Raw genomic sequence first — 57671 nt, forward strand, 5'->3', positions numbered from 1 at the left:
GCCTGGTCGCTCACCCGTTGGTCTCGATTCAGGCCGCGTGCTGAGCGCATGGCTCCCGCCGCTGTGCGACAGTCCTCAGCCGGTTCGATCTCCTGACAATGTTATGAAGCGAGGCAGGCGAGGAGGGAGGCGCGGCAGCCTTCCTGGTCGTAGGCACGTCCGATCAAGACCACGACATGGTCCGGTTCATCGAGCAACATGACCGGCGCGACCGTGCTGGTGCGCGGCGGAAAAAACTGAAACTCCTGCAGTTCGGGTTCTCCCGCAAACCGAAAAAATCCCTTCGCTCGCTCCATTCCCTCCGGCAACGACTTCGTCCATTCCATGAACTTTTTGCGGTCGAGCGGCTTTGGTAGCCGCACCGTGGTCACCATCGGGTGATGAGGTGCGCGCGCGTCGTGCCTCTCGTCCGCTGTGGGCGGTTTCCCGAACGACACGTTGGTCGGCACTGTGCGTGTCGCCGGCGCGGCGAGCAACGCGGAAATGTCGAGCCGCGCGTGGTTGGTTTCCCAGATTCGTCCATACGGATTGTGATGGGTGATGGTCTCGCGAAATTGCTCCCAATGACCGGGGATGTAGAGATCCCGTTTATTCAGGATCAAGTCATCGGCGTAACGAATCGCGTTACGGGTCACGAGTTCCGCCATGCCGGTATCGGGCAGGGGCACGGGATGCAACATTGCGAAGATCCGTTCAAGCTTCGCGATGCGTGATACGTAGGCATCCGTCACGGCATCGACCACTTCCGCCGGGTCCGCCATGCCGGAGCATTCCAGCACGATCACCGTGGATTGGTAGTCCTGCACGAGCTGGGTGATGCTCCAGGCCAAATCGTCTTTGGTGTCGCAACAGATGCAGCCGCCGGCAAGATTGAGAACTTGCTCCGCGATCGTGCCCGCGCGCGGCCCGTCGATGCTGACTTCGCCCGCCTCGTTCATGAGCACGCCGACCTTATGGCCCTGGCTGTTCCAGAATTCGAGGAGGCGCATGAGCAGCGTCGTCTTGCCGGCGCCGAGCGATCCGCACAGGACGTAAAAGGGAACCGGGAGTGTCTGCGGCTGAGTCATGCGGCTATTGTAACTGTCGGGGCTGAGGGAGGTATAGCGGGCGCTTCAAAATTCCGACGATTCCGACCATCCGGTTAATGGTGGCTGTGCAGAAACTCGGGATGGGAATGCTGGTCGTGGAGTTTCGAGAGGTCGCAGTGGACGGCTTCGGGATGGCAGCATTCGGTTTCGAGCTGGATCGTCAGATGCTTGATGCCGAAGTCGGTTGTGATGCGCTCTCGGATGGTGTGGAGCAATTCGCTGGTGAGGGCTTCATCGTCTCCGTCGACTTGCACATGCGTGGTCATCATGATGAGGCGCGGCTCAACCGCCCAGATGTGCAGGTCATGGACATTCTTCACACCGGGAATGGATTCGATGGTGGCGGCGACCTGCGCGGGGCTGACGCCGGGCGGGGTGGACTCCAGGAGGACCTCAAGTGATTCTTTAAAGAGCGGCCAGGCGCCTCGAACGATCGCCAGCACGACGAAGAGGCTTACCAACGGGTCGAGGACGGACCAGCCGGTCAGCATGATGGCCCCTCCGCTCACCACGACCCCTAATGAGACCCAGGCATCGCTCAGCATGTGCCAGAAGGCGCTGCGGATATTGAGGTCGTCTTTCGCCCCGTGCTGGAGCAGGAGTGCGATCGACAGATTGGCGACAAAGCTGATGAGGGCGATGAGCATGACCCAGCCGCCGGGAATCGGGACAGGAGTCAGGATGCGCTGGGCGCTCATGATCGTGATGCCGACGGCAGTGAGCAGCAGGATAAAGGAGTTGAGGAATGCGGCCACGATGCCGGCCCGGTGATACCCGAAGGTCCGGCTGTCGGTGGCGGGGCGCGCCGTCAGGATGTGCGCGTATAACGCCAGGAACAGGGAGCCCTGATCGACGAGGTTGTGGCCCGCGTCTCCGATCAGACCGATGCTGTTCGTGAGGAAGCCGCCGACAAATTCCGCGACGATGATGACGGCGTTGAGGGCGAGCGCAATCCTCAATCGGGAGCGGAGTTCATGGTAGGTGTGAGGAACCATCGTAGTCAGTGTCTCATGAGAGACCGACGGGGGCAAGACGTTGTCACGGTCCTGTTGCGGGAGCGGGAGGGACGCGTTGCAGTGACGGTTGGATCGTGCTGTCGGACGTGGCGGTCGCGTTTCAGTTCAGACCGTCAGTGCGATGCGGCGAGTGTTTTGAGTTCTTCTCCGCTGATCGTTTCTTTTTCGAGCAGCACCTGTGCCGCCTTCCGCAGGATGGCCTCCTGGGATGTGATGAGATTGCGCGCATGTTCGTACTGTTCATCGATCAACACCCGGACCTCACAATCGATTTCACGGGAGGTTTGTTCGCTATAGTCTCCCGGTGTCTGCGAGGGACCGGTCTGCAGGAAGATGGATTGCCGATCCCGCTCCAGGCTCACCTGGCCGAGTTTCTCGCTCATACCGTAGGCTTTCACCATGCTCTTGGCGATATCGGTGGCCTTTCGTAAATCGTCCTGCGCGCCGGTCGAGACTTCGCCATAGATGACTTCTTCCGCCGCCCGACCACCCAAGAGGATCGCGATTCGGTTCTTGAGTTCCGACACGGTCATGAGGAACCGGTCTTCGGTCGGGAGCTGCATGGTGTATCCGAGCGCGGCAATACCTCGTGGAATGATTGAGATCTTGTGCACCGCATCGCCGCCCGGGATGGACATGGCCACCAACGCATGGCCGACCTCGTGATGGGCGACCCGGGCTCGTTCCATTTTATTGAGGACGCGGTTTTTCTTTTCGAGTCCGCCGATGACGCGCTCCACGGCTTCCTGCAACTCGGACAGACTGACGGTGTCTTTGCCTCTCCGGACTGCGAGCAACGCCGCTTCATTCAGCAGATTAGCCAGATCGGCGCCGACAAAGCCGGGCGTCATGGCGGCGATCGTTTCCAGATCCGCCTGATTGGCAATCGTGATGGTGCGGGCATGGACTTTCAGAATCGCGAGTCGCCCGATCTTATCCGGCCGGTCTACGAGCACTTGCCGATCGAATCGCCCGGCCCGCAGCAGCGCGGGGTCCAGAATTTCTGGGCGGTTGGTGGCGGCCACGAGAATGACCCCGACGCGTGAATCGAAGCCGTCCATTTCGACCAGCAACTGATTCAAGGTCTGTTCCCGTTCTTCATGGGCCATCGGGCCGACTCCGCGAGCCTTGCCTAGCGCGTCGAGCTCGTCGAGGAAAATGATGCAGGGCGCCTTGCCCTTGGCCTGCTCGAAGAGGTCCCGCACGCGGGCCGCGCCGACGCCGACGAACATCTCCACGAATTCCGAGCCGCTGATGGAGAAGAACGGCACGCCTGCTTCTCCTGCCACGGCCTTCGCCAGAAGGGTTTTTCCGGTACCCGGCGGGCCGACCAGCAGGATGCCTTTGGGGATCTTGCCGCCCAGCCGACGAAACTTTTCCGGTGTCTTGAGGAACTCGATGATCTCTTCCAGCTCCTGCTTGGCCTCGTCCACCCCGGCCACGTCGGCAAACGTCACCTTCACTTCCTTCTCCACGTAGATCTTGGCTTTGCTCTGACCGACTGTCATGAAGCCCTGGCTCTGTCCCATGCGGCGCAAGAGGAACCACCAGACGCCGAAGAAGAGGACGATCGGCACGATCCAGGACAACACGTCGCGGAACAACGTGCTCTCGATGACGCCGGTGACCTTCACCTGATGTTCCGCAAGATTCTTGAGCAGGTCCGGGTCTTCGATACGAATCGTGTGGAAGACCTTGTCCTCTTTCAGTTTCCCGTGAATGATCTGCGGAGAGACCGCGACTTCGGTGACCTTGCCCGCCGCCACGGATTCTTTGAACTCGCTGTAAGGTATTTCAGTCGGGTTGAAGAACGAGGGGAGAAACGTCTGAAGCAGGATCAGCACCCAGAGGGCGATGAACATGTACCAGATGGAAAATTGCCGTTGTTTAGGATCCATAAGCAGGACGTATGATTGAGTAGTTGGGAGACCTGGTGATTGAAAGGAGCTTCTGGTCCTTCATCCAATCACCGGGCCACGATATCACCATATCATGTAATAGATCATGCAACGGGTCAATTCTTCCTGGGCCGGAGCCGCTCAGACAGCACCGGGTATTGAGCCGCTCCCATGCCGAAGTTGCCGGTCGCGGTATCTGCCGCGATGACGCGCAGCGTGATGCCGTCGGGCGCGTCTTTGGACATCGGCACGAAGAATGGCGCTTCGAAGCGGCTCTTCTCGCCCGCATAAAACATTTGCAGGCGCTCGACGACGCGGTCGCCGATCAGGAGTTCCGCGTAGATGTGAATCTTTCGTGAATCCCAGTCGCTATGCGGGCGGACCAGCGCTCCCGAGAGCGTGCGCACCGACGCCCGCAGCATGACATCTTCTTTGGCGATGAGGGGCTCACCGGGTTTCGGATGTTCGACCTGCACCAGGTAGCCATAGAGGTGTAGCACGATGCCGTCGCTCGTCAGGTCGTGGCCGGGGATCAGGAGGACCGTCGTGCTCGCGCGCTGCAGGGCTTTGGGATAGGCCAGTGGTCCCTCGGCGGTGATTTCCACGAGCGTCGGGCGCGTGAGTTCGAGCGTGGTGGAGAAGGACGCCGCCGGACGGCCGCTGTAGACCGGTTCGTCCATGAGGTGCGGCGTGCGCATGATCTGAGTCTGGTCGCCCGGTTCTCCCTGTTGCAGGCCGGAGGCCAGGAGTTGCCCGCTCGCCATATCGGTAATCGTGACGCGCGCGCCGCCGACGTCGTGGCCCAGGACCAACGAGCGGTGCGCAACGACTCGCACGAGCACGGTGGTGGGGAGGGGATCGTTGTAGTGGGTTTTGCTTTCGAGCTCGGAGTCGGAGGGGTCAGGCGTGAACGCCGCGCCCGCACTGCTCAGCAGCACGAGAAGGCAGGTGCCGATCAGTCGGATGAAGAAGGGGCGACTCATTTCACTTTGGTGCCGGGCTCCACATCTTCGATGAAGGTGGCGAGTCCGCGCACTTCGCTGTCGCCCGCCGCGAGGACCATGCCCTGAGATTCGATGCCCATCAGTTTGGCCGGTTTCAAATTCGCTACGATGACGATGGTTTTTCCGATCAGTGTTTCCGGCTCGTACTTTTTGCCGATACCGGCGACGATCTGTCGCTGTTCGCTGCCAAGGCTGACCTGGAGCTTGAGCAGCTTTTCGGATTTCGGAACCCGCTCCGCCGACAAGACTTTCGCCGCCTTCAGTTGGATTTTCATGAAGTCGTCGATGCCGATCTGCGCCGGTTGCGCGGCAGCGGGGGCGGCGGTCGCAGGGGCCGGGCTTGGGGCTGCAGCGGGGCTCGGAGTCACAGGGGCTGGCTGCGGAGATGCAGGTGTCTCGCTCACGGGTTTGGCTCCTTGTGGTTTGGATAATTTCGCTTCATGACCAGTAAGAATATTTGTGGCAGCTTCTGCAACCGCGATTCTTGGGAACAATGCATTTCCTTTGCGGATTTTGGTGCCGCCTGGAAGCGAACCCCAAGTGATTTTCTGGCGCAGCAACGGTGAGTTGAAGTCGAGACTAATTCCTAACTGCTCGGCTAGATTTTTAGCTGTGCTAGGCATAACGGGGTAAACGTATAGGCCAAGGATTCGTAGGCATTCAGCGGCTGTATACAAGACGATTTCCAGCTCATCCCGCTTGTCGGGGTCTTTCGCGAGCTTCCACGGCTCGTGCTTATCGATGAAGGTATCGACCTCCGAAACTCGACTTGTGATGTGGAGGAGAAGATTATTGAAGGCAAGGCTCTCATAAGACTCGTCGAGGCAGTCTTCTAATGTGCGGAGCGATTCTTTTACGTGAACGAGCAGCGGATATTTTGCCCTTGCCGCCTCGCTGTCCAGGTAATCCGTCGGCACTGTAGGAATCGAACCTGAACAATTACGCTCGATCATCGTCAAAGTGCGGCTTAGCAAATTACCGATCCCATTGGCTAAATCGCTGTTTACTCGTCTTGCCAATGCTTGTTCCGAGAAATCTCCGTCCTGTCCGAACGGCACTTCGCGCAACAGGAAGTAGCGGAACGCATCCGCGCCGAACTGATCGATCATGGCGTTGGGATCAACAACGTTGCCCCGGCTCTTGGACATCTTCTCGCCATCGACGGTCCACCAGCCGTGCGCAAAAATCGAGTGAGGCAGCGGGCGCTCCAGCGCCATCAACATCGTGGACCAGTAGACCGCGTGGGTGGTGAGGATGTCCTTGCCCACGAGATGGGCATTGGCCGGCCAGAATCGCTCGAGTCCCGATTTGTATTCCAGGGCGGACACGTAATTGACCAGCGCATCGAACCAAACGTAGGTGACGTAGTCTTTGTCGAACGGAAGTTCGATGCCCCAGGAGAGGCGGGATTTCGGACGTGAGATCGAGAGATCGCCCAGCTTTTGAGTCTGCAGAAATCCCAGTACTTCGTTCCGCCGGGAGACGGGGCGAATGAAATCCTCGTGGGTTCGGATGTGGTCGATCAGCCGTTCCTGATACTGCCCCATCTTGAAAAAATAATTGTGCTCACTCAGTCGTTCGATGGAACGTTTACAATCCGGACAGAGGCCATCGGCGACATCCTTTTCCGTCCAGAACCGCTCATCGTACGTGCAATACCATCCCGTGTAGTCTGCCTTGTAAATCAGCTGTTTATCGTACAGCTGTTGAAGGTATCGTTGAACCACGGCTTGATGTTGTTTATCCGTGGTGCGGATGAAGGCGTCATTGGAAATGTTCAACCGTTGCCAGAGGTTTGTGAACTGCGGCGCGAGGCGGTCGCAGTGGGCTTGCGGGTCGATACCGGCTTTGGCCGCGGCCTGCTGGACCTTCTGCCCGTGTTCATCCAGACCGGTCAGGAAAAACACGTCGCGTCCACGTAATCGCCAGTAGCGGGCGAGCACGTCGGCGGCGACGGTCGTATATGCGTGGCCGATGTGAGGGACGTCGTTGACGTAGTAGATCGGCGTCGTGATGTAGAAGGTGTCGCGCTTGTTCATATATTTTCGAACGAAGATAGCAAGATGCCTGCGGTGAAAGCTAGCTTATCGCGGCGTGTCGGCGGTGTCCTGAGGCGTCAGCAGGTGACGGACCCGCAGCAAGATGGTTTCAAGCGCCATCTGCACGTTCAGGTTCCGATGGGCCTGCCGCTCCAGTTTTTCGAGATCGTTGATCAGGTCCAGCAGTTCGTCGATGTCGATGCGTTCGGCCAGCGCCTGCATGCCGGCCTTTTGATCCAGATTGAGCACATGATCGGAGCCGGCGCCGACGGCAACCAGGAGCACATCGCGCAGCCAACGTAGCAGCCAGTCGAAGGCTTCCGGTCCACGCTCTTCTTTCGACAGGGCTTCGGCGGCGGCGAGGACGGTGGCATACGACTGGAGGCCTTTGGATGAAAAAATGGCGGCGAATTCCTTCTGGCTGTTCCGCGCCTGTTCGAGATCGCATTCCAGGGCCCGCCCCAATTGTCCGTCGCTGAGCACCGCCAGGAAGTGCGCGTCGGCGGGAGGCAGTTCGCGCTTCAGAATGACGGCGGCTTCCACCTGGGTTTGCGCGGGTGCCGTCAGGCGCAGGGCCTGGCAGCGGGAGCGGATCGTAGCCGGCAGCGCATAGGGTCGGCTCGACACCAGAATGAACAGGCTGTGGTCGGGCGGCTCTTCCAACGTTTTCAGCAAGGCATTGGCGGCGCCGATCGTCATGCGATCCGCGTCGTCGATCAGGCAGATCTTCCGATCACCGATCAGCGGGCGATAGATCATCTGGTGCTCGATGTCGCGAATGAGCTCGATCTTGATTTGGGGATTCGCGAGTTCTTGATCCGGCTCGATCACCATGAAGTCCGGATGGGTGCGCGCGTCCACCTGGCGGCAGGCCCGGCAGGCGCCGCAGGCATCCGGAGTCGGATCGTCCGGGACGGTTTCGCAGAGGAGCGCTTGCGCCAGGCGGAGGGCGAGGAGGCGTTTGCCGATGCGATCGTCGCCATGGAAGAGGTAGGCATGCGCAAGCCGATTCTGCAGGATTGCAGACCGGAGCAAGGTTTTGGCGCTGTCATGGCCGATGATATCAGCGAATGGCATGGCGAGCCTGTGACTTCTGAGGTGACGGCCGGCTTGCTGCCGGCCTGTTGTGGTCTACGCCCCGGCGGATGTGACCGAGCATCGGCGTGACGACCCGGGCGACTGCGTGGGCCACCGTCTCTTTCGATGCCCTTGCGGACAGGACCTTGATTCGTGTGGGGTGACGTTTGGCCAGATCGAGAAATCCGGTCCGAACGCTCCGGTGAAACCGGAGAGACTCGCGATCCAGCCGGTTCAACTCGGCGGCGGAACGCCGTCGCGCCAGTCCCGTCGAAACGGGGAGGTCGAACACCAGTGTCAGGTCCGGCATGAGCGCATGGGCGGCGAGGCGATTGAGTCGTTCGAGCGTGGCGATGTCTAGTCCTCGCGCATAGCCCTGATAGGCAAGCGTGGAGTCGATGAACCGGTCGCAGAGCACGATGCTGCCACGCGCGAGTGCCGGTTCGATGACCTGAGCGACATGTTGCCGGCGCGCGGCGAGGACCAGAAACGCCTCGGTTTCGGGCGCCACCGGTTCGTCGGCGCGATCCAGGAGCAGCGAACGGATTTTTTCAGCGAGCGGAGTGCCGCCCGGCTCCCGGGTTTCAACCGTGTCGTATCCCTGGTTCCGGAGGTGTTCGCCCAGGAGTTTGGCCTGGGTCGATTTTCCGCACCCCTCCGTTCCCTCGAGGGTAATGAACAGGCCCCGGGGTGGTCGGTTGCGTGGCGTCATCATTCGGGTCTGAAAAACTACGGAGCAAGAGGGCGGGATCCTATTCCAAGTGATTGAAAATAGCAAGAAAAGGCTTGCGACGATTGGTGAAAGACCAGTATCATGCAGCTCTACCAAGGGCCCTTCAGCCACACATGTTGAAAGCTTCACTCAAACGTTATTTTCTCACCGGTTTGCTGATCATGATCCCCTTCTGGGGGACCATCCTGATTTTGAAAACCCTGTTCGTCAGTCTGGACGGCATTCTCGGCGATGCTACGGCTCAGTTGGTGACCCCCGGCTACTATGTGCCGGGCTTGGGGATCGTGGCGCTGATCCTGCTCATTTTTGTCACCGGGCTGTTTGCCGCGAATTTTATTGGCCGTCATGTGGTGCGACAGTGGGAGGGATTGCTCAATCGCGTGCCGGTCGTGCGCGGCATCTATTCCACTATCAAGTCGATGATGGACATTCTGTCGTTTGCGGAGCGGGAGAGTTATCGCCGCGTCGTGCTGATCCAGTTTCCCAAGAACGGCCACTATTGTTTTGCGTTCGTGACCGGGGTGACGAAGGGGGAAATGCAGCAGCTCTCGCCGGATCCGCTGGTGCACGTCTACGTACCGACCTCGCCCAATCCCACGTCCGGATATTTCTTGCTGGTGCCCGAGCGTGAAGTGATCGCCGTGGATATTACGGTGGAAGAGGCCATGAAGCTGATTGTCTCGGGGGGACTCTACACGCCGACTCCTCCATCGGGCGGCACGTCGCAGACCAGCGGGAAGACGTGGGCGCCTATTAAGCAACCAGACGCAGGTGTGCAGGTCGGTTGATCGCGCTTGCACTCGACGGACATCGCGTCGATTTCTTATGGTGACGACTCAATGACTCATTCATCGCAGGACAAGGCCGTGCCATCCTCCATTCCCGGGCTTGGTGTCATCATCATGGCGGCGGGACTCGGCAAGCGCATGAAGTCGGCGCTCGCCAAGGTGCTGCATCCGGTCGCGGGCCGGCCGATGGTGATGTACGTACTCGATATCGCCTGCGGCCTGGCGGAACAGGGTGTGGCGGTGGTGGTCGGCCACCAGGGGACGGAAGTCAGGAAGGTTGTTGAAGCGGTCGGCGGGCAGGTTGCCGTCGCCGAGCAAACCAAGCAATTGGGGACAGGCCACGCGGTGTTGCAGGCGCGTCCGGTGTTCAGCGGTGGCGCCCACCGCAGACCATCGCGCTACTTGATCCTCAATGGCGACACGCCGTTATTGACGGAAGCGACGGTGCGGGAATTGTTGGCGATGCACGATGCGCAGGGTGCTGCGGTGACGCTGTTGACCGCCGTGCTCGACGACGCCTCCGGCTACGGACGGGTCATTCGCCGGCGTCGCGATGAATGGCTGCAAGGCGCGGTGGACAACGCGGTGCAGAGCATTGTGGAAGACAAGGACGCCTCTGAGGCCGAACGGGCCGTGCGCGAGATCAACGTCGGGACGTACGTCGTCGACGGCGAGTTTCTCTTTCCGGCGCTCGACAAACTCGATCCCCGGAATGCGCAAGGCGAGTATTACCTCACCGATATTGTACAGATGGCGGTTCAGCAGGGACGCACGGTGTCGGCTCTGCGTCTCCGTGCGATCGACGAGGGACTCGGGATCAATAGCCGCGTGCAATTGGCGGAGGCTGAGCAGGTGATTCGCCAGCGGATTCGGGAGCGATGGCTGGAAGCCGGTGTCACGATGCGGGATCCTGCCTCGACCTGGATCGATGCTGAGGTGACCATCGGCCGTGACACGGTGTTGTATCCGAACGTGACGCTCGAAGGCCGGACCGTGATCGGCGAATCCGTTGTCGTGCATTCCGGGACCCGGATTACGGATTGCGCCATCGGCAACAGGGTGGAGATTCTGGATCACTGCATTCTGCGTGAGTCGCAGGTGGAGGAGGACTGTCATCTCGGACCGTTTGTGCATCTGCGACCGGGTGTCATCGCGCGACGCAAAGCGAAGGTCGGCAATTTCGTCGAGATGAAAAAGACGGAACTCGGTGAGGGCTCTAAGGCGAACCATTTGAGTTATCTTGGAGACGCCACGATCGGGTCGGGAGTGAATATCGGCGCCGGAACGATCACCTGCAATTACGACGGCTATAAGAAATTTCACACGGTGGTCGGGGACGGTGTGTTCATCGGCAGCGACGTGCAGCTCGTTGCGCCGGTGACGGTCGGGCAAGGTTCCATCATCGCGGCCGGCGCCACCGTGACGCAGGATGTGCCGAAGGATGCATTGGTGATTGCCCGGGTTCCCCAGGTGACCCGCGAGGGTTGGGCGGCCAGGCGGCGCGCGTTACAGAGCGGGCAGGTCCCGCCTCCGGCTCCCTCGGTGAAGCGCGCAATCCCTGTGAAGGCCGCAAAGGCTGTGAAGCGTGCGAAGACTGCAAAGGCAGCAACATCCGCAACGCGTGCCGTGAAGAAGAAGCAACCGGCAGTTCAACGTACAAAACGGAGGTAACGGCGACCTATGTGTGGCATCGTTGGCTACGTGGGAAATCAGGACGCAGTACCAATTTTGTTGAACGGGTTGTCGAAGCTGGAATATCGCGGGTACGACTCGGCCGGCGTGGCGATTCAGCGCGGGGAGAAGATCGAGATTCGCCGCAGCGTCGGCAAGCTGATCAATCTGCAAAAGTCGCTGGAGCAGAAGGCCATCGGCGGGATGTGCGGCATCGGGCACACGCGTTGGGCGACGCACGGCAAGCCCTCCGAGCAGAACGCCCACCCGCACCGCTCCGAGAGTTGTGTCCTGGTGCACAACGGAATCATCGAAAATTACGTCGAGCTGAAGCAGCGCCTGGTCAAGGACGGCTACAAGTTTCAGTCTGAAACCGACACGGAAGTCGTGGCGCACCTGATCGATACACACATGAAGAAAAGTAAGCTGCATCTGGCGGATGCGGTGCGCGCGACGGCGAAAGAGATTCGCGGAAGTTATGCCATCGCGGTGATTTCGGAGCGGGAGCCCGGCATGCTGGTCGCGGCCCGGTCCGGTTGTCCGCTGGTCATCGGTCGCACGGCTGATGCGTCGTTCGTCGGCTCGGACGTGATGGCGATGTTGTCCCATACCAGAGACGTGACGTTTCTCGAAGAAGGCGACGTGGTCGAAGTCACGGCCGGAGCGGTGACGTTTACGGATCTCGACGGCCGGGCCGTCACGCGCAAGAAGACGAAGGTAACCTGGGATGCCTCTGCCGCTGAAAAGAGCGGGTATCCCCACTTCATGCTGAAGGAAATTCACGAACAGCCGCAGACGATTCTGGATACCATCCGGGGCCGCTATTCCTATGAGAGCGGCGAGGCGGATCTTCCGGATATCGGACTGACGCCGAAACAGTTTGCCGAAGTCGGACGCATTTGGATCGTGGCTTGCGGAACCAGTTGGCATGCCGGCCTCGTCGGGAAGTATCTGCTCGAAGAGATGGTTCGCACGCCGGTGCAGGTGGATATCGGGAGCGAGTTCCGGTATCGCGACCCGCTCATTGAAAAGAACGACCTGTTCATCACGATCTCGCAGTCGGGTGAAACCGCCGATACGCTGGCCGCGGCGCGGGAAGCGAAGCAAAAAGGGGCGCGTGTCGTTTCGATCGTCAATGTGGTGGGCAGCACCCTGGCCCGCGAGTCCGACGGGGTGCTCTACACCCATTGCGGTCCTGAAATCGGCGTCGCCTCCACGAAGGCCTTCACCAGCCAGTTGGCGGCGCTCTACATGCTGGCCTTGCATCTGGGCCGGGTGCGGGGTGTCCTGACTGTGGCGGACGGGAAGGCCTGGCTCGATCGCCTGGTCACGTTGCCGGCATTGGTGAAACATGTGCTTGGCCGGGAAGCGGAGATTCTGGCGATCGCGAAACGCTATTACAAGAAATCGGATTTTTTGTATCTGGGGCGCGGGATCAACTATCCGATCGCGCTGGAGGGGGCGCTCAAGCTCAAGGAGATTTCGTATATCCATGCGGAGGGTTATGCCGCGGGAGAGATGAAGCACGGACCGATCGCGCTCATCGACAAGGACATGCCGGTGGTGGTGTTGGCCCCGCGGGACCGGCTCTATGAGAAGACCGTCAGTAACCTCATGGAGGTGAAAGCGCGCCGGGCCCCCGTGATTGCGTTTGTGGCGGAAGGCGAGCGCGAGTTGGGCAAGATCGCCGACGCGGTCTTCACCATTCCCGATGTGCATCCGTTGCTGTCGCCCATTCTCTTTACGATTCCGCTGCAGCTGCTGGCCTATCACATTGCGGTCTTGCGTGGAGAGGACGTGGATCAGCCGCGGAACCTTGCCAAGAGTGTGACGGTGGAATAATCGGATGGTGAACATGGCTTCCCACTGCGTTCTTGGTCGCCCGGCTTCCCGCGGCCTTGTCGGAAGACCATGTTGAACATCCATACAGAAATGAGAGCATGAGATGGAGATTACCAGACAGGAAGTCGAGAAGGTAGCCAAGTTGGCGCGGTTGGCGCTGACCGAGGCTGAGACCACGGCCTTTTCGCAGCAGCTGAATCAGATCGTGGGCTATGTGCAAAAGTTGAAATCGTTTTCCACGGAGGGCGTGGAGCCGACGTCGACCGTGCCGGGGCAGAGTAACGTCTTTCGTCCGGACCAGGTGCAGGCGTCGCTGTCCACCGAGCAAGCGTTGAGCAATGCTCCCGATGCGGAGGCGCAGTGTTTCCGGGTTCCGAAAATCATCCAAGAATCCTAAGCGATCGAAGGAGCATCAATCGACTATGTTTCGACAAATGTTGCGGGCAAAGATACATCGAGCGACGGTGACCGAGGCCTGCCTGGAGTATGAAGGCAGTCTCACGGTGGACGAAGATTTGTTGGACGCGGCGGGCATTCTTCCCTATGAAGCGATCGTCTGTTCCAATCTCAACAACGGCGAACGGTTCATGACCTACGCGATGAAGGGAAAGCGGGGGCGAGGCGAGATCGTGCTGAATGGGCCGACCGCCCGCAAGGCGGCAGTGGGGGATCAGATTATTATTTTCTGCTACGAGTACTATAGCGATGAAGAGATCAAGCGGCATAAGCCGAAGATCATCCAAGTCGATAGTAAGAATCGCATCACTCGTAAGGCAGTGAAACGCTGATGTCGCTCACGTTAATACACAAATTCACACTGTCGGAATTGCAGCGGAAGTTCACAGCCGGGGATGTCACGGCGACGGAGATCGTCCGGGCCTACTTCCTGCGGGTGACGCAGGTCGAGCCGAAGGTGAACGCCTATCTGACGCAGTGCAAGGAAGCGGCCCTTGCGCAGGCGGAACGTCTCGACCAGGCCTTGAAGGGGTGGCGGAAAACCGCGCCGATGATGGCCATGCCCCTGGCGGTGAAGGACAATATCTGCACGGAAGGCGTGCGGACGACCTGTGCCTCCCGGATGCTCGACACCTTCGTGCCGCCCTATGACGCGACCGTGGTCGCCAAGTTGCGGGCGCAACACTATCTCCTGCTCGGCAAGACCAATTTGGATGAATTTGCGATGGGGTCGTCCACCGAGAATTCGGCCTTCGGCGCCAGCCGCAATCCCTGGAATATCCAGACTGTTCCGGGAGGATCAAGTGGCGGATCGGCAGTGGCCGTGGCGGCTGATGAATGTGTGGCGGCACTGGGATCCGACACCGGCGGTTCCATTCGCCAGCCTGCGGCGTTCTGCGGCGTCGTCGGGTTGAAACCGACCTATGGCCGTGTGTCCCGCTATGGATTGGTGGCCTTTGCCTCCTCGCTGGATCAAATCGGTCCGATCACCAAGGATGTGACGGATGCGGCCATCTTATTGGGCGCCATTGCGGGCCACGATCCGCGCGATTCGACGTCCGCGAACGTGCCGGTTCCCGACTATCTCAAGGCGCTCAAACGGAAAGATCTCAAACGGCTGAAGGTGGGTGTGCCCGCCGAGTATTTTGCCGACGGGCTCGATCCGGAAGTGGACCAGGCGGTGCGTACGGCTATCGAAGGCCTGCGGGAACTCGGGGCGGACATCCGCGAGATCAAGTTGCCGACCACCGATGCGGCCGTCGCGACCTACTATGTCATCGCCACCGCCGAGGCCAGCTCAAATCTGGCCCGATACGACGGCGTGAAGTTCGGTTTGCGGGCGGCGGAGAGCAAAGATCTCCTGGACATGTACCTGAAGACCAGAGCGGAAGGATTCGGCCCGGAGGTCAAGCGCCGAATTATGCTGGGGACCTATGTGCTGAGCGCAGGCTACTATGACGCGTACTACGGGAAGGCGCAGGCGGTCAGGACGTTGATCCGGCAGGAATTTGAGGCGGCGTTCCAGACGGTCGATCTGATCGTCACCCCCGTGACTCCGACCACCGCGTTCAAGTTCGGAGAGAAGGCCCAGGATCCGTTGCAGATGTATTTGTCCGACATCTACACGATTTCGGCGAATCTGGCCGGGCTGCCCGCCATTGCGTTGCCTTGTGGATTCAGCAAGGCGGGATTGCCGATCGGCTTTCAGTTGATCGGTCGGCCGTTTGAAGAAGAGACCCTGTTGCGTGGGGCGCATGCCTACGAGCAGGGAACGAACTGGCGGGCAAAACGGCCGGCGATTCGGTAAGCCTGACAAGGAGGCCCTATGATTGTTGATGTCGCCGCGATTCTGGTCGCCATTGCCTTTGCGGTGCTCGTGGGCTACCTCGTCCCGCTCTTGATTCAAATACGCAAGATGGTGGCCGAATCGGAGCAGCTGGTGACGAAGTTGAACGTCGAGTTGCCGACGCTAATTACCGAATTGCGCGCGATGAGTCAGAATCTGAATGATGTGACCGAGCAGGCGCGTGGCGGGGTTGAGCATGCGGCTGTCCTGCTGCATGCCGTAGGGGAGATCGGCGAATCGGTCAATCAGATACATAGTGTGGTGCGGGGCTCCGGCGGTTCGTTGTTGGCCAATGTGGCCAGTGTAGTGGCGGGGTTTCGCGCGGCAAAGCAAGTGGTGACGGAACGTTTCAAAGAGGGAGGGCATCACAATGGCGGATAATCAAGGTCCATCGTCGGCAGCGGTATTGTTGGGCTTCCTGAGCGGAGCGGCGTTGGGTGCGGTAACAGCCATCTTGTTGGCGCCGCGAACCGGACAGGAATCACGCGAGATGCTGCGCGGCTATGCCCGGCGCGCGGAGGACGGGCTGCGGGATTTGGTCGGCGAAGCGGGTGAGCGGTTTGAAGGGGCGGTCGAAGAAGGTCGCGACTTTATTGAATCGAAGAAAACCGTGTTGCGCGATGCGTTCGATGCAGGGCGGGAAGCGATGCGTCGGGAGCGCGAGCATTTCACGAAGGGGGAGCAGAGCTGAGCGTGGCATACGAAGTCGTCATCGGCGTGGAAGTGCATGCGCAGCTGCGCACGCAGTCGAAATTGTTTTGTGCCTGCGGCACGACCTTCGGCCTCACGGCGAATTCGCAGACCTGTCCGGTCTGTTTGGGGTTGCCCGGGACATTGCCGGTCATCAACGAGAAGGCCGTGGAGATGGCGGTGCGCGCCGGATTGGCGATGAACGGCACGATCGGGGTGCAGAATCGCTTCGCGCGCAAAAACTATTTTTACCCGGACCTGCCGAAGGGGTATCAGATTTCGCAATACGAAGCGCCGATTTGTGAACACGGCTGGATTGAAATTGCGGCCGGCGGCAGCCGCAAGCGTGTGCGCATCCGGCGCGCGCATTTGGAAGAAGACGCGGGAAAGAATCTGCACGAGGTCGGCAGCGGGATGAGCCTCGTGGATCTGAATCGCGCCGGAACGCCCCTGTTGGAAATTGTGACCGAACCGGACTTGAGCTCTTCTGAAGAGGTGGTGGCGTACCTCAAGGCGCTGCGCGACCTCTTGATGTATCTGGATGTCTGTGACGGGAACATGGAAGAGGGGAGTTTCCGCTGCGAGCCGAACCTGTCCCTGCGGCCCGTTGGGCAGGCCACGTTAGGGACGAAGGTTGAGTTGAAGAATATCAACTCGTTCAAGTTCGTGAAGGACGCGGTTGATTTCGAAATCAAGCGGCAAACCAAGGTGCTCAACGAGGGCGGGAAGATTTATCAGGAAACCAGGCTCTGGAATCACGAGCGCGGGGAAACCGCTGTGATGCGCAGCAAGGAAGAGGCGCATGACTATCGGTATTTTCCAGACCCTGACTTGGTCCCGATGGAGATTTCGTCCGAATGGATCGAGCAACTGCGCGAGGGACTGCCGGAACTGGCCTCGACCAAGCAACAGCGATTTATCACGGAGTACGGCGTGCCTGAGTATGATGCGGGGATTCTGACTTCCAGCAAAGCGCTGGCGATGTATTTCGACGCCTGCGTGAAACTGTACCCGCAACCCAAAACGGTGAGCAATTGGGTGATGGGCGAATTGCTGCGTGAATTGAACAACTCCGGGATTGAAGCGGCCGCTTCTCCCGTAACGCCTGAACGGTTGGTCGAGTTGTTGACCCTGGTGGATCAAGGGGTGATCAGCCTTAAGGTGGCACGAGAGATTTTTCCTGATGTCTATGCCTCGGGTAAGGCGCCGGCCCGGATCGTCCAGGAAAAGGGACTGACGCAGGTTTCCGATGAAGGGGCCTTGGCGACGATGATTGATGAAGTCTTGAAGAAAAATCCTGCCCAGGTCGGGCAATTTAAGGAAGGCAAGCAGCAGGTGCTGGGGTTCCTCGTCGGACAGGTGATGAAGGCGTCCGGAGGCAAGGCGAATCCCGGGAAAGTGAATGAGCTGCTGAAGAAGGCGTTGGCCTGAGGGGTGAGTGACTGGTGGGCGCCGCGTCACGCGTTTCGACGTGGCCCTCGGTGAAGGAGTCAGAGTGATCAGAGTGGTCAAGATTCAGTCTGGGTATCTGGAGGAGACACGAGCATGAGCGGAATCAGGAACGTGAAGGCACGGCAGATCATCGATTCACGGGGCAATCCCACGGTGGAAGTTGAAGTGCTTCTGGAGAGCGGGGCGCATGGTCGGGCGGCCGTGCCGTCAGGCGCCTCGACCGGTGAAAAGGAAGCCATCGAATTGCGGGATGGCGACAAGAAGCGTTGGATGGGAAAAGGCGTGTCCAAGGCGGTGGCGAATGTGAGCAAGACCATCGCTCCGCGCCTCATGGGGATGGAAGCCTTGGATCAGGCGGCTGTCGATCACGAAATGATCGCGCTGGATGGAACGAAGACCAAAGGCAAACTGGGTGCCAACGCCATCCTTGGCGTGTCTCTGGCGGTGGCCAAGGCCGCGGCCAACGAGACCGGTCAACCGCTCTATCGCTATCTTGGTGGAACGAACGCGCGGGTGTTGCCGGTGCCGCTCATGAACATTATCAACGGCGGCGCTCATGCGGATAACCGGCTCGATCTGCAGGAGTTTATGATCGTGCCGGTGGGTGCGTCCCGCTTCAGTGATGCGTTGCGGATGGCCACGGAAGTGTTTCATACGCTGAAGTCGCTCCTAAAGAAAAAAGGGCTCAATACGGCTGTCGGCGACGAGGGGGGATTCGCGCCTGATTTGCAATCGAACGAAGAGGCCCTCGCGCTGATTATGGAAGCGATTGAAGCAGCCGGGTATCGCCCCGGTCAGGATATCGCGCTGGCCTTAGACTGTGCAGCCAGCGAACTCTATGAAAAGGGACGGTATCGACTGGAGGCGGAAAAGAATCCTGAACGCTCCTCCGAGGAAATGGTGGCCTATTACGGCAAGTTGTTGGATCGTTATCCGATCCTCTCGATTGAAGACGGCTTGAGTGAACTGGATTGGAAGGGGTGGAAGATTCTGACGGAAAAACTCGGCAAGCGGGTGCAACTTGTGGGCGACGACATTTTCGTCACGAACGTCGAGATCTTTGCCAAGGGGATCGCGGAGGGCATCGGTAATTCGATCCTGATCAAGCTCAACCAGATCGGCACGTTGACGGAGACTCTGGATGCCATTGAACTCGCCAAGCGGTCCGGGTATACGGCCATCATCTCCCATCGATCGGGGGAAACGGAAGATACGACGATCGCGGATGTCGCGGTGGCGACGAACAGCGGATTGATCAAGACCGGGTCGTTGTCCAGGACGGATCGAGTCGCAAAATACAATCAACTGCTTCGCATTGAGGATGAATTGGGCGCGGCGGCCGTCTATCGAGGCCGTGCAGCGGTCCCATCGAGGGCCTAACCGTGATGATGATCAAGCCGAACCGGGGTCGCGACTGGTTGGATTGGCAACGGAAGCTCTGTTCCGCCGGCAAGTGGGTGGGGCTCGGAGCGCTGTTCCTCATGATGGGAACCCTGTTGTTCGGCGAGATGGGGATTTCGCGGTACTTGCATTTGCGTGACCATGCGGAGCAGCTTGATCAGGAGCTGGCCGAGCTTCAGCGGTTGAACGGTGAACTGCGCACGGATCTGGATCGTGTGCAATACGATCCGACTCGCATCGAAGAACTGGCTCGGGAGCGGTTAGGGTATGTGCGGAAAGGAGAAACGGTGTATCAATTGGCTCCGATTGGAGAGAAGGAACGGTTTCCCACGGTGAGGACACCATGAAGTTTGGAAGTGTGGCCATCATCGGACGGTCGAATGTCGGGAAATCGACGCTCCTCAATCGTCTGCTGAAAGAAAAAATCGCCATTGTCTCCGACAAGCCGCAGACCACCAGGACGCGGATTCTGGGTGTGGCGCATGTTGAGGGCGCTCAAATTGTGTTTCTCGATACGCCTGGGTTTCACGAACCGCATCACTTGTTGAATCGCCGCATGGTGCGCACGACACTGGACACCTTCGACGATGCCGATGTGCTGTATGTGGTGGTCGAAGCCACCGCTCAGCCAGGCCCTGGCGATCTCGCCGTCATCGAACATGTGAAGCAGGCGGTTGCCAAGCAGGCGCGGCCGGTGGTGCTAGTGATCAATAAAGTCGATCTGGTGAACAAGTCGCGGTTGTTGCCATTGATGGAGCAGTATCTGCGGATTTTCCCCTGGACGGAAATCGTTCCGGTCTCGGCGGAAACCGCGGACAATGTGGATCGCCTGTTGTCGGTGACGGTGTCGCTCCTGGCGGAAGGTGAGGCGACGTTTGGCGACGATGTGGTCACGGATCAATCGATGCGCACCCTCGCGGCGGAACTGATCCGGGAGAAAATTCTGCAGCAGACCTACGAAGAGGTGCCTCACTCGGTGGCGGTCGAGATCGAGGAGTTTATCGAGACCAAGAAATTGACCAAGATCGGCGCCGTGGTGCTGGTCGAGAAAGAGTCGCAGAAAGGCATTCTGATCGGCAAACACGGCGAACGTCTCAAGCTGGTGGGGACGGCGGCCCGGGAAGATATGGAACGCCTGTTCGGGACGAAGGTCTTTTTGAAGGTCTGGGTCAAAGTGCGCGAATCCTGGCGGGAAGACGAACAAACGCTTGCGGAGTTAGGTTATTAACGACCTCACCATCCAACCGCCCGAGCCTGCGCGACTTCCTGATCGGGAGCCGCTCGGGAAAGATGCGTCTCGTGACGCCGGCGGCGGACAGGCTAAGCCCGACGTGCGGCTGGTCTCCATTCAGCGGCTTCTGCGCCGTGGCGCCATCACCAATCTGGCCAAGATGCTGGCGCGCATGCATCCGGCGGATATTGCCAACGTCATCGACCATCTTTCCTCACTGAAAGAAAAACGAGAAATCTTCGAACTGGTGCGCGGAGACGTCAAGCGTGGGCAGGTGCTCAGCGAATTGGACGGCGAGAGCATCACGCTGGTGTTGTCCGATCTGCTGCCTTCCGATGCCGCCTGGTTGTTGAAAGACCTTGGTTCCGACGATATCGCCTACATTTTGAGTGTGATTCCGAACGATCGCGCCAAGGAGATCCTGGCGCTGATGCGGACGGAGGACTCCACTGAAATCGCCGACCTGCTGAAGTATCCCAAAGGCACGGCCGGCGGCATCATGACCACCGAGTTTTTCGCGCTCTTCGAGGATGCCACGGCGCAGGAAGCCATTCGTCGCTTGCAGCAGGCCACCGACGCGGAAATGGTGTTCTACATCTATGTAACGGACAAGGAGGACCGGCTTGTCGGTGTGTTATCGCTCCGCCAATTACTGACCGTCCCACCGGCGACTCCGTTAAAGAACATCATGACCCGGGATCTGATCAGCGTGGCCGTGGACATGGATCAGGAGGAGGTCTCGCGCCAGGTCGCGAGCTACAACCTGCTGGCCATTCCGGTGGTGGAGAAAGACGGCAAATTGGTCGGCATCATCACGGTAGACGACGTCGTCGATGTCATCCGTGAAGAAGCGACCGAAGACATGTTGAAAATGGCCGGCGCCATCGAAGAGGATGCGATGTTCAAGTCCTCCAGCATGGCCGCTGCTCGTGTGCGCCTGCCCTGGCTCTTTACCAATCTCGTCGGGAGCCTTCTGTCCGGCATGCTGTTGTGGATGTTCCGGTATACCATTCAGGAAGTGGTGGCCATCGTCAGTTTTATCCCCGTCATCGCGGCCATGGGGGGCAACGTCGGGTTACAGTCCTCCACGCTGATTATTCGAGGGCTCGCCACCGGCCTGGTGGAACTCACCGACGTGTGGAAGATTTTCTTTCGCGAAGCGAAGATTGCCTTTTTGATGGGCATTGCCTGTAGTCTGATGCTGACGGTGGTGGGCTGGCTGTGGCATCAGGTCTTTTTGGGCATGGTGGTCGGTGTGTCGCTCATTACGGCGTTCCTGGTCTCGACGAGTATGGCGACGGTGATGCCGATCGTCTTGAAGCGGATGGGCGTGGATCCTGCCGTCGCCGCCGGTCCGTTCGTGACGACGGCCAATGACATCACCGGCATTGCTATTTACCTCACGCTGGCGACGATCTTCCTCGAGCAAATTCGATAATGATGCGCGGTGGGTCTCCTCGTTTCCCTGTCATCCTTCACGCTGGGTGGTGAGATGCCGTTGGTGAAGACTGCTGCCATCGTGCTGCACAGCCGAAAGTGGGGTGAGGCCGACCGGATCGTCACGTTCTATACGATGCGTATAGGCAAGTTGCGCGGGGTCGCGCGCGGCGCGCGTCGGTTGAAGAGCCGTCTCGGCGGGATGATCGAGCCCTTTACCCTCTGCCAGCTGGATCTGTTTGAGAAGCCCGGCGATTCACTCTACCGGATTTCACAGGTCGCGCTGGATGAGCCGTTCGCCAAATTTCGAGACGATCTGACCCTCATGACCGCCGCGGGGCGCATGGTCAACCTTGTGAGTGCCGTCATGGCGGAAGGCGATCCGGAGCCGCGGGTATTTGAGATGTTGGAGTCGGGGTTACGCACGTTGTTGGAGAGTCGGGACGCGGCATGGACGACCTTATTGTTCCAGATTCGTCTGTTGGGGATGACGGGGTTCCGGCCGCAAACCGAGCAGTGTGCGACCTGCGGCCAAGTGCATCGAAGTCCGCTCCCGCAATTTTCACCCATGGCCGGGGGGATCGTGTGCGAGCGGTGCGCGAGCCGTCAGCCGTTTCGTTGTACGGCGTTGTCCCGCGGAAGCGTCGCATTTCTCCATCAAGCGTTGCATATGCAGCCGGCGCTCTTGAATCGGTTGCATGCGGCCGGCCAGGTGCGGACTGAAGTCGAGTCGGCCATAGAAAGTTATGTCACGGTGGTGGCGGGGCGACGGCTTCCGCCGGTCGATTTTTTGACCAGTGGAAGCCCTGCGTAAAAAGGCATCCGGTTTGCGTGTTGCAGGTGTTTTCGGATTTCTAGTAAGGGAGTGTTGCCTGTTATGACTGAGACGGTGTTTGAACCGACCGACATGGAATGGGTGGCGAAGGGTGTCTTGAGCATCACGTGGAGTGACGGGCACAAGGCGCTCTATCCTGTCCGTTATCTCCGGCAGCATTGCCCGTGCGCCGCCTGTACGGATGAGTGGACGGGAGAGCTTCGGCTGAAACCGGATGACGTGCCGATGGTGATGATGTTGCAGGATGTGCAGCCGGTGGGACGGTATGCGTTCCAATTTACATGGAGTGACGGGCACGATACGGGGATCTATTCCTATACGTTTCTTCGGCGGATGTGCCAGTGCGATGTGTGCCAGCCGGTGAAACCTGTGGAGCCGCGGTCCAGACGGTTGCTCTGATCGGTCGGACGCAGGTGTATGACGGAACGGGAGGTCTACTCAGATGACACAAGCGCGAATCATTGCTGTGGGATGGTGGTGGCTTGTCGCTATCCTCTCGGCGGGCTGTTCGAGTCTTCCTTCGTTGGATCAGCAAAAACAGCTGGTTCAGCAGGGGGACTATCGAATCCATCAGCTGACCCCGAGAGCTTTCCTTGAAACCTGGGGGGAACCGACCTATACCCATCAGCAGTTCACGCATTTCTTCGGGATGCAGGACGGGCAACTGATTCCTCAGTCGCGCATGGCGCTCGGAGAGTCTCCGCAGGGGTGGGAGACGGGGCTTGCCGCGGGCGATGCGTTATTCCTGGCCTATGCCGATCGTGGCCAGTATCTGGTGTTTCTCGATGAGGCGCTTGTGTACCATGAGGCGATGACGCCCGAGAAGGTTCATGCTGTCGGCAAGACCTGGAAGTACGAATCTCAGTTCAAGACGCGACTCGAATTATCCCCGGCCATGAAGTAAGTGGTGGCGGCTCCTCCTATGATGGCTCCTCCTTCCAATCATCGTCCCCTGAAGATCTGTATGGTGTCCTCCGAGGTCGTACCCTTTGCGAAGACGGGCGGACTCGCCGATGTGGTCGGAGCCCTCGCGACTGAGTTTGCCAGGTTGGGGCACGATGTCTGCGTTCTACTGCCGGCCTATCGACAGGTCGATGCGCTGGGCGATCAGGTGGTCGACTATGCCCGGTTGGCGGTGCCGACCGCGCAGGGGCTGGTAGAGGCGCGTATCCAAGAGCGCACCGGCCCGCATTCGCATGTGACAGGTTCTGGACGCCTGCGAGTGTTGACTGTTCGCCACGATGCGTTCTTTTCCCGCTCAGGTCTCTACCAGGAGGCCGGTCACGACTATCCCGACAATCTCGAGCGGTTCGCATTTTTTTGTCGGGCCGTCATGGAATTGTTGGTGCACTTCGGTGAAAAGGACGGCTGGCAGGTGGATCTGCTGCATGTGCATGATTGGCAAGCCGCCCTGTGTGCAGTCTACTTGCGGACGCTCTATCAAGCGAAGTCCGCCCTCAGCAATATCCGTAGCGTGCTGACCATCCATAATCTGGGATATCAGGGATTATTTCCGGCTGAACATTTTTCCCTCACCGGCCTGCCTGCCCAGCTGTTTACCCCCGCTGCGCTTGAGTTTTACGGGAAACTGAATCTCTTAAAAGGAGGGCTTGTCTTCGCCGATCTGCTCACCACAGTAAGTCCCACGTACAGTGAAGAGATTCAGACGCCAGAATATGGTTGTGGGCTGGAAGGGGTGATCAGCGGGCGGAAGGACGTGCTGCACGGAATCGTGAATGGCATTGATGCTGAGATCTGGAATCCCGCCAAGGATCCCCACCTGCCGACCCAGTATTCTCTGTCCGATATGTCCGGAAAGGCGCGATCCAAGAAAGGGCTTCAGCGTGAACTGAAGCTTCGTACCGACAAGGGGCCGCTTGTCGGGGTGATTGCGAGACTGACCGGTCAGAAGGGTATCGATCTCGTGATCGATATTATTCCGGAACTGATGGAACTCGATGTGCAGGTCGTGATTCTCGGGACCGGAGATGTGAAGTATGAGCAGCTGGTGCGTGAGTTGGCGGAACGGTATCCTGGGCGACTCGCGGTGCGCAACGTCTTTGACGAAGGGCTGGCCCATCGGATTGAAGCCGGCGCGGATATGTTTCTCATGCCGTCCCGTTATGAGCCTTGCGGCCTCAGTCAGTTATACAGCCTTCGCTATGGTACTGTTCCTATCGTGAGGAAGACCGGAGGGTTGGCCGACACTGTGGTCAACTATACACCGAGCGCTTTCAAGGGATCGCGTGTCACCGGTTTCAGCTTTACGGATACCAGCGCGGACTCGCTTTTGACCTGTCTCTTGCTTGCATTGTCGATCTACCGGAAAAAGGCGGATTGGCACCGCATCGTCAGGGCGGGCATGGAGCAAGATTTGTCGTGGGCTCGATCAGCCGAGATCTATCTGCGGTTATTTCAGGAGCTGCTTGAAGGGAAAGCGCCGCAGCGGAAGTAGGGCTCACCTGCGCGAAGCGTAGAGACTACCGGAGAGCGGCCTGGAGTGTGAGGTCGAGGTACGACAGCCGTTCTCGAGCTTGCGAGGTGTAGTAAGAATAGTCGGATTGTGTCTGGTTTTCTAGCACCAGCCTGAACTCATTTCTTGCCAGATCATGTTCTCCGACTGACACGGCCAGATTCCCAGCATGCAGGCTACAGGCAGCGGCCATGGCATGAACGTCCACCGCCAGTCTCGAGGCCGGCTGGGTCACCATGCTCTTCAGCTTGGTCGGGAGGAAGTTTTCGAGTGGTGCGCGGAAAGCCTGGGCCTGACTGACTTCGCGTAATTTGTGTGAATCGAGCAGGGCCGATTGGGTTTGATCCGAGGACAGACAATGTGTGTAGGTGCTCCACACATCCATAAATCGGACATTATCGTATCGAACCGAGGTGGTCGCAGGGTTGGATTGGCAACCAACGACCGACAGGGCAGCAACCAGAATGGCGAGGATGCCGACTCTGATGTCTCGTCTATCGCTCATGTGCCGCCTCCTCCAATTCGTGTCTCTTTGTCGAGACAACCAACGTAGTGAGCAAGTGTCGGGCCACGGTTTGCAATCGTAACAAATTGAAATAATTGACCTTAAATTCGTATTTTGAAGTCGTTCCTGTCTCAATAATATGTCACTGTGTTGAATAGAACACGGAAGATGAGAGCCGGATAGGGATCTTGAATGGCTAAACGGTGGTCGCATCGTGCCTTCCCTGGCGGTCGACCTAGCCGTCGAGATTGCGCGGATCGCTTTGTGGCGTGATGGGTAGTGTCTGGTGTAGCTGAGTATTCAGGACTGGTTGGCGTTATCCTGCGATGTTCTCGGTGGTACCTCGCAAATTGGGTGATAGAGAACTTCTCCATGACCGAGTCCGTGCTCGGCCATCGCTCGCAGGACGACGGATGCGAGATGGTATTCCTGTGACGATGCGGTGGCGGCAGTGCCCGTCACTGGGCTACTATTCTGCAACTGGGCGGCGGATGTAGCGAAGTGGGGCATCAGTGGTAGCTAAAGATGAAGGAGCCCATTGTTGGGTGAATGCCCCTCACATGGTTCGGGTAGAGTGCTGGCGGTTGTGGCTCTAGCGAATTTTGTGCGTGGCTGATATTGTCGGGAACTCGTGGTGTGCATGTCCTCTGCCGTGTGTCTGGTCATGTAACCCGGCGGCACGCGTTGCTTCAAGCAGCTGGTTCCGCAGATGGGGCGGTTGTTGCAATCCGACTGCCTGACCGTTTTGACATCTATCCCAGCAGTCAAACCGTATCGAGTGCCATCCTTTTGGTGAAAGGTTCCTCCGCTCATGAATGCGAGCCAAGCGTTGACCAAGACACGTCAATTCAGAAACCTGCTCCTCTCTGAACAACTGCAGTTCATCTGCGAAGCCCACAACGGACTCAGCGCGAAAATCGTCCAAGAGGCCGGGTTCCCCGGTATTTGGGCCAGCGGGCTCTCTATTTCGGCTCAGTTCGGCGTACGTGACAACAATGAGGCCAGCTGGACCCAGGTGCTTGAAGACTTGGAATTCATGTCCGATGCCACCCGCATTCCGATCCTCCTTGACGGTGACACGGGGTACGGCAATTTCAACAACATGCAGCGGCTCATTCGCAAACTCGAACAGCGCAACATCGCCGCGGTGTGCATCGAAGATAAGCTGTTCCCCAAGACCAACAGTTTTCTCAAGGGCGATGCGCAGCCGCTCGCCGATATGCAGGAATTTTGCGGCAAAATTAAAGCTGGGAAAGATGCGCAGACCGACCCGGATTTTTGCCTGATTGCCAGGGTTGAGGCCTTTATCTGCGGGTGGGGGCTGGCGGAGGCGCTGCGGCGTGCGGAGGCCTATCATCAGGCGGGCGCGGACGGCATTCTCATTCATAGCGCGCTCTCGGTGCCGGATGAGATCCTCGCGTTCAAGCGGGAATGGGGCAATCGTTGTCCGGTGGTGATTGTGCCCACGAAATACTATGCGACGCCGACGGATGTGTTTCGGCAGCATGGTTTTTCGATGGTGATCTGGGCAAATCATATGCTGCGTGCGGCCGTGGCCAGCATGCAGAAAACCGCGCGCGCGTTGAAGGAGAGTGAGCATCTCCTCTCCATTGAGGATAAGGTCGCGCCGGTCTCCGAAATATTTCGGCTGCAGAATGCCGCGGAGTTGCTGGAGGCGGAAGAACGTTATCTGCCCCGAGGTGCCGAGGGCACCTCAGCGGTAGTATTGGCCGCTTCCCGGGGAGAGGAATTGGGGGAGCTGACCGAGGACCAACCCAAGACCATGGTGAAAGTGCAGGGCGTTCCCATCCTGAGCCACATCGTCGATGCGTATAATGCCGTCGGGATTAAAGATATTTTAGTCGTCCGTGGCTATAAGAAAGAGGCGGTGAACCTCCCCAACTTGACGTATATCGACAATCTCGAATTTGCTGAGACCGGCGAGTTGGCCTCCTTGTCCCAGGCTTTGCAATCCAGAAAAGGGCGTTTCCAGCCGACGATCGTTTCCTATGGAGATGTATTGTTCAATAAATATATTCCGCAGGCGTTGTGCCAGGAGCAGGATGACTGCGTGATTTTCGTCGACAGCAACTGGAGGGATCAGAGCAGTTATGCCCGCTTGGGCGGTTTTGCCGAATGCTCCATTCCGAATTCGCGGAAAGCCTTCAATGCCAAAATCCATCTCAAGCAATTGGGGAAGACCCTTCCCGAAGAGTCGATCCATGGAGTCTGGATGGGGTTTCTTAAGCTCTCTTCCAGCGCGGCCAGCCAGGTCAATGATCTCCTGTTGGACATGCTTGCCGATCCAGCGAATCGAAGGGCCGGCATTCCGCAATTAGTGCAGGCACTTCTGAAACAGGACGTCCCGGTTCGTGTGTTGTATACGGTCGGTCATTGGTTGGATGTCAACAGCCTGGAGGATGTTGTCCAGGCTGGGAATTTCTGAGTTTCCACCCAAGTAGATTCGGTTAGGTGGTTATGGCCGGATGAAAAATCCTGTCTGCAGTAGAAGCACAGGTGAGGTCCAGCTACACGAGGCGTCCGCTTCAGGAGATACGACGGCATGATTGATCCGCAGGATTTTATTAAGCACCTTCAGGCCAATGGGGTGGAGTTTTTCACTGGGGTACCTGATTCTCTGTTGAAGGAGTTCTGTGCCTGCCTTGAACATCTGCCTCGTGCCGGTCACCACATCATCGGTGCTAACGAAGGGGGTGCTGTGGCGCTGGCACTCGGGTACCATCTCGCAACGCGGAAGGTTCCGCTGGTCTATCTGCAGAATTCCGGGTTGGGAAACATCATCAATCCTCTTTTGTCGTTGGCCGACCCCGAAGTGTATTCGGTTCCTCTCTTGCTTGTGATCGGGTGGCGAGGAGAGCCAGGTGTCCATGATGAACCGCAACACAAGAAGCAGGGGCGGGTGATGCTCTCCATGCTCGAAGCGATGGAAATTCCCCATTCCATTTTGGGGCCTGAGTTAGTTGATCCGCAGGCAGCGCTGGCGGATGCCCTGGCTCATGTTCGAAAGATGAGCGCACCGTATGCGCTCGTCATCAAGAAAGGGACTTTTAAACCGTTTGCTGTACCCAAGGTTGAGAAAACAGAGTTTCCGCTCTCACGGGAAGAGGCGATTCAGCAGGTGATCGAATCGTTGGGCGAACGCGATGTGCTCATTTCTACGACCGGCATGCCATCGCGTGAAGTATATGAGTATAGGAGCAAGCGGGGGGAAGGCCATCAGCGGGATTTCTTAACCGTGGGAGGGATGGGGCACGCTTCCCAAATTGCCCTGGGAATTGCGCTCCAAAAACCGGGACGTCCCGTCTATTGTCTTGATGGAGATGGCGCTCTGCTCATGCACATGGGGGCTCTTGCTATCACTGGCGCTCTCAAACCCCGCAATTTTAAGCATATCATTGTGAACAATGGGGCTCACGATTCGGTAGGCGGGCAGCCGACTGTGGCCTTTGATGTCGATGTTCCGGGCATTGCCCATGCTAGCGGCTACGAATCGGTATTTTGTGCTCAAACTAAGCAGGAACTTCAGTCCCGTCTGGCAGAGTTACAGCGTTCAAGTGGTCCGAGCTTGTTGGAGGTCCGAGTACGCTGTGGTGCCAGGAAGGATATCGGGCGCCCGGTAACAACTCCAAGTCAGAACAAGAATGCGTTCATGGATTTTGTCGAGAATTGAGGCGTGGGGTGGTTCGCTCGAGCGTTTTGTGCAGGATGGTAGTTTGGGCGAAGCTCAGTCTAGTAAGTGAGCGTCAGGTCTGTGGCTGGCTCCGATTGAAATCCATAATCTTATTCTCGCAGGATGACAACTAGAATGCTAAGATCGGAACACTTGGACTAGAACTCCTGTCCGAGTCGTTGAATTTGTCTTTCGCATAATGTGTTTGATGTGTTCCTTCACTGTCTGCTCGGTGATCTTCAGCGCGTTGGCGATTTCCTTATTGGTCCATCCCTTCGCCAGATTTTCGACCACTGATTGTTCTCTGTTTGTGAGCTGAAACCGTTCCTTGGCTTGATCGGTATTAAGTTGCTGCCGGCGGCCAAGTTCTTCTAGTGTTATGACAAGGCGGGCATACTGGATGCCACCTCGATCGGGTAAGCCAAATCCTCGAAGGAGGACGGGCTGATTTGGGTTTCCTGCGATTCGTTTGACCTCAAATTGTTCCCAGTCCTTTGCCTCGGTGCGAACTTGGAGTGCTTTCAGAACTTCGGTGCAGAGTTCGGTCAAGGCAGCGGGAAGCACCCCCTGGGCGGACTTTGCAGGTGCGCCACCGTTTTCAGCCATATTGATGAGCTTGGACAGCTCAGCGGCTTGTCGATTCATATGCAGCAGTTGCATGGAGGAGGATAAAACGACGATCCCGGCACCTGCACGTTGGTCAGCCAGGTTATCTGCAGGTTCCTGAGAGTGAGCAGCGTTTTGAGCCACGGTTATACTCCGTATGGTCCTTAATCTCTCTAGACAATCAGGCTATTTCTGATAACCTAAAGCATGTGTCTGTTACTAGTAATGCTACATAATACTTTCGAGGTAGTCAAATTATACTTGTGGGGGATTTATCCGTACGTCATTGGTATTGTTCGTTGGCGCTCGTACTTCTATACTGCAAAAGCAGAGGCAATTATCGTTGGTTAGGGCAGCTAGCATGAGATGAACTGGTAAATGACTTCGGTAGCCGTTGTTCAATGGGCGTGCCGGATCTGTCCATCAACCGTAAATTGCTTAGTTATTAATGGTATAGGCTATGGTGGGTTCCAGCCAGGCGCTTTGTAAAGTTTTGTGCGGTAATGAGGTTTCTGGAGATGCGTGATCTAAGCAGTCAAAATGGGCCTGTAGCCCAGGACGGATGGGACTGGCCCACAATTGCGGCCAGCGAGAAGCACGCCGAGCGGCTAGCGCTCCTCCGTCCAATTCCTTATGAAATGTCCCTACCGAATCATGAAAGTGGTCAAAACGGACCCAGCGTGTTCCACGGACGGGCGCTCTCATTGAACATAAGCAGTGGTGGGATGTTGATCCTCATGGCTCAGGCGCCACTGCTTGATCAGGTCATCAAGGTACATGTTCCGACCCCTGTTGCGCTGGCCGAGACCCCAACACTTGCGGAAGTGCGCTGGATTAGAAAAGTCCCCTTTTCAGCGTCGGGAAGTGAGGCATCCTTTTTCGTGGGTTTGAAGTTTTTGTTCTCGGCGGGAAGGTAGATGCTAGGCAGTTGTTGCAAGTGGCCAGCTGGAATTTCTTCAGGAGAATAAGTCATGAATGGTAAGGCCTTATTGAGCGGGATTATCCTTGTGGGAAATGTGATCGGTGTGGCGCATGCCGGACAATTTGACCAGGTGCCCAAGCCGACGTTAGTAGCGGGACCGTCTCCAGGGGCAAGTTCGTCTGGGGTCCGCCACGGAGGCGAAGGGGCAGAAAAATCATCCCTTACGGTGACCCCGGATTATATTATGGGCCCAGAAGATGTGTTAGAGATTACAGTCTGGAAAAATGCTGATCTTTCCAAGCAAGTTCAAGTTCGACCTGATGGAAGGATTTCGCTTCCGCTCATTGGCGATGTCTCAGCAGTGGGACGAACTGCGGCTCAGCTGACCGAAGAGATTTCTGCTCGACTGAAGTCTTACATGGAAAACCCGACAGTTTCGATCTTGGTTCGAGAGGTAAATAGTTATCAAATTTATGTTCTTGGTGAGGTAAATGCACCTGGTAAGTACCCTTTAAAAAGCAAAACAACCTTGCTGCAAGCGATTACGATCGCGCATGGTTTTACGCAAGTGGCTGCGCGCAACAAGATTGTGGTATTTCGATTCGGGAAAGACGGCGAGGGGCTGAACAAGATTAAGGCGAGTTACGACGATATTGTACTGAGAGATGGATCCGATCAAAACATAGAGCTAAAGCCCGGAGATCAAATTGTCGTGCCTTCTGAAACGATGGTGGTGTTGCCGTCAAGGTAGAGCCTCGTCGGTCGAATTTACGGGTGACATTTCGCTGAAGCGAGCCAAAGGAGTGGGGAAATTGAAAACTTTCGGTTGCAGATGGTTGCGAGGGGGGGTATGTATTGTTTTCAGCCTGCTTCTACCTCTCCCAGGGTGCTGGATCGGGAATGAACAAATCGACTTTAATGTCACCTATATCCCACCGAATGAGTTCTTGTTGGGACCGGAGGACGTTCTTGTTGTAAATATTTGGCGAAATCAAGAGCTGTCCCGAGAAGTCATTATTCGTCCTGATGGGAAAATCTCCATGCCTTTAATTGGCGATGTTCAGGCCGCAGGAATGACATCCAATGTTTTGGCGAAGAGAATCGCAGATGGGTTGGCTGAGTTTATGTCCAATCCGACAGTGTCGGTGCAAGTCAAAGAGGTCAATAGTTATTATGTGTACGTTCTCGGCGAAGTATCAAAGCCGGGTAAGGTGCCGCTAAAGTCGTATGCAACGGTTTTACAAGGCATCTCGTTGGCCGGAGGTTTCACAACGTTTGCCTCGAGAAATAAAATCCATGTGCTTCGGGTTGTTCCCAATGGTCAAGGGCAGCCGAAACAGGTTCAAATTCCTGTTCCCTATGAAGACATTATTCAAGGTAAAAACTCGGAGGGAAATTTCTTCCTCAAGGCGGGTGATGTCATTGTTGTGCCGTGACCAGTGCTTGAAGATAGGTTGGTTGTGTTACGGCGTTTTTGCCCTGGTGTCGTGTTGGACTATATCCGACTCTGCCGCGCAACAGATACGCGTGGTGCCGTCAATCTCGGTTATCGAGCAGTACGACAGTAACGTATTTTTCACACCGAAGTCGTTATTGGCACCAGGTACAAAAGTCGATGATTTTATCACTGTAGTTACTCCTCAGCTAAATTTTATGCAGAGTAACTCACTGGTGAAAACAAATCTGTCAGTTGGCGCGGTTGTTCAGAAATTCGTAAATAACTCAGCCCTGGACAACGTCGGATTCAATGCGAGTACGGGAATTGATCTCTCCCAAGCTGTGAATAGGATTTTGCCACGAATGCGAGGGGCTCGGATCTTTGGAACATACATGTATACCCCTTCGGCCCCTGCATTCGGTGCTTTCGGAGGAGGAGGGTTTGGTGCCGGAGGGGTCGGGATTGCAGGGCCGATTGACTCGGGACTGCTCACTCAGCGAATTAGAACCACTATGTTCAACGCTGGGTTTGCAAACTCTTACTCCCTTTCGCCGACTACAGATTTTCAAACTACCTACACCTATTCTCAGATTAGTTTCGGTGGGTCATTCACCCCATCTACGACAGTGTCCGGGCAAGCCCAGAACACGGTGTTCGATACCACGACCCATTCCATTTCAGCAGGGCCGACGTCACGGATTTCCGCTATCGACACCTTGACCGTGAAGTATACGTTTGTGCAAATGTCTCAAGCCCAATTTGGCGACTATGCGACTCATGGTGGGACACTTGGCTGGGGGAGAGCGTGGACCAAGGAGCTGAGTTCCTCGCTTAACGGGGGGCTGACCCTCGTTGAGCCTATCCCGGACCTCTCTACTACCGGAGGTCAGCGAAGAATCCCCGCCACAATGTTTCCGACGGGGGGTTTTAGCGTAACGTATGCCTCAGGCTCTTCTTTTCTTAGGAAGTTAGGCAGTGAAATTCAAGAGGCGACTGGAACGAGTGGTGCCGGTTCTGTAGGAGGTGGAGGTTTTCTTCCACTTCTTGCTGGAATGAATATGCCCGGTGGAATTGCGGCTCCCGGGTCTTATCGAGTCACCCTTATGTATAACCTCGGCGTGTTTCCAAGCTTTGTTCAATCTGCCGGGCCTATATATACGCATACAATCTTATTGGGTGGTACCGCTGGAATCACTGATAGGCTGAGTGCTCAGGCGCTTTTCAACTATGCCCGAAGCAGTTACACATCTGAGGCCATTGGTACGACGTTCAGCACCTATGGAACGACTGTATCCCTCAATTACCTCATCACACCCATGTTGACTGCCAGACTAAGTCACCAGTGGCTCAAGTTTGATAATCAAACGAGTGGTGTGAGTGCTGCCGATTTCGGTTTTGCAAAACAAGTAGTTCTGCTTGGTTTCACATACGCGTATTCACCACGAGGAGATTTTTTCCGGTCTGGTGCCTTCTGGGAAGGTCCCTCCGGTGCCTCCTCGTCTGCTGAGTCAGGAGTGAGTAAATCTGGATCAGGAGGAGTGGATACAAAGAAATGAACACGCGCACATTGTCTCCAGAGGATTATTGGCGAGCGGTTGTCAGCAGAAAGTGGTTTGTTATTTCTGCAATCTTGGTCTCGCTAAGTATTGCTGGTGTGGTATGTGCGCTCATGCCGAAGATTTATCAGTCAGCGACCAAAATGTGGTTTGAGGGTGCGAAGATCGAAGAGTCCATTGTGAGCGGGCCTACTCCAGCTGGAAGCGGCTATTCCCCTACACTGGATGATCGCGTCATGGAAGTGCGACAGTTTGTGATGGGGAGAAAAACTCTTGGGCAAATTGCGGGAGAGTTTGGGCTTTTTGGATACGAAAAAGATCATCCGGATGCTTCAGAATCAGAGAATGCCATCAGAGCCATGCGAGGATCGATTAAGGTTGAGCCTACCAAGGATAAGCTATTTATCACACTCTCGTTCTCAAACGAGGATCCCATTATAGCTAGGGATGTTACGACAAGACTCAGCGATTTGTTCATCGAGGAGACGCTGAAAGACCGGGAGCGAGGGGTTGAGGCGGCGGAGGATTTTCTTGGATTGGAGTTGAAACATGCAAAGGCAGAACTCGAAGTAAAAGAGAAAATAATTTCGGAGTTCAAACAGCAACATCTCGGGGAATTGCCACAGCAAATAGACGCTAATCTTCGGAAGCTTGATCGGCTTCAGGACGATATGCGCTCGCAAAGTGAGCAGGCTCAGAATCTGGCCAATCGATTGGCCCAAATCGACAAATCAATTAAAGATTACGAGGAGACTGGAGAAATCAGTAGTGATTCGCCGGTCGGCGGTTCCAGCAAGCGCAATAAGGATCCACGCCTTGGGAGAATTAAGGAATTGGAGCGGCGCTTAGTGGAGCTGTCCTCCATATATAAAGAGACCTATCCCGATCTGGTACAAGTTAAGGAGGAGATTAAGAAACTCCGAGAGATGACTTCAGCTCAGTATCGCGATTTGTTGCCTGATAGCGAGGGCGTTGAAGAACCGGCTGTTGGAAAAAAGTCTAAGCGCAAGGCGATGGATCCATACCATGCTGAGCTTCTCAAGCAGCGTGAGGAGATCGTTCTTGAGTTGGATGCAGTAAAACGCCACCAGACACATATTTCTAGTGAAATTTCTCAGTATGAACGGAGGGTGGAACATACCCCAGAGCGGGAACAGAAACTAAAGACACTTGAACGGGACTATGAAAACCTTCAAAAGAATTATCAATCGCTTCTGGACAAGAAACTCAGTGCCGGTATGCAGAAGAGTTTGGCCCAAGGACGCAAGGGAGCCAAGTTTAGCATCGTAGATCCGGCCTATACCCCAGTCGTTCCTGTTGTGCCCAACATTCCGTTGATTATGGCGGCAGGACTTGTCCTGGGCTGCGCGTTAGGTTTTGGCGGTGCCGTCGGTCTTGAGCTTATGGGACGAGGATTCCGGTCTGCGGAAGAGGTCGAGCTGACTTTGGGCCTTCCGGTGATTGCGTCAATTCCACTGTACGAAAGTGCGTTCGGCGGATCAATGCAAACCGTGCGGGCACTTTCTGGCAAAAGCCGAAATGCTGCGGTGTTGTTACCGCGTTATGGAAAACAGGGTGAAAGTCTGGAGATTTCTGGAGGCCTTCCTGTTGCATCTGTCAGCAAGTCCAGAGGTGCCAATGGGAAACTAAATGACCCAACTCCTGGTCTGGAGTTGGTCTCAATGTGGCGACCGCTTTCATTTGTGGCGGAGCAATATCGTGTTGCGGCCACCCGGCTTGAGTTGATGACAGGGGATCGAAAGAGTACGGCGATAGTTGTGACCAGTGCTGTCATGGGAGAGGGAAAGTCCTCTACGGCCCTTAATTTGGGCTACGTGCTGGCGAAAGACCTTGATCGTAGAACCATAGTGATCGATTGCGATCTCAAGCGGCCTATGCAACATATCTATGCAGGAGTCTGGCAGCAACCGGGCCTGGCTGAGGTTCTGCGTGGCACCAAGGTGGTCGAAGATTGCTTGCAGAGACTTGGGGAGGCGGGCCCATGGATTCTTACCGCAGGGGCGGTCGGAGATAACCCGTTGGCCTTATCGAAAATGCATCAGTTGGCTGATCTGATTGCTGAACTGAAAGAAAAATTTGATTACGTGATCATTGATGCTCCGCCGGTGTTGCCACTTGCTGACATGCAGGTGTTGGCAAGCATGGGAGATCTTCTCGCCTATGTGGTGAAGGCGAGCATGACTGGTCGCGATGTTGTACAAAAGGCATTGAGGGTCATCGGTGATACCGCCAATGTGGGGATTATCTTGAATGGCTTAGATGCACATACCACTCCCTACTATATGCAACAGGAGTATTACCGCGAAGCTCACCATGAACAGCTCAAGTAAGTCCGAACAGGAGATAGGCCTAGAGCCTGTGGTCACTCAACCACCACTGGTTTCAGTGTCGGTTAGCTTTCCTAAATTCACGCGGCGAGTGTTGATTCTAGGTGTTGGGCCTCTTGCTCGAGATCTCTGTCAGACCCTTCTGTCTAAACGAACCGGTTTTACCGAGGTAGTGGGGTTTCTTGATAAGGATGCGAGTAGGGTTGGTGAGCGGTTGGTAAATCCGAGCATCATCGGTACCTACGATCAACTATTTGAGATTGCGGAGCGATATCAAGTTCATACCGTGGCCGTGTGTTTGGAAGATCGTCGCGCGGTTCTGCCCGTTCAAACGCTATTGGACATGAAGGCCATGGGGCGTGATGTTGTTGATGGCCACTATCTGTATGAGGAAGAATCGGGCCGCCTTTCGATTGACCATCTCAAGCCGAGTGCACTCATTTTTTCGACTGGGTTCCGTCGTCGATTAGTCACGATGCTCTTGAAGCGGTGCCTGGATGTTTTGGTGGCAATCGTAGGAATAGTCGCACTGGTGCCGCTGGTATTGCTTCTCTCTATCCTTATCAAGCTAGACTCATCCGGTCCTGTTTTCTACCGGCAAATGCGAGTTGGGCTTCGCGGCCGCCCTTACATGATCTGGAAGTTCAGGTCCATGCGACAGGATGCTGAACAAAGCGGGGCGAGATGGGCCACAAGTGAAGATCCCAGGGTATCCAGAGTTGGTCGATGGATTCGGAAGTGGAGGTTAGATGAACTGCCTCAACTGATCAATGTGATGAGAGGCGAGATGAGTTTGGTTGGCCCAAGACCAGAGCGCCCGGTGTTTGTGCAGGAACTCAGAAACACCATACCTTATTACGATCTGAGGCATACCGTTCGTCCAGGAATCACAGGGTGGGCACAAACCCGTTTTCGGTATGGTGCATCGAAGGAAGACTCGCACGTCAAGCTTCAATATGACCTCTTCTATGTGAAGAATTTGTCACTGGCGTTGGATTTGCGAATTGTTGTTCATACAGTGAAAGTAATGTTGATGGGTGAGGGGGCACGGTAGGGGGCGCAAATGCCTGATGCAATTCCTAGACATTGTTTGTCATTTGACGTCGAGGAGCATTTTCAGGTTTCGGCATTTGAAACCCCCATGCGAAGAAGGCACTGGGGGCAATTCGAGAGTCGCGTCGAAGACAATACTGAGAGACTGCTTGGATTGCTGGAAAATAGAGGCGTTCGCGCAACCTTTTTTATTCTAGGGTGGGTGGCAGAGCGGTATCCTTCGCTAGTTCGCCGTATTGCATCCGGCGGACACGAAGTGGCTTCACATGGGTATGCCCATGAACTCATAACAAGCCAAACTCCTAGTACTTTTCGCGAGGATATTCGTAAGGCCAAGGGTATCTTAGAGAATATTCTTTCTCAGCCTATGCTTGGCTATCGCGCACCGAGCTTTTCCATCACCAAAGATACGATGTGGGCGACTCAGATTCTGGTTGAAGAGGGCTATGTCTACGATTCCAGTATTTTCCCGGTACTCCATGATCGCTACGGTGTGCCCTCTGCAAACCCGGAGGCGCATCAACTGTTGACCGCATCAGGTCTCCTATGGGAGGTGCCCCCCTCAACGGTTAAGTGCTTGGGGGTGCGGCTACCCGTTGCTGGGGGTGGGTATTTTCGGTTGTATCCGTATGCACTGTTGCGTGCGCTCCTTCGCAAGTTGGAAGCCGAGGGGGCTTCACTAGTGATGTATATGCATCCGTGGGAATTCGACCCGGATCAGCCAAGAATGGAGGGTTCATTGGTGTCGCGAATGCGACACTACTTGAATCTTGACAAGACCGAAATCCGAATGCGGGAACTCTTGCAAGATTTCTCTTTTGCTCCAATTCGAGAAGTCTTTCCCCAAATTGAACAAATGCACAGTGCGCGGCTGGTTTCTCAGGTTTCGGGAGTGTAAGTGCATTCTCGGAAAAGTCCATCAGCGGCATTACCCAGTTAATATCCTTCTCAGGGCAATTTACCCAGACTACACTGACGCTTTCTTGCTCGCGATTAGATTGTTCCTACTTATATCGACAAAACTCAAACTGTGCTAACGTTCAGTAATCGCATCGTGGATCGACTTCCCGCTTATTGGGGCGCATTGGGAGAGTGGTATCAGCAGCTCCCGTCCCAAGTCGTTTCTCTCACATGCGTAAGCGCGGGCGCTGATAGTTCAACAGAATGGTTCTCCGCCTCTCGAGAAGCGTATTTGCTTGCCTCCATTGAGTGTGCACTATTCTTCGATCGTAAACAGTGAATTTGATTAGGATAGAAATCATTTCCTGCCGGCTGTGCTACTCTTGTGGTGTGGACCCGTCAGCATTCGTTGACACTCTCTGCATAGGCAGACCCAGGAAAAGAAGTGGATTCCGGTCATTTGCTCGAGAATGAGTGGAGAGGTAGTTGCGCCGGAATATTCGTCTCGGGTGGCGGAATCCAATAGCTAGGTATCACGATGGAATCTACTGTAGAGCAAGAAAGCATGGCCGTGCTGGTAATAGAACCCCGCACGGGTTATGTCCAGGTGGGATGGCGTGAATTGTGGGCTGCACGGGAATTGTTGTACTTTCTCGCATGGCGGGATCTCAAAACCCGCTATGCTCAGACCGCTATTGGGGCTGGCTGGGCCCTCATGCAGCCTTTGCTCAGCACGCTGATCTTCACCCTTGTATTCAGCTACTTGGCAAAAGTGCCTTCGGATGGACTGCCTTATCCACTCTTCGCATTCGCTGCCCTTCTGCCATGGTCCCTGTTTGCGAGGAGCCTGGAACGCAGCACATTGAGCGTGGTGACCGAAGGCGGCCTGATTAAGAAAGTCTACTTTCCACGGCTGATCATTCCAATCGCCGCCACCTTCATTAATCTCGTTGATTTTACTGTCGGGCTGCTGATTCTTATAGGAATGATGACGTGGTATCAGGTGCTTCCCCAGTGGACGGTTCTGTTTCTACCTCTGTTCGTTATCGTCGCGCTGCTTACTGCATTGTCGGTAAGTCTGTGGCTGTCGGCTCTCAATGTGAAATATCGCGATGTGGCTTCGGTCGTCCCATTGATGACGCAGTTGTGGATGTTCGCCTCTCCGGTACTCTACCCGGCATCTCTGGTACCCGAGTCGCTCCGGTGGTACTACGGTTTAAATCCTATGGCAGGTGTGATTGAGGGATTTCGGTGGGCGCTACTAGGCAAGTCGGCTCCCGACTGGACTATGGTGGCGGTGAGTTTGGGTGTTGTGGGCTTCTTGCTGATCGGGGGTGTCATGTTTTTTCGGAGGGTGGAGCGAACCTTCGCCGATCTGATTTAGATGAGCAACACCGCTGTCAGCGTTACCGGTCTCTCCAAGTGCTATCGCCTGGGGACGACGCATGCTCAAGACGGCTCTCTGGCCGGAGCCTTGACGCGTGGACTCCGCCGCCTCATCGGTGGACAGCCGGCATCCCCCCAGACCCATGACACCCTGTGGGCGCTGCGCGACGTGTCGTTTGAAATCAAAAAAGGCGAAGTCTTTGGAGTCATCGGCACCAACGGCTCGGGCAAGAGCACACTCCTTAAGATCCTCTCGCGGGTGACGGAACCCACCAAAGGCCGTGCGCTCATCCACGGCCGATTTTGTGGCCTCTTGGAAGTGGGCACGGGCTTTCATCCGGAGCTGACCGGTCGCGATAACGTCTTCATGAGCGGCGCGATTCTCGGCATGAAGCGGCAGGAAATCGCCCGCAAGTTCGACGAGATCGTGGCGTTTGCCGAAGTGGAGCAGTTCATCGACACGCCGGTGAAACATTATTCCAGCGGCATGTATGTCCGGTTAGGGTTCTCCGTGCTGGCCCATATGGATCCGGACATTCTGATCGTCGATGAGGTGTTGGCGGTCGGGGACGTCCGGTTTCAAAAGAAGTGCATGGGGAAGATGGAAGATGTGGGGCAGCATGGGCGGACGGTGATCCTCGTCTCCCACGACATGCCGGCCATCACGCGGATGTGTTCCCGCGTGATTCTGCTGAACAAGGGGGAGATCGTGCAGGCAGGGCCGGCGCATGAAGTGGTGAATCACTACCTCCATGCCGGGCACATCCAGCCTGCGGTCGAATGGCTGGATCCAATCCAGGCTCCGGGCAATGACGTCGCTCGCCTCCGTGCCTTACGGGTCAGATCCGAAGCGGGACAAGTTACGGATGTCATCGATATTCGAAAGCCTATGCGAGTAGAAATCGAGTATGACATCCTCAAGCCAGGGCAAATGGTTGTTGCGCAATTTGGTTTCAATACCGAAGAAGACGTGATCGCCTTCATCGTCAACGACCGGGACCCAGTATGGTACAGGCGTCCTCGTCCAGTGGGTCGATATATCAGTACCGCCTGGATTCCTGGGAACTTTCTGTCAGAGGGAACAATGATAGTAGGGGGAGGGATTTTTTCGGAAGATCCTTGGCATGAACATTGTGATGTGCCGCGAGCTGTGGGTTTTCGAGTTGTGGATCCCGGGACTAGGGATACGGCACGAGGTGACGTGACAGGACGGTGGGAGGGGGTTGTAAGGCCCTTGCTTCGATGGACAACAGAGCATAGCTCGCTATAACGAGGGACCCAGTAGTCCGTACTGGTATGGTTGTTCCTCGCTGGGTTGAGAGGATGGCATCATGACAATCGATAGCGTTGTGCTGTTGGTTTTTCTGTGACTGGCTAATAAGCCAGCAAATAGGTTCGTGGGAGTAACCCTGTTGGCGCACGAACAGGATTTCGGCGTGAATAGGGAGTAGTCGTCTGTGCAAAGCCTGAGATCGAGATAAGGCTCACGTTTCACAACTCGTTGGGCTGTGGGGATGATCCTTGTAGGAGTGAATGATGCAGAGACGATGGGAGGACTTAACGGGAAAGCTCAGCTGCACCTTCTTGGCGAGCAGAATGCTATTTGAGGAGGTCTTTCAGCTTAAAGATGTTATGGTAAAGAGCGATGGCAATAGCCTTACCTGCCATGTGAGTTTGTCGTGCTTGTGGGTACAGAATTGGGTCGAGGCGGCAAACTCCGTGGGTACGACTATGAGTTTGGTGATTGATCAGCTTTCGATGATGTTCTGCGAATTTAAGCCTTGTCCTGGCTGCAGGTAGGCATATGCTGGGAAGGCGAAGGAAGTGTACTCGATGCTCTGACGTAGGTATCCATGTCAGTACGGATGGCGACAATGATTGATTGCTGGAGGTAGGGACATGAAAGCGGTGATTTTAGCTGGGGGATTGGGGACTCGATTGTCCGAGGAAACCGTGCTTCGTCCAAAGCCGATGGTTGAAATCGGCGGCAAGCCAATCCTCTGGCATATCATGCAAATTCATGCGGTGTATGGGGTGACCGAGTTTATCATCGCCCTTGGCTACAAAGGGGAAATGATCAAAGAGTACTTCCTGAATTTCTTTGCCATCAACAATGACTTGTCGGTGGATCTTTCAACTGGAAAAACGACAATCCATGATGGAAACCAGCCAAAGTGGACCGTTCATCTGGCCGATACAGGACAGACAACGCAGACGGGTGGACGGGTAAGGCGTTTGAAGAAATGGCTAGAAAACGATGAAACATTCATGTTGACGTACGGAGACGGCGTGGCAGATCTGAACATCAGCAAGTTGCTGGAGTTTCATCGTTCCCATGGAAAAATTGCAACCATGACCTCCGTCCGGTCCCCAGCGAGATTTGGTCGGATTGGGTTTGACGGCGACCGAGTGACTGAGTTTTTTGAGAAGCCTGAGTCTGGGGAAGGGTGGATCAACGGCGGATTTTTTGTCCTCAACACAAAAGCCTTGGACTATATTGATGGTGATCATACGGCTTGGGAGCGTGAGCCTGTCGAACGCCTCGCTCACGCCGGCGAGATGGTAGGGTATAAACACTACGGATTCTGGTCGTGCATGGATACCCTAAAAGAAAAAAGTTACCTGGAGGAGTTGTGGAATTCTGGCAAGGCTCCCTGGAAGTTATGGTGACGAGCACTGAATATAGGAATTCTGAAATGCATAAAGTCGCGGACTTTTGGCGGCATCGTGCACTGGCAGAGAGGAGTACATGTCAATGACCGCTGATACATCTTTGTTCGCACAGGCGCAGGCATGGTTGGATGAAGATTGGGCGCGAATGGAGAAGACGCTGGGCCCTCGGTTGGAGGCGTTTCGCGGGAAGCATATTCTTGTTACGGGGGCAGCGGGATTTCTCGGGTTTGGATTCCTCCATTTTTTTTCGTATCTCAATAGGAACCTCTTAAAGACTGGGCGTCTGTCCATTGTTGCCGCCGACAATTACATCCGGGGTTGCCCACGCTGGCTGACTGAGTTAGTCGCTGCAAGCCCAGACATACAGCTGCTCCGACAAGATATTACCAAGCCCTGGACAGGACCAGCGGGCGATCGTTTTGATTTCATTATTCACGGCGCATCCATAGCCAGTCCGAAAGTGTATCGACAATACCCGTTGGAAACTTTGGATACGAATATCTCCGGCTTACGGCATATGCTCGAGCTTGCCAAGAGTCATCGGGCTGAAAGTATCCTCTATTTCAGCTCAAGTGAGATTTATGGTGATCCGCCGGCTCATGAAATTCCAACGAACGAGTCCTATCGTGGCAATGTGTCATGTATCGGTCCTCGGGCGTGTTATGACGAATCGAAGCGTTTGGGCGAGACGCTCTGCTATTTGTACCATCAGCAACATGGTGTGCGCGCGAAGATCGTCCGACCGTTCAACAACTTTGGCCCGGGATTGCGTCTGGCCGACGGCCGCGTGTTGCCTGATTTTTGTCGCGATATCCTGGCCGATCGCGACATCGTCCTTCGCTCGGATGGGAGTCCGACACGGACGTTTTGCTATGTTTCGGATGCACTGACCGGATATCTCCTGACCCTGTTATCATCGAATCATGCTGAACCGTTCAACATAGGTAGTGATTCGCCTGAAATTTCAATGCGTGAGCTTGGACGTATGTTGCTGGAGGTGGCCGGTAGTAAGCGGAAAGTTATCCATACGCCGAGTGAGGAAGTCGACTATCTGACGGATAATCCCAACCGCCGCTGCCCGAATCTTGCGAAGTCTCGATCGCTTCTCGGCTATACCCCGCTGGTCGATCTCCGGTTCGGACTGAGCAGAATGCTGCAGTGGTACAAGCAGTTCGTTGGCTTGGAAGAGCTGGCGAAAGATGAACCTGTGGGCTAACCATTAGGGTGACCATGAAGATATCAGTGATGGGGACAGGATACGTGGGGCTTGTATCAGGGACCTGCTTGGCAGAGCGTGGTCACCAAGTGACCTGTATCGATATCAGGTCTGAGGTGGTACAGGAAATTAACGCCGGACGTCCACCGATTCATGAAATAGGATTAGATAATTTACTTCGCTCGGCGCGCGACAAGGGAATGTTGTCTGCCACCACGGATGCAAAGACTGCCATTCTCGATTCCGATGTAACTCTGATCTGTGTTGGTACGCCCACGGTGGATGGTCGGATGGACATGTCGCAAATTGTGGCTGCCGCAAAGGAAATCGGGTCAGCTCTAGCGAGTAAACGTGGATACCATGTTGTGGCAGTGAAGAGTACGGTATTGCCTGGAACCACGGAGGGACCGGTGAAGGCCGCCATTGAGTCTCACTCGGGCAAGAAAGTAGGGCACGGCTGGGGCTTGTGCATGAATCCGGAGTTTTTGAGGGAAGGTCGTGCCGTCGAGGACTTTCGTGTTCCGGACCGCATTGTGGTCGGTGCCACAGACTCCATGACCGCAGAGGTGTTTCTAAACGTCTATGCCGATTTCACCTGTCCTAAATTGGTGACAACCCCGCGCACGGCTGAGATGATTAAGTATGTATCAAATTCCCTGCTTGCCACGATGATTTCATTCTCGAATGAAATTGGCAATATGTGTTCCGCAGTCCCCGGTGTCGATGCACGTTTGGTGTGGAAGGGGGTTCATCTTGATCGGCGGCTCACGCCAATCAATGGACAGGTAGGTGGGGCGGCAGGAGTAACGGAGTATCTTTGGCATGGTTTGGGGTTTGGGGGCAGTTGTTTTCCGAAAGATGTGGCGGCGCTTCGAAGCTTTGGGCGTACCGTGGGCGAGCAGACTCGGATGTTGGACGCCGTGTTGGACATTAATACCGACCAGCCTCTCCGAATGGTTGCCCTGCTGGAAAAGGAGTTGAGCCTCGCAGGCAAGACTGTGGCCGTGCTTGGCCTCGCATTTAAACCTGGAACGGATGATTTGCGAGAATCACCGGCTTTGCCCTTGGTGGCTGAGCTTCGGAAGAAAGGCGCGAAGGTGCTCGTCCATGACCCCATTGCCATGCCCCATGCGAAGAAGCGACCGGAATTCCGGGATGTCGTGTTTGCTGAAGATTGGGCTGAGGCGTTGAGGAAGAGCGACGCCTGTTGTCTCGTGACGGCGTGGCCAGAGTATCGAAATATTCAGCCGACTAATTTTCAAAAATTGATGACCCGTGCTCTTGTGATTGATGGTCGTGGCGTATTCGAGCCTGCAGCAATGGCCGCGGCAGGGGTCGTGTGGCGCGGCGTTGGATACACGCCAGAATCTACCTAGAGAAAGACTCCCTTGAGTGACTGCACGCCCGTATCGTTATCGTTCTAGCCAAAGGAGAACAGGTCATGCTTCGTGACGGATGTCGATTTTGTGGGACGCTTCTGCAGCACGTCTTTCTTGATCTGGGCATGTCTCCGTTGGCCAATTCATATTTAAAGGCCCATCAACTAAACCAGATGGAGCCGTTTTATCCGTTACGGGCATTTGTGTGTGAGCGGTGTCTGTTAGTCCAACTAGAAGAATTTGAGAGCCCTGACCACATCTTCTCCGATTACGCATATTTCTCTTCGTTCTCCGACGTGTTTCTCCAACATGCCAAAGATTATGTCGATATGGCCGTGGAACGATTCTCGCTGAGCGCCAAAAGTTATGTCGTGGAGATCGCGAGCAATGACGGCTATCTACTGCAAAATTTTGTGGCACGAGGCATTCGCGTGCTGGGGATCGAACCGGCCAAGAATGTGGCTGAAGTGGCCGTCAAGAAGGGTGTTCCGTCCTGCGTGAAGTTTTTCGGGACCCAGACGGCACGAGAGTTAGTAGCGGAGGAAAGGCGTCCTGACTTGATCATCGGCAATAATGTCTTGGCGCACGTGCCGGACCTGAATGATTTCGTCGGAGGGCTCAAAATCCTCTTGGCGCCTGAGGGGATTATCACGATTGAGTTTCCTCATCTGATGCATCTCATGGGCCTGAATCAGTTCGATACGATTTATCATGAGCATTTTTCCTACTTTTCACTGACTACCGTGAACCAGGTCTTCGCGAAACATGGCCTGACCATTTTCGATGTCGATGAAATATCGACGCATGGTGGTTCGTTGAGAATCTACGCTCGTCATGATGAGCATCATTCAAAGCCGGTGACCGAGCGGTTGATGGCCCTGAAGAAGAAGGAAGAAATACAGGGATTTGCGACACTCGCTCACTATCTTTCTTTTTCTGAGAAAGCCCGGGAGACGAAACGAGCGCTTTTGGAGTTCCTGATTCGGGCAAAACGTGAGGGGAAATCAGTAGTCGCATATGGTGCCGCGGCGAAGGCCAGTACGCTGCTCAATTATTGCGGGGTACGCCAGGACTTTGTCGACTATCTTGTGGATAGAAGTACGTACAAGCAAGGACATTGGCTACCCGGGGTGCATATTCCCATTCATGACCCCGAACGCATCAAGGAAACGAAGCCCGACTATGTGTTGATTCTTGCCTGGAATCTCAAAGAAGAAATCATGAGGCAAATGAGCTACGTCAGAAATTGGGGTGGACAGTTTGTTGTGCCGATTCCGGAAGTTCGAATATGCCCCTGATCGATGTGTAGAGAGAAGCTCTTTTGCCGAGTGAATCTTGGTGGGTGAAGATATTGAGGGGCCTGGTGACGTGAAGAGTTTTGATGCAAGCAGAGTTTTGCCGGACGGTTGCGGCGAGGAGATGTATCGATTTATCTCTGAACTCTATCCGATCTGTCGAAGTATTACAGGACAGGGTATCCGGGACACGTTCGTGCGCATTCAACAGCATATCCCGTTGAGCATAACTGCCGTGCCAAGCGGAACGCAGGTGTTTGATTGGACGGTCCCGCTCGAGTGGAATATTCGGGATGCATACGTGGCTGATCGTCAGGGGGTGCGAGTTATTGATTTTAAGCAATCCAACTTGCATGTGGTGAGTTATAGCATCCCGACCGCAGCGCGTATGCCGCTACGCGAGCTCAAAGCGCACCTCTTCACGCTGCCGGATCATCCGGATTGGATCCCCTATAGAACGTCCTATTACAAAGAGTCCTGGGGATTTTGTCTGAGCCATCGTAAATATCTGGACCTTCGTGACGAGGACTATGACGTCGTGATTGACTCGTCCTTGAAACCGGGACACCTCACCTATGGCGAATACTATTTGCCCGGGGACACTACAGAAGAGGTGCTCATTTCATGTCATGCCTGCCATCCATCACTGTGTAATGACAACCTATCAGGAATTGCGGTAGCGACGTTCTTGGCTAAATCGTTACAGACTGGCTCACGTCGATACTCATATCGTTTCCTCTTCCTTCCGGTTACTATCGGGGCGATCACCTGGCTAGCCCTCAACCAGCAGAAGGTGTCCAACATCAAGCATGGCTTTGTCCTGACCGGCGTGGGTGATGAGGGGGGCTTCACCTACAAGAAAAGTCGAGATGGCAATGCCGACATTGATGCGGCATTTGCCCATGTCTTACAACACTCGGGAGAGTCGTTTGCGGTCACTGAATTTATCCCATATGGATACGATGAGCGCCAGTATGGTTCACCGGGATTTAACCTTCCCGTCGGATGTTTCATGCGTCGGGCGAATGGAGGGTATCCGGAGTATCACACGTCTGCCGACAATCTTGATTTTGTCAAACCGACATCACTGTCGCGATCCCTCCAAGTGGTCCAGTCAGTCGTAGAGGTGTTGGAGTCAAATAGGGGGTACGTCAACACGTCCCCCTATTGCGAACCGCAGTTAGGCAAACGTGGTCTCTATCGCACAATCGGAGGAAACGTCACGGGGCAGAGCGCGGAAATGGCTCTTCTCTGGGTCTTGAACCTGTCTGACGGGGCGCACACCTTATTGCAAATAGCTGAGCGAGCGGGGTTGCCCTTTTCAACCATCAAGCTGGCCGCTGATGCGTTGGAAGGTCAGGGATTGCTACGTCCTGCTGGTTAGGGTGCCGAGAGCGTGCGCAGATGGGAATCAGAACTCTCAGTGATGCTAGCCGCAGTGCGATGGTTCTTGGAGGGTCTGGGTGTTTGTGAGTGAGCGCCGTGTCGCGGTCCAGTTGCGAACGCGCATCGTCACGCGCGTAACGCCAAAGGAGGTTCCGAATGAATAACACAATTTACTACGATGCCCAATTGACTGATGACGAGAGAAGAAAACTGATTTTTGAAGGGCAGTTGGTAGCGTATTCACCTCGAGAGCATTCCCTGGCGTTGGTGGGGCATGCGCGCAAGTTGATCGAAGAGGCTTTTGCCCCGCTCGATCCTGAGACCGCGCAATATCACATGCCTGTTGAGCAATACGCTGAAGTGCTAGGTAAGCTGAAGCCGCACTTCATTCACCACCCAGAATCCAAGAAACACCTGAAAGGGTTGTTGGCGGAGATGGGCGCTGATCCTGAGAAAACTTACTTCGATGTCCCCAAAATGCGAAGTTCAACCAGCGATAACTATCTGACGACCGGGATAGCGTATGCGTGGCATCCGCATCGGGATACCTGGTATTCAGCCCCGCCTTGTCAAATCAATTGGTGGATTCCTATTTACGACTTCCGTTCCGATAATGCGATGGCCTTTCATCCCAAGTATTGGAATCGGGCGGTCAAGAATGATTCCCGTAGTCACAATTATTATGAGTGGAACAAGCAACATCGGGGCGGACATGTTTCTCAATTTCTGAAAGCCGACCCACGACCCCTTTCCAAGCCTATTGAAACGATTGAGATCGATCCCCAAATTCGCATCATTGTTCCTGCGGGCGGAATTATTCTGTTTTCGGCGGCTCAGCTGCATTCGAGTGTGCCGAATACCTCCGGCAAGACCCGATTCAGTATCGATTTCCGTGTGGTGAATGTGGATGATGCTGCCGCCCGCCGGGGGGCACCTCATGTTGATGAAGAGTGCACAGGAACGACCATGCGAGACTACCTGCGCGGAACAGACTTGTCCCAGATTCCTGCCGAGATCGTCGCGCTCTACGATGATGGCGCGCAGGAAGACGGTGAGTTGCAGTACAAGCCGAAGGATGTCTCCACTCCGTCTTTGTAAGCGTATTGCTTCTATGCCAAATCTTAATCGGTGGCGTGGCGAAAGAATCCTCGTAACAGGAGGCAGTGGGTTTCTCGGATCACATCTATGTCAACGGTTGCTCGAGCTGGGGGCGGAGGTACACGCGACTTCACGCGTTGAGCGGACGTCGGAGCCGGGTGGGCCGATTTGGTGGCAGGTCGATCTTACGGCCATCGATCGTGTGCGGAAACTGCTGACGGATCTGAAGCCTATGGTGGTGTACCATTTGGCTGGGTCTGCTGGCGCGAAGCCTGACCTTGCTCTCGTATTACCTACCCTCGAAGGGCTTGTGGTTAGCGCCGTTAATATACTTGTGGCAGGAACAGAGGCTGGCTGTGGCCGTATTGTGATGACGGGATCACTTACCGAACCGGCTTGGGGCGAGCACGCACCGATTCCAAGTTCTCCCTATGCGGCGGCAAAATGGACGTCGAGCGCCTATGCGCGAATGTTTCACCTGCTCTATCAGGCGCCGACCGTGGTTCTTACTCCCTTCATGACATTCGGGCCCGGCCAAGACCGAAGCAAAATTGTTCCGTCCGTCATTCTTTCACTTCTCAGGCGAGAATCCCCCCGGCTTTCTTCCTGCCTCTGGGAGGTGGATTGGATTTTTATTGATGATCTCGTGGAGGCGTTCCTGGCAGCTGCGGCAGTTCCAGACATTGAGGGGGGCTGTTTTGATGTGGGAACGGGAACTAACCGGACAGTCCGGTCGGTGGTCGAGCGGATTTTCTTACTGATGGGAGAGCAGACGCAACCACTATTCGGTATGTTGCCGGATCGCCCGTCGGAACCGGTGCGAAGCGCCGATACGATGCAAACCTACCAACTGTTGAAGTGGCGTGCGCAGATTTCCCTGGATGAGGGCTTGAGGCGGACGATTGCTTGGTACACTACTCATGCTGCTATGGGTGGTGCATGACTGCCGCAGCGATGCAGCAGGTCCTGAAGTGGTATGCCAAGCGAAAAATTCGCGAGCTTTGTCCCTCGAGGATTGCGGACCAATTGTTGGGGGACCAGGGGGCTATTCATCAACTCTGGTCGATAGGGATTGTCTCTGGGGCATCGCCCTTGCGCCTTCGCCACGCGCTAGGGGGACTCAATCCGGTACTGACTCGGGAAGATGTTTCGGACGTGAGGGCGTTGTTCGTCGCGGATCCGTTCCTGCTTCGAGTAGGAGATCTGTGGCACATGTTTTTCGAGGTATACAATTTTGATGCTGATCGTGGTGAGATTGCCTGGGCCACCAGCAAGGATGGGTTTGCTTGGACCTATCAGAAAGTTGTATTACGGGAATCATTTCACCTGTCCTATCCCTACGTTTTCGAGTGGCACGGCCGATATTATATGATTCCAGAAACCCACCAGGCGGAGAGTGTGCGTCTCTACGAAGCTCGGTTGTTTCCGACAAAGTGGGAGTGTACCGACACGTTGCTCCGGGGCCATCGTTTCAATGATAGTTCAATCTTTTATTATCACGATCGATGGTGGTTATTCAGTGAAACCAACCCAACTTTGGCACACGATACGCTTCGCCTCTATCATGCTCCTGACCTTCGAGGACCCTGGCAGGAGCATCCTCGATCTCCGATCATTCAAGAGAACCCCCATATTGCAAGGCCGGCAGGACGGGTAGTGGTTGTCGGCGATCGCCTCCTCAGGTTTGCGCAGGACTGTTTTCCGGTCTATGGGACAAGGGTACAGGCGTTCGAAATTACGGAGCTGACTCCTTCAACCTACCGTGAGCAGCCCGCTTCGCGTGGTTCATTATTCGGCCCGAGCTGGAGGCTCTGGACCCAAGGCGGGATGCATCATATCGATTCCCATCCTCTAGATTCCCATCAATGGATTGCCGCAGTGGATGGGTGGCGACAAGTTGGGTGGCCGATTCCTGAAGGGTGGCAGAGGGCGACGTGTTGAAACGGTTGTGGCGATATCTGCAACGGTACCAACTGTATCTATGGGGACGAGAGGTGATTGCTGCGATTCGCCGCATCTGGCCTCAGTTTCATGGGGGCGTTGTTTCCTTGCACGCCGCAGGGAGTCCACACGGCCACGTTTTGATTTCTTACGACAATCATGGGCTGCTCTGTAAAATGCGAGGGCAACCCATTCCCACCAGCCACCCCCAGTTTCTGAAGACTATCATCATGGCTCAGACCTTTGTCGATTTGGGCTATGACGTAGATGTGATTCACTGTGAGAATCAGAGATTCATTCCCTGGAAGCCGTACGATATCATGGTTGATACACGTCTGAATTTGCAGCGACTACAACCTTATTTACCTTCTACCTGCATCAAGATTCTGCACTGTGATACGGCTCAGATTGTCTACCAAAACGCGGCTGAAATGGGCAGAATGTTGGCGTTTCAACGGCGGAAGGGGCTCACGGTTCCGCCGAATCGATTGGAAACACCGCATTTAGGGGTTGAACACGCGGATTATCTCACGACCTGCGGCAATGAGTTTACGGTGAACACATATACCTATGCGGATAAGCCGATTTTTCGGTTACCCATGGTTGTCCAGCAGATGTGGCCTTGGCCCGAGAACAAAGACTTCGAGGTGTCCCGTCGCCGGTTTCTTTGGTTTGGAAGTCGAGGAATGGTTCACAAGGGACTCGACTTAGTGCTGGAGGCTTTCGCGAGAATGCCGGAATGCCAGCTCACCATCGTGGGGCCGGTGCGCAATGAGCCAGAGTTTGCGAATGTTTATCGGAAAGAATTGTTCCACACGCCGAATATCAAGTGTGTCGGCTGGCTTGATAAGTCCAGTGAGGAGTTTCGAACGGTTTTGGAGCAATCCCTTGCGCATGTCTTTCCCTCTTGCTCTGAGGCCGGGGCGGCGGCTGTGGTAGAGACCATGGCTGCAGGGGTAATCCCTGTGGTGACCTATGAAGCGTCAATTGACGTGGAGAATTTTGGTTTTCTTTTGGAGGACGCTTCGATCGAAACCATCATGCGTCAGGTGCGCGAGATTGCTGCGATGTCTGTGGATGAATTGCGTCGCAGGGCTAAGAAAGCGTGGGAGGCGGCCCACAACAATAACACGCCGGAGAAATTTGAGCGTTCCTATCGTGCAACCATAGAAATGATTTTGGCAAAGCATGGAAGACGATAGCAGCATCTGCCGAAAGATGTTCGCTTCGGGGAAGGCGGAGGATCATGTCTTCGCCGTCAAGCCTCTGTGGGGCGTAGGGAGCGCATTGACGAATGGCTAAGCTTGGGCGCCAGCTGGGAAAGTTGGCAAATTTTGTGCTTTTGTTAGGGGCTGCGCTCTGTGCAGGCGTGTTCGCTTTCTTGGTATGGCGCCATGGCATGTCGCTCCGCTATGTGGTGTTCGTGGGGCTTGCAGTGATACTGGCGCTCGGCGTACGAATGCCGGAATCCCTCAGGATCAATAGTGTGCTTGTCGGCGTATCCACATGTGTCGCGGTCTATCTGGCTGAATTGCTCCTCGCCTATTCCGGCACAGCAATTACCTCCTTGGGGGCTCAAGCGTGGTTAAGCTTCCCTCAGGACGCAAACGTACGGGTTGCGGCTGAACGAATGAAGACTGTGCAGGAGACTCACCAGAAGTTCGATGCTCGTTCGCGTTTGGAGGTGATCCTGGATATGCGGGCACATGGCGTCAATGCGTATCCGGATGTCTTCCCAATGGTCCTGTTTGCACCGTCATCCAGTGACAGTATTCAATCCGTGCTGACTAGCCAGTACGAGGAATTATTACCGGTGGCTGGAATGGCCACCACGACGACGGTATTTTGCAACGAGAGCGGGGAATATGTCGTATACGAAAGCGATGAGCACGGCTTTCACAATCCGCGTGGCATGTGGGAGCACAGACCGGTCGAACTTCTTGCGCTGGGTGATTCCTATACCCATGGAGTGTGTGTCCCGTCGGATAAAGGATTTGTGGCCGTGGTCCGGGGACATCATCCGAATACGATGAATTTGGGCGTAAATAGCCATGGTCCGCTCACGAGCTTAGCGACGCTTAAAGAGTATGGTCCGGTTCTTAAGCCGAAACTGGTGCTGTGGTTTTATTATGAAGGCAATGATCTCAGAGATCTCGACGGGTGGGAGAAGAATTCTCCGCTCTTGATGAAGTATTTGTCATCCTCATTTTCGCAACACTTATTTGAGCGGCAACCTGAAATCGATCGTTCGTTGAGGGACTATCTTGATGCCGCAATGGCAAAGGCGACCGCTCCGATCTCTCTTGAGAACATCCTGAAGCTTCACCATCTCCGTCATGCCATGCATTCATTTTATGAGCGCCGCCCAGCCGAACAGGGGTTTCCGGCTGAGTTGCTGGAGTTTCTTCGTCATTCCGGCGCATCCGCTGCTCCGGAAGACCTTCAACTGTTCGAGCGTATTCTGACCGAGGCCCAGGCAACGGCAAAGACGTGGGGTGGGCGTGTCGTGTTCGTCTATCTGCCCACGTGGGAACGATATCGCCTCCCTGAATTGGCCAGCAAGGATCGCGACAACGTGCTGGGGATCGCCAGGCGGTTGAAGTTGCATGTAATGGACATGCATGAGGTATTTGTCACCCATCCGGATCCCTTATCGCTTTTTCCGTTTCGACGATACGCCCACTACAATGAAGCCGGGCATAAGCTCGTAGGCGAAGAGGTGCTCAGGCAGTTAGGGAAGCTGTGACGTCTGCCGATCGTGCGTGTCGAAATGTCGAGCCGGTAAGTGTGTTTTGTTACGTGCCTGTTTGTGGCCTGCGGTGGCTCCGATTTTTGCGTTCTTGAGGTTGATCAGAACAGAATGCTTTGAAATGGACGGGTTGAAACGGTGAATACACATCAAAAAAAAGTAGCCGTCGTAGTGCCGATGCATAATCGGAGTGAGCTCACTCCTGATGAGCAGGTCTCTTTTCAACATCTCACGCATTATCTGCATGCGTATGACAAGTATCTGGTGGTGCCCAACTCACTCAACATCGACTTGCCGGGCTGTTCGCTCAAGCGTTTTGGCGATGAATATTTCGGGAGTGTTGCCGCGAATACACGCCTCTTATTGTCCGAAACCTTTTACCGTTCCTTCAGTGAGTACCAATACATACTGATCTACCATCTTGACGCGTTGGTGTTTTCGGATCAGTTAGAAGCCTGGTGCGATACGGGGCTGGACTACATCGGTCCGCCATGGATTCACTGTGCGGACAGCCCCTGGGTGAAGGAAGCACGTGTGGGAAATGGCGGGTTGTCACTGCGGAAGATCGAGAGTTTCCTCAAGGTATTCCGATCGGACGTCTATTGGATGGAGCCGGAAGAATATTGGCGGGAAAGGTATGCGGGGATGCCTGCCTATGTCCGAATGCTTAATCTGCCGAGGCGGTTTGCAAAGCGGCTATCCTGGCTGAACAATGCACGTCTTGAGATGTCACAGTGGCACCTCCGTCCTGACGGGACCAAGAATGAAGACCATTTTTGGTCTGATCGTGCCAAGCATTATGTGCCTGACTTCAGAGTCGCCTCGGTCGAAGTCGGCCTACGCTTTGCGTTCGAGGTGGCGCCTCGCTTGTGTTACGACATGAATCACCATCAGTTGCCATTTGGTTGTCATGCCTGGCCACGCTACGATCGCTCGTTTTGGGAACCCTATCTGATTTCGCCGCACGCGGCTTGATCGACAGGGCTAGTGTAGCCACAGAATGGGGTCGGCGATGGCAAGACGTTTTGCGATGGTCGTGGCACTAGGTGTCGTCACGGTGGTTTCTGCTGCGATCATGCTTGGTCTTGGCGAACTGACGATTCGGTCCATCCATTTGCTGAGAGACGGAATTCCATTTTTCGAAAGTGTCGACGGTGGAAGGATTGGACCGATTAGCCTGGATCAGGAACTCGGCTGGAAAGCGACCGAGCATTACCAGGAGACATTGGTAGAGAGAACCAATGCAGGTCGGCCCTATTCAGTTCGGCGCTCTCAAAAACAGTACGGATTTCGCCAGTTCGGCGATCTGGACTCCAAGAAAATTCGGCTTCTGGTGATTGGCGATTCGTTTACTCATGCCACGGCAGTTTCGGATGATCTTACGTACCATGCTTTATTAGCTCAGCTGCTGGACGTTGAAGTATTTGCGTACGGTGCTGGCGGTTACGGGACACTGCAGGAACTCATGATACTCGATCGGTATATCGATATTATTCGACCAGACGTCATTCTCTGGCAGTATTGCGCGAACGACTTTATCAATAATGATAATGAGCTTGAGCGATTGAGCCTTGTGAATAACAATGGGTGGGTCAGGCCCTATTTGCAGAAGGGGCAGGTGCAACTGTTGTCACCGAAGGAGTCCTCACTTCAGGTTCGAGAGTGGATCAACCGGAGGAGCAGGTTCCTCTATTTTATTGTGAGCCGTATAGACCGGCTGCGAGCGGTGAGGACTCGTGACACGGTTGAAGTCGCTATTGAATCGGAGGGGATGCGGCATCCCGGATTTCTTCGTGCGGTAGGAGTTACCGATGAGTTGATGGGGAGGGTCCGGAAGAAAGTGGGAAATCGATCGATCATGGCATTCAATTGCGTGCGAGCCGAGCCCTACGATCAGGCGTTTCGTGATATCTCGGCCCGTCATGGTATCGCCTATTGGGATGATGTTGCTTCGGTGGTTCTTGAAGCCCATCATCGTGGGGAAGATGTCTACGCTGCGGATGGTGGTCATTGGAATGAGCGGGGACATCAATTGGCAGCAGAGGCGATCGCCAGTCATTTTCGCGCTGAAATGAGAACTGGGACCCGCCCTTGATGAATGTCGAGTACAGTGAGTTGAGAATAGGGAGGGAGTAAGCACATCATGAAGCGAATGCTTGTTACCGGGTCTTCTGGTCTCATCGGTTCTGAAGTGTGCGCGTACTTTCATGGTCAAGGATGGTCGATCCATGGAGTCGACAACAACACTCGGGCTACGTTTTTTGGACCGCAAGGCGACACGCGTTGGAATCAACGCCGGTTGCAGGCTGATCTGAAACAGTTCCGGCACCATGAGCTCGACATCCGAGACCGCAAGGGCGCATTGGCGCTCATTCAAGAGCTCAAGCCTGATGTGATTGTGCATACGGCAGCACAACCCTCGCATGATCTCGCGGCCAAGATTCCGTTCGATGATTTCGATACGAATGCGGTGGGTACGCTGAACCTCCTTGAAGCGACCAGGTTGCACAGGCCAGGAGCAGTTTTTGTGCATATGTCCACGAATAAAGTGTACGGCGATGCCCCGAATGAGTTGCCCCTCGTGGAGCAGGATAAACGTTGGGATTATGCGTCTCCCAACGATTTTGACGGGATCACGGAGCACATGCGCATCGATCAGTCGAAACATTCGCTTTTTGGTGCCTCGAAAGTGGCCGCGGATGTCATGGTGCAGGAGTATGGGCGATATTTCGGCATGAAGACCTGTTGTTTGCGGGGAGGTTGCCTCACCGGACCCAATCATTCGGGCGTAGAGTTGCATGGATTTTTGAGTTATCTCGTCAAATGCAATTTAGAAGGCAAAAAGTACAGCATCTTCGGCTATAAAGGAAAACAGGTTCGAGACAATATTCATTCCCTGGATGTCGCACGATTCATCCATGCGTTCATCGAGAACCCCCGAAGCGGTGAGGTGTACAACCTCGGAGGCGGACGTGGAAACAGCTGCTCTATTTATGAGGCGTTCGACATGATCGAAGCTATTTCGGGCAGGAAGATGCTGTATGAATATGTCGACAAGAATCGCGAAGGTGATCATATTTGCTACATCAGTAACCTGAAAAAAATGACGACGCAGTATCCCGGCTGGGGCATTACGAAAACGTTGAAGCACATTTTCGAGGAAATTCACCAGTCCTGGCTGAAGCGGGCCGCTGCGGTGAATGTGCCGATCTGAAAAATCTGTGCTAACGTCAGCGTTGGAAGAAATACATATGCCATGAAGGTCCTGGTAATTTCAGCAGCCTATCCTCCGATGCATGCAGGGGAGGCTACCAATACCTACCACTTGTGCCGGCAATTGACTGAGCGGGGCATTGACATACATGTGCTCACGTCGGTTGGCAATGTTGGTACCGATGATCCTCGGATTCGCGTGTATCCCATCATGCAGACATGGGGCTGGCTTGAGTTGCTTCGGGTTCGGTCTTTTTTTAGAAACTGCTCGCCGGATGCTGTGTTTCTTATGTACATCGGACTCATGTACAAATTTCATCCGATGGTGACTTTCCTGCCCACGCTTTCCAAGCGGTTATTTCCAAACGTTCCGTTTGTAACCCGGTATGAGAGTGCGTTTGTGGGGGCTGATCCGTCGAAGACAGGCATTGTTTCGCGTTTGTTCAGGAAGCTGATGGTTCAATGGGCTGGTGGAAAGGATGTGGCGTATAGCTCGGGGACACTGTTGCGGGATAGTGATGCTGTCATCGCATTGTGCGAACGTCACCGTGCCATGTTGCACGAAGAATGGCCTCCCGTCAGCCCAAAGGTGGCGTTAATCCCTCCACCTCCGAACTTGTTCATCGCGTCGAGTGCAGGGGGCACGGCACGCGAACGCGGACGGAAACGGTTAGGCGTCACGTCATCCGAATTTGTTGTCACCTTTTTCGGATATCTCTATCCGATTAAAGGCATTGAAACACTGTTACGGGCTTTTGCGGCTGTATCTGCACAACGACCCGAAGCCCGTCTCCTGTTCATTGGAGGGAAGGTTGGCTTGGAGGTCGAAGGTGGTGCCTCCTATTTTGATGAGATGCAGGCACTCGCGAAGGAGTTGCACATAGACGGAGTCACAACATGGACAGGCGCATTTAAGTCTGAGGAGGAGGAAGCATCGCTGTTTCTTCATGCATCAGACGTATGTGTGCTACCTTTTCTTGAAGGCGTTCAGCTCAACAACAGTTCCTTCGCTTCGATGGTTGCGCACGGGCTTCCCATCATCGTGACGCGCGGGCCTTTAATGGACAAGGCATTTGTTCATGGGGAAAATGTTCTTACCTGCGAACCAAAAGATCATCCGGCCGTGACGAAACTCCTGCTGGAAGTGATGGACCGTGCGGATCTTCGTGAGCGCCTTCGATCTGGTGCTATCAAGCTCGCCGCCGAGTGGTTTTCCTGGGAGACGGCGACGGAGAAAACACTGACCGCTTTGCGACCGCGGCTGTCGGGCAAGGTTGTATAGGTCGCTTTTCCTGGGTACATTCCCACATGCCTCGTGTATCCGTCGTGATTCCGACGT

The 57671-nt window shown here is 55.3% G+C and carries 52 protein-coding genes (2 of these 52 only partly in view); 43 read left to right on the forward strand and 9 right to left on the reverse strand.

Annotated elements, in window-relative coordinates; all coding sequences use genetic code 11:
* Positions 1 to 96, forward strand: partial view of a phosphatase PAP2 family protein gene (locus NSND_RS20430; protein ID WP_143833644.1) — the 3' portion only. It extends 522 nt beyond the left edge of the window; 96 of the gene's 618 nt are visible here — the last part of the coding sequence; its start codon lies beyond the left edge, outside the window; the stop codon is at positions 94 to 96.
* 5 nt (positions 97 to 101) lie between these two features.
* Here the strand turns inward: NSND_RS20430 and NSND_RS20435 are convergent, their stop codons facing one another.
* The 7 genes from NSND_RS20435 to tmk form a co-directional block, all read right to left on the reverse strand.
* A complete protein-coding gene (locus NSND_RS20435; protein ID WP_080880749.1) occupies positions 102 to 1067 on the reverse strand; it encodes a CobW family GTP-binding protein in 966 nt (321 codons plus the stop codon).
* Positions 1068 to 1141: 74 nt separating this feature from the next.
* On the reverse strand, positions 1142 to 2083 hold the full coding sequence (locus NSND_RS20440; protein ID WP_080880750.1) for a cation diffusion facilitator family transporter: 942 nt from the start codon (positions 2081 to 2083) through the stop codon (positions 1142 to 1144).
* 134 nt (positions 2084 to 2217) lie between these two features.
* Entirely contained in the window at positions 2218 to 4002 is a 1785-nt protein-coding gene (gene ftsH / locus NSND_RS20445; protein ID WP_080880751.1) for an ATP-dependent zinc metalloprotease FtsH, read from the reverse strand.
* 116 nt (positions 4003 to 4118) lie between these two features.
* Complete coding sequence (locus tag NSND_RS20450) at positions 4119 to 4985, reverse strand: hypothetical protein (protein ID WP_080880752.1); 867 nt, start codon at positions 4983 to 4985, stop codon at positions 4119 to 4121.
* Positions 4982 to 7045 (reverse strand): methionine--tRNA ligase, encoded by a 2064-nt coding sequence (gene metG / locus NSND_RS20455; RefSeq protein ID WP_080880753.1) that lies wholly within the window; start codon positions 7043 to 7045, stop codon positions 4982 to 4984. The genes NSND_RS20450 and metG overlap by 4 nt, the downstream gene beginning before the upstream one ends.
* Before the next feature lie 45 nt (positions 7046 to 7090).
* Positions 7091 to 8122 (reverse strand): DNA polymerase III subunit delta', encoded by a 1032-nt coding sequence (gene holB, locus NSND_RS20460; RefSeq protein WP_080880754.1) that lies wholly within the window; start codon positions 8120 to 8122, stop codon positions 7091 to 7093.
* Positions 8109 to 8837, reverse strand: a complete 729-nt coding sequence (gene tmk, locus NSND_RS20465) for a dTMP kinase (protein ID WP_080880755.1) — start codon at positions 8835 to 8837, stop codon at positions 8109 to 8111. The genes holB and tmk overlap by 14 nt, the downstream gene beginning before the upstream one ends.
* Before the next feature lie 131 nt (positions 8838 to 8968).
* Between tmk and NSND_RS20470 the strand changes: the two genes are divergently transcribed.
* From NSND_RS20470 to glgA, 17 genes are all read left to right on the forward strand, one after another.
* Entirely contained in the window at positions 8969 to 9643 is a 675-nt protein-coding gene (locus tag NSND_RS20470; protein WP_080880756.1) for a DUF502 domain-containing protein, read from the forward strand.
* A 51-nt stretch (positions 9644 to 9694) separates the two neighbouring features.
* A complete protein-coding gene (glmU, locus tag NSND_RS20475; RefSeq protein ID WP_080880757.1) occupies positions 9695 to 11314 on the forward strand; it encodes a bifunctional UDP-N-acetylglucosamine diphosphorylase/glucosamine-1-phosphate N-acetyltransferase GlmU in 1620 nt (539 codons plus the stop codon).
* A 9-nt stretch (positions 11315 to 11323) separates the two neighbouring features.
* The gene (glmS, locus tag NSND_RS20480; protein WP_080880758.1) at positions 11324 to 13156 is read left to right on the forward strand and encodes a glutamine--fructose-6-phosphate transaminase (isomerizing); all 1833 of its coding nucleotides are present in this window, start codon (positions 11324 to 11326) and stop codon (positions 13154 to 13156) included.
* A gap of 103 nt (positions 13157 to 13259) precedes the next feature.
* A complete protein-coding gene (gatC, locus tag NSND_RS20485) occupies positions 13260 to 13553 on the forward strand; it encodes an Asp-tRNA(Asn)/Glu-tRNA(Gln) amidotransferase subunit GatC (RefSeq protein ID WP_013249441.1) in 294 nt (97 codons plus the stop codon).
* Positions 13554 to 13578: 25 nt separating this feature from the next.
* Complete coding sequence (gene panD, locus NSND_RS20490; protein WP_080880759.1) at positions 13579 to 13944, forward strand: aspartate 1-decarboxylase; 366 nt, start codon at positions 13579 to 13581, stop codon at positions 13942 to 13944.
* Positions 13944 to 15419, forward strand: a complete 1476-nt coding sequence (gene gatA / locus NSND_RS20495; RefSeq protein WP_080880760.1) for an Asp-tRNA(Asn)/Glu-tRNA(Gln) amidotransferase subunit GatA — start codon at positions 13944 to 13946, stop codon at positions 15417 to 15419. The genes panD and gatA overlap by 1 nt, the downstream gene beginning before the upstream one ends.
* Positions 15420 to 15437: 18 nt before the next feature.
* Positions 15438 to 15839, forward strand: a complete 402-nt coding sequence (locus NSND_RS20500) for a DUF948 domain-containing protein (protein ID WP_080880761.1) — start codon at positions 15438 to 15440, stop codon at positions 15837 to 15839.
* Positions 15829 to 16149: a YtxH domain-containing protein gene (locus tag NSND_RS20505; protein WP_080880762.1), complete on the forward strand. Its 321-nt coding sequence runs from the start codon at positions 15829 to 15831 to the stop codon at positions 16147 to 16149. Before NSND_RS20500 ends, NSND_RS20505 begins: the two co-directional genes overlap by 11 nt.
* Before the next feature lie 2 nt (positions 16150 to 16151).
* Positions 16152 to 17579, forward strand: a complete 1428-nt coding sequence (gatB, locus tag NSND_RS20510; RefSeq protein WP_080880763.1) for an Asp-tRNA(Asn)/Glu-tRNA(Gln) amidotransferase subunit GatB — start codon at positions 16152 to 16154, stop codon at positions 17577 to 17579.
* Between the two features lie 114 nt (positions 17580 to 17693).
* Positions 17694 to 18980 (forward strand): phosphopyruvate hydratase, encoded by a 1287-nt coding sequence (eno, locus tag NSND_RS20515; RefSeq protein WP_080880764.1) that lies wholly within the window; start codon positions 17694 to 17696, stop codon positions 18978 to 18980.
* Positions 18981 to 18985: 5 nt separating this feature from the next.
* On the forward strand, positions 18986 to 19348 hold the full coding sequence (locus tag NSND_RS20520) for an FtsB family cell division protein (protein ID WP_235000352.1): 363 nt from the start codon (positions 18986 to 18988) through the stop codon (positions 19346 to 19348).
* The gene (gene era / locus NSND_RS20525) at positions 19345 to 20229 is read left to right on the forward strand and encodes a GTPase Era (RefSeq protein ID WP_080880765.1); all 885 of its coding nucleotides are present in this window, start codon (positions 19345 to 19347) and stop codon (positions 20227 to 20229) included. The genes NSND_RS20520 and era overlap by 4 nt, the downstream gene beginning before the upstream one ends.
* 103 nt (positions 20230 to 20332) lie before the next feature.
* The gene (mgtE, locus tag NSND_RS20530; RefSeq protein WP_013249431.1) at positions 20333 to 21670 is read left to right on the forward strand and encodes a magnesium transporter; all 1338 of its coding nucleotides are present in this window, start codon (positions 20333 to 20335) and stop codon (positions 21668 to 21670) included.
* 9 nt (positions 21671 to 21679) lie between these two features.
* Complete coding sequence (gene recO, locus NSND_RS20535) at positions 21680 to 22483, forward strand: DNA repair protein RecO (RefSeq protein WP_080880766.1); 804 nt, start codon at positions 21680 to 21682, stop codon at positions 22481 to 22483.
* Positions 22484 to 22546: 63 nt separating this feature from the next.
* The gene (locus NSND_RS20540) at positions 22547 to 22903 is read left to right on the forward strand and encodes a gamma-butyrobetaine hydroxylase family protein (protein ID WP_080880767.1); all 357 of its coding nucleotides are present in this window, start codon (positions 22547 to 22549) and stop codon (positions 22901 to 22903) included.
* Positions 22904 to 22946: 43 nt separating this feature from the next.
* Positions 22947 to 23408 (forward strand): hypothetical protein, encoded by a 462-nt coding sequence (locus tag NSND_RS20545; RefSeq protein WP_080880768.1) that lies wholly within the window; start codon positions 22947 to 22949, stop codon positions 23406 to 23408.
* 60 nt (positions 23409 to 23468) lie between these two features.
* A complete protein-coding gene (gene glgA, locus NSND_RS20550; RefSeq protein ID WP_159450921.1) occupies positions 23469 to 24959 on the forward strand; it encodes a glycogen synthase GlgA in 1491 nt (496 codons plus the stop codon).
* Positions 24960 to 24984: 25 nt separating this feature from the next.
* On the opposite strand, the gene NSND_RS20555 is transcribed toward glgA, so the two are convergent.
* Positions 24985 to 25482, reverse strand: a complete 498-nt coding sequence (locus tag NSND_RS20555) for a hypothetical protein (RefSeq protein WP_080880770.1) — start codon at positions 25480 to 25482, stop codon at positions 24985 to 24987.
* Positions 25483 to 26293: 811 nt separating this feature from the next.
* On the opposite strand from NSND_RS20555, the gene aepX reads away from it, so the two are divergent.
* The gene (gene aepX / locus NSND_RS20560; RefSeq protein ID WP_080880771.1) at positions 26294 to 27928 is read left to right on the forward strand and encodes a phosphoenolpyruvate mutase; all 1635 of its coding nucleotides are present in this window, start codon (positions 26294 to 26296) and stop codon (positions 27926 to 27928) included.
* A 117-nt stretch (positions 27929 to 28045) separates the two neighbouring features.
* Positions 28046 to 29173: a phosphonopyruvate decarboxylase gene (aepY, locus tag NSND_RS20565; protein ID WP_080880772.1), complete on the forward strand. Its 1128-nt coding sequence runs from the start codon at positions 28046 to 28048 to the stop codon at positions 29171 to 29173.
* A 138-nt stretch (positions 29174 to 29311) separates the two neighbouring features.
* Here aepY and NSND_RS20570 read toward each other — a convergent pair whose 3' ends face one another.
* Complete coding sequence (locus NSND_RS20570; RefSeq protein WP_200810569.1) at positions 29312 to 29923, reverse strand: response regulator transcription factor; 612 nt, start codon at positions 29921 to 29923, stop codon at positions 29312 to 29314.
* Between the two features lie 494 nt (positions 29924 to 30417).
* Between NSND_RS20570 and NSND_RS22255 the strand changes: the two genes are divergently transcribed.
* From NSND_RS22255 to NSND_RS20695, 23 genes are all read left to right on the forward strand, one after another.
* A complete protein-coding gene (locus tag NSND_RS22255; protein WP_369974255.1) occupies positions 30418 to 30696 on the forward strand; it encodes a PilZ domain-containing protein in 279 nt (92 codons plus the stop codon).
* A gap of 54 nt (positions 30697 to 30750) precedes the next feature.
* Positions 30751 to 31452, forward strand: coding sequence for a polysaccharide biosynthesis/export family protein (locus tag NSND_RS20580; protein WP_080880774.1), 702 nt, complete (start codon positions 30751 to 30753; stop codon positions 31450 to 31452).
* A gap of 52 nt (positions 31453 to 31504) precedes the next feature.
* On the forward strand, positions 31505 to 32137 hold the full coding sequence (locus NSND_RS20585) for a polysaccharide biosynthesis/export family protein (protein WP_143833646.1): 633 nt from the start codon (positions 31505 to 31507) through the stop codon (positions 32135 to 32137).
* Positions 32138 to 32228: 91 nt separating this feature from the next.
* Positions 32229 to 33695, forward strand: a complete 1467-nt coding sequence (locus NSND_RS21085) for a hypothetical protein (protein WP_143833647.1) — start codon at positions 32229 to 32231, stop codon at positions 33693 to 33695.
* Positions 33692 to 36046 (forward strand): GumC family protein, encoded by a 2355-nt coding sequence (locus tag NSND_RS20590; protein WP_080880776.1) that lies wholly within the window; start codon positions 33692 to 33694, stop codon positions 36044 to 36046. Before NSND_RS21085 ends, NSND_RS20590 begins: the two co-directional genes overlap by 4 nt.
* Positions 36030 to 37097, forward strand: a complete 1068-nt coding sequence (locus NSND_RS20595; RefSeq protein ID WP_159450922.1) for a TIGR03013 family XrtA/PEP-CTERM system glycosyltransferase — start codon at positions 36030 to 36032, stop codon at positions 37095 to 37097. Before NSND_RS20590 ends, NSND_RS20595 begins: the two co-directional genes overlap by 17 nt.
* A gap of 9 nt (positions 37098 to 37106) precedes the next feature.
* On the forward strand, positions 37107 to 37994 hold the full coding sequence (locus tag NSND_RS20600) for an XrtA system polysaccharide deacetylase (RefSeq protein ID WP_080880778.1): 888 nt from the start codon (positions 37107 to 37109) through the stop codon (positions 37992 to 37994).
* A gap of 567 nt (positions 37995 to 38561) precedes the next feature.
* Positions 38562 to 39380, forward strand: coding sequence for an ABC transporter permease (locus NSND_RS20605; protein ID WP_235000326.1), 819 nt, complete (start codon positions 38562 to 38564; stop codon positions 39378 to 39380).
* Positions 39381 to 40652, forward strand: a complete 1272-nt coding sequence (locus NSND_RS20610) for an ABC transporter ATP-binding protein (protein WP_080880780.1) — start codon at positions 39381 to 39383, stop codon at positions 40650 to 40652.
* A 629-nt stretch (positions 40653 to 41281) separates the two neighbouring features.
* On the forward strand, positions 41282 to 42052 hold the full coding sequence (rfbF, locus tag NSND_RS20620) for a glucose-1-phosphate cytidylyltransferase (protein ID WP_080880782.1): 771 nt from the start codon (positions 41282 to 41284) through the stop codon (positions 42050 to 42052).
* 85 nt (positions 42053 to 42137) lie between these two features.
* The gene (locus NSND_RS20625; RefSeq protein WP_080880783.1) at positions 42138 to 43271 is read left to right on the forward strand and encodes an NAD-dependent epimerase/dehydratase family protein; all 1134 of its coding nucleotides are present in this window, start codon (positions 42138 to 42140) and stop codon (positions 43269 to 43271) included.
* Positions 43272 to 43285: 14 nt separating this feature from the next.
* Positions 43286 to 44647 (forward strand): UDP-glucose dehydrogenase family protein, encoded by a 1362-nt coding sequence (locus NSND_RS20630; RefSeq protein WP_080880784.1) that lies wholly within the window; start codon positions 43286 to 43288, stop codon positions 44645 to 44647.
* 65 nt (positions 44648 to 44712) lie between these two features.
* Complete coding sequence (locus NSND_RS20635; protein WP_080880785.1) at positions 44713 to 45948, forward strand: class I SAM-dependent methyltransferase; 1236 nt, start codon at positions 44713 to 44715, stop codon at positions 45946 to 45948.
* A 121-nt stretch (positions 45949 to 46069) separates the two neighbouring features.
* Entirely contained in the window at positions 46070 to 47329 is a 1260-nt protein-coding gene (locus tag NSND_RS20640) for a DUF4910 domain-containing protein (RefSeq protein WP_080880786.1), read from the forward strand.
* Positions 47330 to 47487: 158 nt separating this feature from the next.
* Positions 47488 to 48429 carry a phytanoyl-CoA dioxygenase family protein gene (locus NSND_RS20645; RefSeq protein ID WP_080880787.1) on the forward strand — a complete coding sequence of 314 codons (942 nt, stop codon included), beginning with the start codon at positions 47488 to 47490 and terminating at the stop codon, positions 48427 to 48429.
* Positions 48430 to 48442: 13 nt separating this feature from the next.
* Positions 48443 to 49372, forward strand: coding sequence for an NAD-dependent epimerase/dehydratase family protein (locus NSND_RS20650; protein WP_235000354.1), 930 nt, complete (start codon positions 48443 to 48445; stop codon positions 49370 to 49372).
* 1051 nt (positions 49373 to 50423) lie between these two features.
* Positions 50424 to 51572, forward strand: coding sequence for a glycosyltransferase (locus NSND_RS20660; protein WP_235000327.1), 1149 nt, complete (start codon positions 50424 to 50426; stop codon positions 51570 to 51572).
* 92 nt (positions 51573 to 51664) lie between these two features.
* Positions 51665 to 53116, forward strand: a complete 1452-nt coding sequence (locus NSND_RS20665) for an SGNH/GDSL hydrolase family protein (protein ID WP_080880791.1) — start codon at positions 51665 to 51667, stop codon at positions 53114 to 53116.
* Between the two features lie 141 nt (positions 53117 to 53257).
* Positions 53258 to 54094, forward strand: a complete 837-nt coding sequence (locus tag NSND_RS20675; protein ID WP_143833648.1) for a DUF5672 family protein — start codon at positions 53258 to 53260, stop codon at positions 54092 to 54094.
* 37 nt (positions 54095 to 54131) lie between these two features.
* Entirely contained in the window at positions 54132 to 55214 is a 1083-nt protein-coding gene (locus NSND_RS20680) for an SGNH/GDSL hydrolase family protein (protein ID WP_159450924.1), read from the forward strand.
* A gap of 48 nt (positions 55215 to 55262) precedes the next feature.
* Positions 55263 to 56333: an NAD-dependent epimerase/dehydratase family protein gene (locus NSND_RS20685; protein WP_080880795.1), complete on the forward strand. Its 1071-nt coding sequence runs from the start codon at positions 55263 to 55265 to the stop codon at positions 56331 to 56333.
* A 42-nt stretch (positions 56334 to 56375) separates the two neighbouring features.
* Positions 56376 to 57614: a glycosyltransferase family 4 protein gene (locus tag NSND_RS20690; protein WP_080880796.1), complete on the forward strand. Its 1239-nt coding sequence runs from the start codon at positions 56376 to 56378 to the stop codon at positions 57612 to 57614.
* Between the two features lie 26 nt (positions 57615 to 57640).
* On the forward strand, positions 57641 to 57671 hold the 5' end (the start) of the coding sequence (locus tag NSND_RS20695) for a glycosyltransferase family 2 protein (protein ID WP_080880797.1). It continues 878 nt past the right edge of the window; only the first 31 of its 909 coding nucleotides appear in the window; its start codon is at positions 57641 to 57643; its stop codon lies off the right edge, out of view.

This window comes from Nitrospira sp. ND1, assembly GCF_900170025.1.
In the GTDB taxonomy this organism is placed as follows: Bacteria; Nitrospirota; Nitrospiria; order Nitrospirales; family Nitrospiraceae; genus Nitrospira_A.

Excerpts from the sequence above, each read along its gene's own strand:
- NSND_RS20435 (WP_080880749.1), bottom strand. The coding sequence starts at position 1,067 with ATGACTCAGCCGCAGACACTCCCGGTTCCCTTTTACGTCCTGTGCGGA.
- NSND_RS20440 (WP_080880750.1), bottom strand. The coding sequence starts at position 2,083 with ATGGTTCCTCACACCTACCATGAACTCCGCTCCCGATTGAGGATTGCG.
- ftsH (WP_080880751.1), bottom strand. The coding sequence starts at position 4,002 with ATGGATCCTAAACAACGGCAATTTTCCATCTGGTACATGTTCATCGCC.
- NSND_RS20450 (WP_080880752.1), bottom strand. The coding sequence starts at position 4,985 with ATGAGTCGCCCCTTCTTCATCCGACTGATCGGCACCTGCCTTCTCGTG.
- metG (WP_080880753.1), bottom strand. The coding sequence starts at position 7,045 with ATGAACAAGCGCGACACCTTCTACATCACGACGCCGATCTACTACGTC.
- holB (WP_080880754.1), bottom strand. The coding sequence starts at position 8,122 with ATGCCATTCGCTGATATCATCGGCCATGACAGCGCCAAAACCTTGCTC.
- tmk (WP_080880755.1), bottom strand. The coding sequence starts at position 8,837 with ATGATGACGCCACGCAACCGACCACCCCGGGGCCTGTTCATTACCCTC.
- NSND_RS20470 (WP_080880756.1), top strand. The coding sequence starts at position 8,969 with ATGTTGAAAGCTTCACTCAAACGTTATTTTCTCACCGGTTTGCTGATC.
- glmU (WP_080880757.1), top strand. The coding sequence starts at position 9,695 with ATGACTCATTCATCGCAGGACAAGGCCGTGCCATCCTCCATTCCCGGG.
- glmS (WP_080880758.1), top strand. The coding sequence starts at position 11,324 with ATGTGTGGCATCGTTGGCTACGTGGGAAATCAGGACGCAGTACCAATT.
- gatC (WP_013249441.1), top strand. The coding sequence starts at position 13,260 with ATGGAGATTACCAGACAGGAAGTCGAGAAGGTAGCCAAGTTGGCGCGG.
- panD (WP_080880759.1), top strand. The coding sequence starts at position 13,579 with ATGTTTCGACAAATGTTGCGGGCAAAGATACATCGAGCGACGGTGACC.
- gatA (WP_080880760.1), top strand. The coding sequence starts at position 13,944 with ATGTCGCTCACGTTAATACACAAATTCACACTGTCGGAATTGCAGCGG.
- NSND_RS20500 (WP_080880761.1), top strand. The coding sequence starts at position 15,438 with ATGATTGTTGATGTCGCCGCGATTCTGGTCGCCATTGCCTTTGCGGTG.
- NSND_RS20505 (WP_080880762.1), top strand. The coding sequence starts at position 15,829 with ATGGCGGATAATCAAGGTCCATCGTCGGCAGCGGTATTGTTGGGCTTC.
- eno (WP_080880764.1), top strand. The coding sequence starts at position 17,694 with ATGAGCGGAATCAGGAACGTGAAGGCACGGCAGATCATCGATTCACGG.
- NSND_RS20520 (WP_235000352.1), top strand. The coding sequence starts at position 18,986 with ATGATGATCAAGCCGAACCGGGGTCGCGACTGGTTGGATTGGCAACGG.
- era (WP_080880765.1), top strand. The coding sequence starts at position 19,345 with ATGAAGTTTGGAAGTGTGGCCATCATCGGACGGTCGAATGTCGGGAAA.
- NSND_RS20540 (WP_080880767.1), top strand. The coding sequence starts at position 22,547 with ATGACTGAGACGGTGTTTGAACCGACCGACATGGAATGGGTGGCGAAG.
- NSND_RS20545 (WP_080880768.1), top strand. The coding sequence starts at position 22,947 with ATGACACAAGCGCGAATCATTGCTGTGGGATGGTGGTGGCTTGTCGCT.
- glgA (WP_159450921.1), top strand. The coding sequence starts at position 23,469 with ATGGTGTCCTCCGAGGTCGTACCCTTTGCGAAGACGGGCGGACTCGCC.
- NSND_RS20555 (WP_080880770.1), bottom strand. The coding sequence starts at position 25,482 with ATGAGCGATAGACGAGACATCAGAGTCGGCATCCTCGCCATTCTGGTT.
- aepX (WP_080880771.1), top strand. The coding sequence starts at position 26,294 with ATGAATGCGAGCCAAGCGTTGACCAAGACACGTCAATTCAGAAACCTG.
- aepY (WP_080880772.1), top strand. The coding sequence starts at position 28,046 with ATGATTGATCCGCAGGATTTTATTAAGCACCTTCAGGCCAATGGGGTG.
- NSND_RS22255 (WP_369974255.1), top strand. The coding sequence starts at position 30,418 with ATGTCCCTACCGAATCATGAAAGTGGTCAAAACGGACCCAGCGTGTTC.
- NSND_RS20580 (WP_080880774.1), top strand. The coding sequence starts at position 30,751 with ATGAATGGTAAGGCCTTATTGAGCGGGATTATCCTTGTGGGAAATGTG.
- NSND_RS20590 (WP_080880776.1), top strand. The coding sequence starts at position 33,692 with ATGAACACGCGCACATTGTCTCCAGAGGATTATTGGCGAGCGGTTGTC.
- NSND_RS20595 (WP_159450922.1), top strand. The coding sequence starts at position 36,030 with ATGAACAGCTCAAGTAAGTCCGAACAGGAGATAGGCCTAGAGCCTGTG.
- NSND_RS20600 (WP_080880778.1), top strand. The coding sequence starts at position 37,107 with ATGCCTGATGCAATTCCTAGACATTGTTTGTCATTTGACGTCGAGGAG.
- NSND_RS20605 (WP_235000326.1), top strand. The coding sequence starts at position 38,562 with ATGGCCGTGCTGGTAATAGAACCCCGCACGGGTTATGTCCAGGTGGGA.
- NSND_RS20610 (WP_080880780.1), top strand. The coding sequence starts at position 39,381 with ATGAGCAACACCGCTGTCAGCGTTACCGGTCTCTCCAAGTGCTATCGC.
- rfbF (WP_080880782.1), top strand. The coding sequence starts at position 41,282 with ATGAAAGCGGTGATTTTAGCTGGGGGATTGGGGACTCGATTGTCCGAG.
- NSND_RS20625 (WP_080880783.1), top strand. The coding sequence starts at position 42,138 with ATGACCGCTGATACATCTTTGTTCGCACAGGCGCAGGCATGGTTGGAT.
- NSND_RS20630 (WP_080880784.1), top strand. The coding sequence starts at position 43,286 with ATGAAGATATCAGTGATGGGGACAGGATACGTGGGGCTTGTATCAGGG.
- NSND_RS20635 (WP_080880785.1), top strand. The coding sequence starts at position 44,713 with ATGCTTCGTGACGGATGTCGATTTTGTGGGACGCTTCTGCAGCACGTC.
- NSND_RS20640 (WP_080880786.1), top strand. The coding sequence starts at position 46,070 with ATGTATCGATTTATCTCTGAACTCTATCCGATCTGTCGAAGTATTACA.
- NSND_RS20645 (WP_080880787.1), top strand. The coding sequence starts at position 47,488 with ATGAATAACACAATTTACTACGATGCCCAATTGACTGATGACGAGAGA.
- NSND_RS20650 (WP_235000354.1), top strand. The coding sequence starts at position 48,443 with ATGCCAAATCTTAATCGGTGGCGTGGCGAAAGAATCCTCGTAACAGGA.
- NSND_RS20665 (WP_080880791.1), top strand. The coding sequence starts at position 51,665 with ATGGCTAAGCTTGGGCGCCAGCTGGGAAAGTTGGCAAATTTTGTGCTT.
- NSND_RS20680 (WP_159450924.1), top strand. The coding sequence starts at position 54,132 with ATGGCAAGACGTTTTGCGATGGTCGTGGCACTAGGTGTCGTCACGGTG.
- NSND_RS20685 (WP_080880795.1), top strand. The coding sequence starts at position 55,263 with ATGAAGCGAATGCTTGTTACCGGGTCTTCTGGTCTCATCGGTTCTGAA.
- NSND_RS20690 (WP_080880796.1), top strand. The coding sequence starts at position 56,376 with ATGAAGGTCCTGGTAATTTCAGCAGCCTATCCTCCGATGCATGCAGGG.